Here is a 57086-nt window from a genome sequence, read left to right as displayed (position 1 = left end):
GAGGGGCGGCGGCTGATCGCGGCCGAGAAGGTGGCGGTCCGGGATGTCCGGGCCGAGTTTTCCGCCGACATGCAGTTTCTGGGCCAGACCCATCTGTTGCGGGTGGCGCTGCCCGGGGCCGCGCCGTCGCGTGAAAGCCTGCAGGCCCTGTTCGAGGCGGCCTATCATGCCCGGTTCCGGGTGGATCTGCCCGAAATCCGCGCCAATCTGATGAACCTGAATGTCAGTGTGACCGGGCGGCGGGCCGAGCTGGACCTGTCGCGGCTGATCGACCCGGCCGGACGCCGGGCACTGGTCGCGCCCTCGGGCCAGCGGCGGGTCTGGTTTGAGGACGGCTGGCAGGAGGTGCCGGTCTATTGGCGCGATCACCTGCCTTTGGATCTGGACCTGACGGGGCCCGCGGTGATCGAGCAGATGGACACGACCCTGCTGGTCGAGCCGGGGTGCCGGGTCACATCGGATGCCGATGGCAATCTGATCGTGTCGGTCACGGGCTGAGCGCGGCAGAGCGGGGGGCCAGCCCCCGGACCCCCGGGATATTTGGACAGAGAGGAAGGCAGCATGGTCGATCCGGTGACGCTGGCGGTGATCCAGGCGGGGTTGCAGCAGGTTTGCGACGAGATGGACCTGACCTTCTCGCGCGCGGCCTTTTCGCCGGTGATCGCCGAGGCGGATGACCGCTCGGACGGGATCTATTCGGCCGAGGATGGGTCGTTGATCGCCCAGGGGTCGAAAGGCCTGCCGGTGTTCGTCGGCGTGATGCAGTTTTCCACCCGCACGCTGATTGAACGCATCGCGGCGGGGGTGACGGCGGCGCCGGAGCCGGGTGACATCTATATCGTCAACGATCCCTATCTGGGCGGCACGCATCTGATGGATGTGCGCTTTGCCATGCCGGTCTGGCGGCAGGGGCGCATCTGGTGCTGGCTGTCGAATACCGGGCATTGGCCGGATACCGGGGGCATGGTGCCCGGGGGGTTCTCGGCTTCGGCGATCAGCGCCGAGCAGGAAGGGCTGCGGCTGCCGCCGGTAAAACTGTTCAAGAAGGGCGTGCTGGATGCCGAGATCTGGGCGATCATCTGTTCGAATATAAGGGTCTCGGATCAGCGGATCGGCGATGTGAAGGCCCAGGCTTCGGCGCTGATGGTCGGGGCCGAGCGGCTGGCGGCACTGCTGGACCGCTATGGCGACGGCACGGTCGGCGCGGCGGTGGCGCAGATGCGCGATCTGGCGGCGCGGCAGATGCGGGCCAAGCTGGCGCTGATCCCCGAGGGGCGCTATCGCGCGACGGCGGTGATCGACAGCGACGGGGTGGTGAACGCCCCCCTGATCATCGCGCTTGCGGTGACGCGGGCGGGCGAGAGGCTGGTCTTCGATTTTTCGGGCTCGTCGCTGCCCTGTGCGGGGCCGATGAACTCGGTCCGCGCGACGACGCTGTCTTCGGTCTATCTGGCGGTGCGGCACGTCTTTCCCGATGTGCCGATCAGTGCGGGGGCATTCGAGCCTTTGGAGGTGGTGGGGATCGAGGGCACATTCCTGGACGCACATTATCCGCGCCCGGTCTCGGGCTGCGCGGCCGAGGTCAGCCAGCGCATTGCCGAGGCGGTCTTTGCCGCTTTGGTGCAGGCGATCCCCGATCGGGTGACGGCGGCGCCGGCCGGCACCAGCGGCAATTTCGGCCTGGGCGGGACCGACCCCGAGACCGGGGCGGGCTATGTGATGTACCAGATTTCGGGCGGCGGTTATGGTGGTTTTGCCGGCGGTGACGGGATATCGAACGGCTGTTCGACAATCGGCATTTCCAAGGCGCCGCCCGTCGAGATCATGGAGCAGAAATACCCCGTCCTCTACCGCCGCTATGCGCTGCATGAGGGCAGTGGCGGGGCGGGGCAGTATCGCGGCGGCTTCGGGCTGGATTACGAGATCGAACTGCTGCGCGGCATGGCGCGGGCGTCGTTCGTGATGGATCACGGGCGGGTCGGGCCGCAGGGTGTGCTGGGCGGCGGCGATGGCGCGGTGAACCGGGTCGAGATCCACCGCCAGGGCGCGCCGGTTCTGGTGCCCGAGCATCTGTCCAAGGCGCAGGACATCGTCTTGCAGGCCGGCGACCGGGTGCGGGTCAGAACGCCGGGCGGCGGCGGCTATGGCGCGCCGGCCGACCGGGATCCGGCGCGGGTCGCCGAGGATCTGGCGCTTGGCCGCTATGGGACGGCCGAGGCTGCCCGGCTTTGGCCGGGCAAGCCTTAGCGACGCGGGTCACCGCGCCTGTTCCGCGGCCTATTCGGCCGCCTGGGCCGATGGCGGGGCGGGCCGGCCGATCCGGTCTTCCAGCGCGGCCAGACGCGCGCCGATCAGCGCCGCCCGTTCGTCGCCGCTGCGCAGGCGGGTGACCAGTTCCTCGGCCGAAGGCGCCTGGGCCTCGGCCTCTTTCGGGCCGATGAAGCGGCCGAAGACCCAGGACAGGGCGCGGGAAAGATCGTCCATGATCAGGTAGAAGGCCGGCACCACCACCAGCGACAGCACAGTCGACATGATGATGCCGCCGATCACCGCAATCGCCATCGGCGCGCGGAAGGTGCCGCCTTCGCCCACGCCCAGGGCCGAGGGCAGCATCCCCGCCGACATGGCGATCGAGGTCATGACGATCGGGCGCGCGCGCTTGTGCCCGGCCTCGACCACCGCCGCGATCCGGTTCATGCCGCGCACCCGCATCTCGATGGCAAAGTCGATCAGCAGGATGGCGTTCTTCGTCACGATCCCCATCAGCATCAACAGGCCGATCATCACCGGCATCGACATCGGGTTCTGGGTGATGATCAGCGCCGCCGCCACGCCGCCGATGGCCAAAGGCAGCGAGAACAGGATGGTGAAGGGCTGGATCACCGATTTGAACAGCAGGATCAGCACGGTCAAGACCAGCATCAACCCCATGATCATCGCATTCTCGAAGCTTGACACCAGTTCGGCCTGCACCTCGGCATCGCCCGAGGGCTTGACCGTGACCGAGGCGGGCAGGGCCAGCGGCGCGATGCCCTGCGCCGGATCGCCGAAGACGATTGCCTCGAACCGCTGGGTCGCGCTGTCCAGCGGCACGCCCACCGGCAGGTCGGCGCCCACCGTGGCCACGCGCTGACGGTTCAGCCGCTTGATCGTGGCGGGGCCTTCCGAGACCTCGATCCCGGCCACCGCCGCCAGCGGCACCAGCGCGCCCGAGGCGGTGGGCACTTTCAGCGCGGCGATCCGGTCCAGGCTTTCGCGCGACGCATCGTCCAGCCGCACCCGCACCGGGATCAGCCGGTTGTCGACCGACAGTTTCGCCAGCGCCGCGTCATTGTCGCCGATGGTCGCCACCCGCAACGTGGCGGCAATGGCCTGGGTGGTCACGCCCAGCCGCGCCGCCTCGTCGAGGCGGGGGGTGATCTGCACCTCGGGCCGGGGCAGGGTGCTTTCGGTCGAGACATTCGACAGAAGCGGCTCGCCCGCCAGCGCGCGTTCGATCTGCGACACCGCCTGTTTCAGATCGCCCTCGTCGGCCGACAGCACATTATACGAGACCGGACGTCCGCCTGCGCCGGGGCCGCCCAGCTTGAAGGCGCGGATATCGGGAATGGCGGCAAGGCGGGCGAAGACCTCGGCCTCGATCTCGACCTGCGGCTGGGTGCGGGTTTCCGAGGGCGGCACGGTGATGATATCGCGCAAGAGCGGAATGCCCGAGGCCACTTCCAGTAGCCGCCGTTCCAGCCCGACATCGCGCTTTTCCAGCAGCACGCGCATATCGGCGCGGCGCACGTCCAGATCGCCCAGCGGAGAGCTGCCGCCCACCACCAGCACCGTCTCGATCCCCGGGATATCGGCAATCGCCTGGCGCATCCTTTCGGTGGTGCGGTCGGTTTCTTCCAGGGTGGCGCCGGGGGGCAGTTCCACCGAAATCGCGAAACGGCTTTCATCGTCGGGCGGGAACAGGTTGCCCGGCACCTGCAGCATCAGCTGGACCGAGACGATCACCACCGCCACCGCGACGACCAGCGTCATGTAATAGGCCGGGAAGCGGACGCGCGAGCCGAACAGCCGCGGCATGGCGGTGGATTTGCGCACCAGCCACAGATAGAAGCGCATGAACAGCCCGTCGCGATGGTCGTCATGGCCAGTGTCGCGCGGGGTCATGAAATAGGCGGCCATCATCGGCGTGATCAGCCGCGCCACCAAGAGCGAGAAGATCACCGCCACCGCCACCGTGATGCCGAACTGGCGGAAATACTGGCCCGGAATGCCGGGCATGAACGACACCGGCACGAAGACCGCAACGATGGTCGAGGTGGTGGCGATGACCGCAAGGCCGATCTCGTCGGCCGCCTCGATCGCGGCACGATAGGGCGATTTGCCCATGCGGATATGGCGGGCGATGTTCTCGATTTCCACGATGGCATCGTCGACCAGGATCCCGGTCGCCAGTGTCAGGGCCAGGAAGGACACCAGGTTCAGCGAGAAGCCCACCGCCTCCATCACCCAGAAGGTGGGGACGGCGGAAAGCGGCAGGGCCACGGCGGCGATTAGCGTCGCGCGCCAGTTGCGCAGGAAGACGAAGACCACCAGAACCGCCAGCAACGCGCCTTCGATCAGCGTGTGCAGGGCGGATTCGTAATTGCCATAGGTGTAATAGACCGCGTCATCGACCAGTTCGATGGAAATGCCGGGGGTGCGGGCGCGGATCTCGTCGACCACGGCGGCGGTGGTTTCGGCCACCGTCACTTCCGAGGCGCCTTTCGAGCGGAAGACCCCCATCATCACCACCGGCTCGCCATTCCTGCGGCCGAAGCTTTCGGGTTCCTGATAGCTGTCGACGACCTCGCCCAGATCCGACAGGCGCACATGCCGGCCCGAGCGCAGCGCGATCGAGGCTTCGGCCAGGGCGGCGGCAGTGTCCTGGTTGCCCAGCGTGCGGATCGACTGTTGGCCCGCGCCGATCTCGGTCTTGCCCGAGCCGACATTGGCATTGGTCAGCGCCAGCTGCTGGCTGACCTCAAGCGCGGTGATGCCGTAGCTGCCCAGTTTCACCGGGTCCAGATTGATGCGGATCTCGCGGTCGGCGCCGCCATAGCGGTCAACCCGGCCGATGCCGGGCCGGCCCTGCAGCGCGCGCTTCAGCGTGTCGTCGACGAACCAGCTGAGTTCCTCAAGCGTCATGTCGGGCGACGAGACCGAATAGGTCAGGATCGACCCGCCTTCCACATCGACGCGCGCGACGATCGGCGCTTCGATATCGCCGGGCAGATCGCCGCGGATCCGGTCGATCGCATCCTTGACATCCTGCACCGCCTTGTCGGTCGGGATCTCCATGTAGAATTCGACCGCCGTGGTCGACAGCCCGTCCGAGATCGACGAGGTGACATTCTTGACGCCGGTGACCCCGGCCACGGCATCCTCGATTTCCTTGGTGATCTGGGTCTCGATTTCGGCCGGTGCCGCGCCGGGCTGGGCCACGGCGATCGAGACAATGGGCACGTCGATATTCGGGAATCGGGTGATCGGCAGGGTGTTGAACGACTGCCAGCCGATCAGCATCAGCAGGAAGAAGCCCAGAAGGGGCGCGACGGGATTGCGGATGGCCCAGGCGGAAAAGTTCATGCCGGAATGTCCTATTGGGTCGCGTCATCAAGGACGGGGTTGATCCGGTCGCCCGGGCGCACGAAAGAGCCGGCCTTGGCGACGATCTGGTCGCCCGCGGCCAGGCCCGAGACCACCTCGACCCAGCCGCCTTCGCGGATGCCAAGCGTGACCTCGACCTGTTCGACCGTGTCACCGGCGACCCGCAGCACCGTCTGCCGCCCGCCCTCGCGCCCGACGGCAGTGACGGGAACGGCCAGCGCGTCGCGTTCGGCCACGGTGATATCGGCTTCCAGGTACATCCCGGCGCGCAGGCCGGCCTTGTCATCGACGCTGATCCGCGCCCGGCCCAGCCGCGTGGCGCTGTCGATCACCGGCTCGACCAGGCGCAGCCGGCCCGGCAGAGCGGTGTCCATGCCGACCCCGCGCAACTGGGCGCCCTGGCCTTCCTGCAGGCGCTGGATATCGGCCTCGGCCACATCGGCCCAAAGTTCCAGCGCGCCGTCCTTCTCGATCACGAACATCGGCGCGCCGGCGGCGCTGGCAATCGCGCCGATCACCGCGTTGCGCGAACTGATCCGGCCGGCGAAGGGCGCCCGCACTTCGGTCCGGGTCAGTTCCAGATCCAGGCTGGCCAGTTGCGCGTCGATCACGTCCAGCTGGGCGCGGGCGGCGGCCAGCGACTGGCGCGCCACCGAAACGCCCGCCGTGGCCGCGATGGCCGTGGCGCTGGCCGCATCGGCCGCCGCCTGGGTGGCCGAGCCCTGATCGCGCAATTTCCGTGTGCGTTCGGCCACGCGCTCAGCCTCGTCGGCCGAGGCCTGGGCTTCCAGCATCTGCGCTTCGGCCTGGGCAATCGTCGCCTCGGCCGCCGCGCGCGAGGCCAGGGTCTGTGCCCGGCGCAGCAGCAGCGCCTTGTCCGACAGCACCGCCAGAACCTGATCTGCCGCGACCATGTCGCCCACATCGGCCAGAAGCCGGTCGATCGGCTGGCCCTCGATCAGCGGCTGGACATTGATCTGCTGCACCGGGTTGACGAAGCCCGTGGCGATCACATGTTCGACCATGTGGCGGCTTTCGACCCGCGCCACCGTGATCGCCGGCAGCGTGGCCGCCGCAGGCGCCTCGGCCGGAGCGGCGGCTTCGGCGGTTTCGGCCGAAAGCGGCAGGGGGGCCAGCAGCACAAGCGCCGCGACCGAGGAATGAAGCATGAAGCGGCGCATGGCAGAAGCCCTTGTCGGAACGGGTCAGGTCTTTTCGGAAGCGGCGGCAGTCACCTCGTCCAGCACGCGGTTGATGCTTTCCAGCACCAGCGCGGTCAGGTCGGGGTCGGGAATGGTGGAGTTGCGCATGGCGACCGTCTTCACCATCAGGACGACGAAGCGGGCATGGGCGCCAAAGCGCTGCTGGCATTCGCCTGGCGCAAGCCCGGTGACGCGCGCGAAGACGCCCAGCATGTTCCGCGCCACCAGCTCTTCCATGCCGGCGCAGATGGTCGCGATTTCGCTTTTGCGCCGGGCGGCGGCGTTGATCTCGGCCCAGAGCCCGCCCTTGTCGGTCTGCACCGCGCAGACCTCGCCCGCGACCTTGGCGCGTACCGCGCCCATCAGATCGTCGGCGGTGCGGATATCGGCGAATTTCGCCTCGATCTCGGCCATGTCGCGGCCGACCATCGCCTCGACGATTGCGGCCTTCGACGGGAAATAACGGTAGAAATTGCCCACGCTCATCCCGGCGGCACGCGCCAGATCCTGCATCGAGGCGCCGTCAAAGCCCTTTTCGACAAAGACCTCGCGGATCTGCGCCAGAATCGCGTCCGCCCGGTCGGCGGCCGGCGCGGGCGCGTCGGAAGGGGGCAGGGCGTCGGGAAGCGAAGGGGCACTGGTCATCAGGGTCCGGGGGCAATCAGGGGGATTCGGGTGCGAATGAACGTTCATTCGCACATGTGCATGCTTTTCACATCCCGTCAATTCATCGTTTGATCGACGCGAAGAAAACCGCGGCGCGACAGGGCGGCCTTGGCAAGGCGCGGCATTTGGCGCTAAACCGCGGCGGTTTTGCAGGGGATGGCGATGGCGCAGGGCTTCGGGTTCAAGGTCTCGGCGACGGATGGCAAGGCGCGGGTGGGGGTGATCTCGACCCCGCGCGGCGAAATTCGCACGCCCGCCTTCATGCCGGTCGGAACGGCGGCGACGGTGAAGGCGATGTTGCCCGACAGCGTGGCCTCGACCGGGGCCGATATCCTTCTGGGCAATACCTATCACCTGATGCTGCGCCCCGGGGCCGAGCGGATCGCGCGGCTGGGCGGGTTGCACAAGTTCATGAACTGGCAAAAGCCGATCCTGACCGACTCCGGCGGCTTTCAGGTCATGAGCCTGGGCCCGCTGCGCAAATTGACCGAGGAAGGCGTGGTGTTTTCCAGCCATATCGACGGCTCGAAACACCAGCTGACGCCCGAGCGCAGCATGGAGATTCAGGCGCTGCTGGGCAGCGACATCGTGATGTGCTTTGACGAATGCCCCGCGCTGCCGGCCGACGAGGCGACGGTGGCAAAGTCGATGCGCCTGTCGATGCGCTGGGCGCGCCGCTCGCGCCAGGCCTTTGGCGACCGGCCGGGGCACGCGCTGTTCGGCATCATGCAGGGCGGTGTCACCCGCGAATTGCGCGCGGAATCGGCGGCCGAACTGCGCTCGATCGGGTTTGACGGCTATGCGATCGGTGGGCTGGCGGTGGGCGAGGGACAGGCGGCGATGTTCGACGTGCTGAACTATGCGCCGGGCCTGCTGCCCGAAGACAAGCCGCGTTACCTGATGGGTGTGGGCAAGCCCGACGATATCGTGGGCGCGGTCGAGCGCGGGGTGGACATGATGGATTGCGTCCTGCCCAGCCGCTCGGGCCGGACCGGCCAGGCCTGGACGCGGCGCGGGCAGGTCAACATCAAGAACGCCCGCCATCAGGACGACCCGCGCCCGCTGGACGCGCAATGCAGCTGCCCCGCCTGCCGCAATTACAGCCGCGCCTATCTGCATCATGTGTTCAAGGCGCAGGAAATCATCGCCTCGATGCTGCTGACCTGGCACAATCTGCATTACTATCAGGAGCTTATGGCGGGCCTGCGCGCCTCGATCGGCTCGGGCAACCTGAAGGCCTATGTCGCGGCCTTCCATGCCCGCCGCGCCGAGGGCGATATCGAGCCTCTCTAGCTCTGCACAGGCGGAAGGGCGGCTTTGCACAGCCGTCGGGCTTGTGCCGCGCTGCAGCAGGACTAGCTTCTAGTCCCCAACCGCTGCGGAGGCCGCGATGACTGACAAGCTTTTCACCCCCCTGACGGCAGGGGCAATCGAGTTGAAGAACCGCGTCGTCATGGCGCCCCTGACGCGCAACCGCGCCTATGCGGGCGATGTGCCGGGCGATCTGCATGTGGACTATTATCGCCAGCGCGCCGGCGCCGGGCTGATCGTGACCGAAGGCTCGCAGATCTCGCCGCAGGCCAAGGGCTATACCGCAACGCCGGGGATCTATTCTCAGGCGCAGGTGGCGGGCTGGCGCCGGGTGACCGAGGCGGTGCATGCCGCCGGCGGCCGGATCGTGATCCAGCTTTGGCATGTCGGCCGGGTCAGCCATCCCGATCTGCTGGATGGCGGGGCGCCGGTGGCGCCCTCGGCCATTCCGGCCAAGTCGCGCACCTATGTGAACGGCGCCTTTCTGGAAACCGGCGCGCCGCGGGCGCTGACCGAGGCCGAGATCGCCGCCACGGTCGAGGATTACCGCAAGGCCGCCGCCAATGCGATTGCGGCCGGGTTCGACGGGGTCGAGATCCACGGCGCCAATGGCTATCTGATCGACCAGTTCCTGCGCGACAGCTCGAACAAGCGGACGGATGGCTATGGCGGCCCGGTCGAGAACCGCATCCGCTTTCTGCGCGAGGTTCTGGCGGCGGTCACTGGCGAAATCGGCGCGTCGCGCACCGGCATTCGCCTGTCGCCCTGGTCGAATGCCAATGACGTGGGGCTCGACAGCGACACGGCCGGCCTGTTCGGCGCGGTGGTGGATCAGCTGAACGCGGCCGGGCTTGCATTCCTGCATATGGTCGAAGGCCAGACCGGCGGCCCGCGCGACTGGCCCGCGGGCGGGATCGAGGCGCTGCGGGCGCGGTTCAAGGGGGTCTGGATCGCCAATAACGGCTATACGCGCGATATGGCGGTGCAGGCCGTGGCCTCGGGCGCTGCGGATGCGGTGGCCTTTGGCAAGCTGTATATCTCGAACCCCGATCTGGCCGAGCGGCTGGCCCAGGATGCGCCCCTGAACCCGCTGCCGACGGCGGGCCTGTATGGCGGCGGGGCCGAGGGCTATACCGATTACCCGACCCTGGCGCAGATGCCCGCCGCGAACTGAGCCGCGCCGCTACAGGGCGAAGGGGGCAAGGTCGCGCATCATCCGGGCCTGGGCCAGGAAGCGATAGGCGGCATTGCCGCCTTCGCCTTCGGGCGCCTGGGCGCGGAAGATCAGGACCGCGCGACCATCGCTTGCCCGCTGCACCGAAATCTCGCGCACGGGCACCCGGTCGGCCAGCGCGCCCTGGGTGGCGCTGCTGCGCGCCGCAGGCCAGGTGCGCGCCAGGCGCGTGGCGCTTTCTTCGGCCTCGGCTTCGGTCGCATAGCTGAACAGCGCCGCGGCATGGCAGGTCTTGCCATCGGAAAGATCGCCCAGCAGCCCCAGCCCCCAGGGCAGAAGCCCAAGCCCGGTGACGCCAGTTGCAAGCCCCTGCTGGTCGTTCAGCACCAGCGCCTGCAGAATCTGGGCCGCGCCGAAGCCGGGCGCGCGCAGCGCCTGGGTCAGGGCCGCCAGATCGGGGTGGCCCTGCGGCCCGGCCGTGCCCGCAAGCCCGGCCAGCAGCGCCCAGCCGGCGGTCTGGATCACCTCATCCCCCGCCACGATCACGCGGGACGATTTCCCGATCAGCCCCCCGAACGGGTCTTTCGGATCGCGCCGCGCCGGATCGACGGCAAAATCCTCGGCGCCGCGCTGGAAGACCGGGATCGTGCCCAGCATAGCCTGGTCATAGCCGCGTTCCGAAAGCGTTCCGCCAACCCCGTCGCCCGCGCCCGCGTGCAGCGTCAGGATCGCGCCGCGTTCCGGCTCGGCCGTCGTGCAGAGAAACCGCGCCACATCCTGCGGGCCGAAGCCCACCGTGCCGGCCCAGCCGCCCTGCAGCCCGAACACCACCTGCTCCAGCGCAAAGCCCTCGACCATGCGGGTCCAGCTGCCCAGCACCTCGCGCGCGCCGAAGCCCAGCGCCCCGGCGCCCGCCAGATCGCCCCAGACGATGCGCGGCACCTGGCCCGCGGGATCGGGGCGGAACTGCGCCACCGGCAGGCGCGACAGATCGGCCAGAAGCCCGGCCGCGGCCCGGTCGGCGGGCGAAAGGGCCGGCTCGGCCCCGGCGCGCTGCGGCGCCAGGCCAGTGACCAGGCCAGTGATCAGCGCGGTGCCCATGGTGGGGGGAAGGCCGGGCAGGGCGGCCAGTCCGGCCAGAAAGCTGCGGCGCTGCATCAGGGTCATTCGGCATTATCCTTCCCGCCGGTTCTGCCCGGCGCGCGTCAATCCTGCATTGCCAGCCCTGCGGGGCAAGGATGGTTCCCCTGACCCGGCAGAAACCATCCCATCCGATCCACTCTTGCAGCCCGCCGCGGGCAGGTTCAAACTGGCGGGCCAATGATGCGCTTGAAACCCTCCCTCCGGGACCACAGATTTACATTTCCGAACGCGGGGAAGGGCGGGCTGCCGGTGGTCGGGGCCCGCATCCATCCGCCGCAAGAAAGGATGCGCCAATGAGCGAAACCCTGTCCTCCAGCTTCCCGGTGCTGCCGCTGCGCGACATCGTGGTGTTTCCGCACATGATCGTGCCGCTGTTCGTCGGGCGTGAGAAATCGGTGCGGGCGCTGGAAGAGGTGATGGCCGATGACAAGCAGATTCTCCTCTCCAGCCAGGTCGACCCGACGGTCGACGATCCGACCACCGACGGCATCTATCGCGTCGGTGTGCTGGCCAATGTCCTGCAGCTGCTGAAACTGCCCGATGGCACCGTGAAGGTGCTGGTCGAGGGCAAGGCGCGGGTGAAGATCACCGACTTCGTCGAGAATCCCGCCTTCTTCGAGGCCCGGGCCACGCTTTTGGAAGAAAGCCTGGGCGATCCGGCCAGCGTCGAGGCGCTGGTGCGCGCCGTGGGCGACGAATTCGAACGCTATGCGAAGATCAAGAAGAACATCCCCGAAGAGGCCACCGCCTCGGTCGGTGAGACGCGCGAACCCGCGCGGCTGGCCGATCTGGTCGCCGGCCATCTGGGGGTGGAAGTCGCGCTGAAGCAGGAACTTCTGGAAACGCTGAGCGTCGCCGAACGGCTTGAGAAGGTCTATGGCCAGATGCAGGGCGAATTGTCGGTCCTGCAGGTCGAGAAGAAGATCAAGACCCGCGTGAAGTCTCAGATGGAGAAGACCCAGCGCGAATATTACCTGAACGAGCAGATGAAGGCGATCCAGCGCGAGCTGGGCGATGGCGAGGAAGGCCAGAACGAGATCGCCGAACTGGAAGAGCGGATCCGCAAGACCGACCTGTCCAAGGAGGCCCGCGAAAAGGCCGATGCCGAGGTCAAGAAGCTGAAGTCGATGTCGCCGATGTCGGCCGAAGCGACGGTGGTGCGGAACTATCTGGATTGGCTTCTGGGCGTGCCCTGGGGCACGAAGTCGCGCACCAAGAAGGATCTGGGCGCGGCGCAGAAGGTGCTGGATACCGACCATTACGGTCTGGACAAGGTGAAAGAGCGGATCGTCGAATATCTGGCGGTCCAGGCGCGCTCGACCAAGCTGAAGGGGCCGATCCTCTGCCTCGTCGGGCCGCCCGGCGTGGGGAAAACCTCGCTTGGCCGGTCGGTCGCCAAGGCCACGGGCCGCGAATTCATCCGCATCTCGCTGGGCGGGGTGCGCGACGAATCCGAGATCCGCGGTCACCGGCGGACCTATATCGGCTCGATGCCCGGCAAGATCATTCAGTCGCTGAAAAAGGCCAAGACCACCAACCCGCTGATCCTGCTGGATGAAATCGACAAGATGGGCCAGGATTTCCGCGGCGACCCGGCCTCGGCCCTGCTGGAGGTTCTGGATCCCGAACAGAACAACACCTTCGTCGACCACTATCTCGAGGTGGAATACGACCTGTCCAATGTGATGTTCATCACCACGGCGAATTCGTACAACATGCCGGGCCCGCTTCTGGACCGGATGGAGATCATCTCGCTGGCGGGCTACACCGAGGATGAAAAGCGCGAGATCGCCAAGCAGCACCTGCTGCCGAAGCAGATCAAGGCCAACGGCTTGCGCAAGGGCGAGTTCAAGGTCACGGACGAGGCGCTGACCCATGTGATCCGCTACTATACCCGCGAGGCGGGGGTGCGGAACCTGGAGCGGGAGATCGCCAAGCTGGCCCGCAAGGCGGTGACCGAGATCCTGCAGGGCAAGGTCAAGTCGGTCGAGGTGACGCCGCAGAAGGCCGAGGAATACCTGGGCGTGCAGCGGCACCGCTATGGTCTGGCCGAGAAGGAAGACCAGATCGGTGTCGTCACCGGCCTGGCCTGGACTTCGGTCGGCGGCGATCTGCTGCAGATCGAGGCGCTGAAGCTGCCCGGCAAGGGCCGGATGAAGACGACCGGGAAACTGGGCGACGTCATGAAGGAATCGATCGAGGCGGCCTCCAGCTATGTCCGCTCGATCAGCCCGCAGCTGGGGGTGAAGCCGCCGAAATTCGAGGCGATGGACATTCACGTCCACGTCCCCGACGGCGCGACGCCCAAGGACGGGCCCTCGGCGGGCCTGGCCATGGTGACCGCGATCGTGTCGGTGCTGACCGGCATTCCGGTGCGCAAGGACATTGCGATGACGGGCGAGGTTTCGCTGCGCGGCAATGCGATGGCGATTGGCGGGCTGAAGGAAAAGCTGCTGGCGGCGCTGCGCGGCGGGATCAAGACCGTGTTCATCCCGGAAGAGAACGAGAAGGACCTGGCCGACATCCCGGACAATGTGAAGAAGGGGCTGAAGATCATCCCCGTCACGCATGTGCGCGAGGTGCTGGCCCAGGCGCTGACCCGCCAGCCCGAGCCGGTGGATTGGGACGAGGCCGCCGAAGAGGCGGCGGCGGCGGCGCGCAAGGCGGGGGGCGAAAGCCCGGCGCAGATCGCGCATTGATCCTGGCTTGCGCTGGCAGGCATTCGGGCGGCCCTTCGGGGCCGCCCGTTTTCATGGCGCGCAGGGCAGGGCGGCAAGCAGATGGTCAAGCGCTTCGGTTGCGGCTTGCCCGGGTGCGGCACCCGCCTGCGGATGCGCGGCCAGCGCCAGCGCCGCGCCATGGGTGACGTCGATCAGGATGTCGCGCCAGGCGGTCACGGCCGCGCCCTGCAGGCCGGCATCCTGCAGCAGCTGTTCCAGCGTGGCGGTGATGCGTCGGGCCTGATCGGGGAAGGCGCCGGGATCGCGGAAGATCTCCAGCGTCAGGGCAGGGTGGGCCTGCACCGCCGCATGATAGGCGGTGATCAGCCCGGCCAGGCGCTGGCGCGGGCTGCCCTCGGCCGGGGCGGTGATGCCGCCATAGGCACGGTCGGCCAGGGCGCGGATCAGCGCTGCACGGTCGGCATGGTGGGTGTAAAGCGCCATCGGCGTCAGGCCCAGCTCGCCCGCCAGCCGGCGCAGGGTCAGGCCCGCCGGGCCGCCTTCATCCAGAATCGCCTGCGCGGTCGCCAGGATGCGCCCGGGCAGATCCTCGCGCCCCTCTTTCCGGGGCCGGCCGCGCGGGGTCACCGCAGCACCCGGTACTGCGATTGCACCAGCCCCGAGGGGAAGGCCCGGCTCGACAGAAGCTGCAGGTCGATGTCCTGCGGCACAGGCCCGAACAGCGGCAGGCCGCCGCCCAGCAGCACGGGCACCTGGGTCAGGGTGATCGTGTCGATCAGGCCACCCGCCAGAAAGCTGCGCACCAGCTTGCCGCCATCGACATAAACCTGCCGCACCCCTTCCGAGGCCAGCAAATCCATGGCCGCATCCGGCGCCAGATCAAGGAATCGCACCTTGCCGGCCAGCCGCGCCGGCGGCGTCTGTCCGGCCAGGCGGCGCGACAGGACCAGAACCGGGATCGGATAGGGCCAGGGGTCGAAATCCTGCACCGCCGCCCAGGTTCCCGCCCCCATCACCATCGCCTCGATCCCGGCGATGAAGGCGGTGAAGCCGTGATCCTCGGCCGGGTCGTCGCGGGCGATCAGCCAGGCGATGTCGCCATCGGCGCGGGCGATGAATCCGTCCAGGCTGGTTGCGATGAAGACATGACCCTGCGGCATGGGGGGGCTCCTTTAAATATACGGCGTATAATAAATTCGGGCCTGCCGAAGGGCAAGGCCGATCCGAAGGCCCGCAGCGCCAATCGGCGGCGAAACAGCCCAATGATTCCTGTAGTATTGTTTCCAACCCGCCGATAACCTTGCCGAAAACGCCTGGAGCAAAGGGACCATCGCGATGGCGACCAAGAAGTCGACTGCAGCAAAGCCTGCCGGAGCGGCAGAGGCCAAGCCCGAACCCGCAGCCGAGCCGTCCGAGACGGTCAGCGTGGCTGCGGACAAGGCGCCCAGCCTGAAGATCAAGGATCTGGTGGCCAGCGTCTCCGAGGCGACGGGCGGCAAGAAAAAGGACGTGAAGCTGGTGGTCGAGGCCACGCTGAAGGCCCTGGGCGATGCCATGGGCGCGGGGCTGGACATGAACCTGCCGGGCTTCGGCCGCAGCCGGATCACCCGCACGGCCGAAAAGGACGGGGCGGCCCATCTGACGCTGAAAGTGAAGCGCGGGCCCCATCGTGCAAAACATGCAGAAGAGCCTCTTGCAGAGGACGGCGAGGATAGCTAGAAGGCCCCCACTCGGGCGATTAGCTCAGCGGTAGAGCGCTTCGTTCACATCGAAGATGTCAGCGGTTCAAATCCGTTATCGCCCACCATCCATACCGTCTCGATCCGAGACCGGGCCGCTCTCCTGCAAGGGATGAGCGGCCCGTTTCGTTTGGCCCGTTTCGTTTGGCCCTGTCGCTTTGGCCCTGTCGCTTTGGCCCTGTCGCTTTGGCCCTGTCGCTTTGGCGGTGTCTTCGCCCCGGAAACCGGCTTTCCGATCAGGCGCTTGCACGGCGCCCCTGCATTCCTGCACAGCCGGCCTGCGCCGGGCGGCACTGGCCTTGCTGCAGGGCACTGGGCAAAACGGCGCAGAACCTGCAGGAGCCGGACATGCCAAAGCCGATCGACCGCCGCCAAGTTCTGGCCCTTGCCGGTGGCGCCACAGCCTCATCCGCGCTGGCCGGAGCGCTGCGGGCTGAGGGTATGGCGCCTGGCGCGCCCTTGGCCGTGCCTTTTGCCGGCACGACGCCGCTGCATTGCGGAGAAGCGGCGTTGCGGGTCCGCGATCTGCCGGCGATGCAGCAGTTCTACGCCGATCTTCTGGGGCTGGGCGTGATCTCGCACAGCGCCGATGCCGTCAGCCTGGGGGTGGACGGCACGCCGCTTCTGCATCTGCTGGCCCGACCCGCTGCCGCGATCGAACCGCGCCACGCGGCGGGTCTGTATCACATCGCCTGGCTGATGCCCTCGCGCGCAGATCTGGCACGCTGGCTGGTCCATGCGGCCTTCCGGCAGGTCACGCTCAGCGGCTTTGCCGATCACTGGGTCAGCGAGGCGATCTATCTGGACGATCCGGAAGGCAACGGCATCGAAGTCTATGCCGACCGGCCGCAAAGCAGTTGGCGCTGGTCGCAGGGGCAGGTCGCGATGGCGACGGATCAGCTGGATATCGACGGGCTGCTGGCCCTGACCTCGACCGAGCGCGATTCCTATCGCCAAGCGCCCGCGCAGCTGCGGATCGGCCATATCCATCTGCGCGTGGGCGAGATCGCCGCGGCGCGGGGGTTTTATGAAACGGCGCTGGGGCTGGACCTGACCCGCGCACGTGGCGACAGCGCGGCCTTTCTGTCCTCGGGCGGCTATCATCACCATCTGGGGCTGAATGTCTGGGACTCGGCCGGCGCGGCGGCACGCGACGAGGGCACAACCGGGTTGGACTGGTTTTCCCTGATTGTGCGTGGTCAGGGCGAGGCCGCGGCCCGGGCGCAGCGTCTGGCGTCGGCCGGGTTCGCCCCACAGGCGGCGAATGGCGGCCACGAGGCCCGCGATCCCTGGGGCACAAGACTGCGGCTGACCGCGGCGTGATCCCTGCCCGCCAGACCGCGCCCGGCGCTTGCATCGCGGCAGCCGGGCGGCTAAATGCCCGGTATCGCGCCGGAAGGCGGGTGGTTAGCTCAGTTGGTAGAGCGTCTCGCTTACACCGAGAATGTCGGGGGTTCGAGCCCCTCACCACCCACCAGCCCGCCGCGCCGGGCTGCTGCGCCGGTTCGGGCGCCGGCCCTGGGCCCGGCAGCGGTTCCGTTCAAATCTGCACAGGACCCGCGCGGATGTCGGGGATGCGTGCAGGCGCCTGCGGTCTTATTCTTGGGACCAGACAGGAGAACGCCATGAGCTGGAACCCCATTCTCGACCATTCCATTCCGATCGGCGATGCGGTCGATGCGATCGAAACCGTCATCGTGCCGCGCGCCCGCGATCTGGGCGGCTTCGAGGTGCGCCGCGCGCTGCCCTCGGCCCAGCGGCAGATGGTCGGGCCCTTCATCTTCTTCGATCAGATGGGCCCGGCCGAGTTTCTGACCGGCGATGGCATCGACGTGCGGCCGCATCCGCATATCGGGCTGGGCACGGTGACCTATCTGATGAAGGGCCGGCTGCATCACCGCGATTCGCTGGGCACCGATCAGTGGATCGAGCCGGGGGCGGTGAACTGGATGATGGCCGGCCACGGCATCACCCATTCCGAACGCACCGACGGGGCGGCGCGTCAGGCCCCCCTGACGATGTTCGGCCTGCAGACCTGGCTGGCGCTGCCCGAAGACCGGGAAGAGGATGCCGCGGGGTTCACCCATATCGGCCGCGAGGCGCTGCCCGAGCTGGAGGGCGAGGGCAAGCAGGTGCGGCTGATCCTGGGTCAGGCCTGGGGCGCGCGCGTGCCGCTGCAGATGCCCTCGGAAGTCTTCTATGCCGACGCGGTTCTGGCGCCCGGGGCCTCGATCCCCTTGCCCGACGATCACGAGGATCGCGGCGTCTATGTGCTGGAAGGCGAGGTCAGCCAGGCCGGCCAAAGCTTCGAGGCCGGGCGGATGCTGGTGTTCCGGCCGGGCGACCGGATCTCGGTCAAGGCCGGGGCACAGGGCGCGCGGGTGATGCTGTTGGGCGGCGCCACCATGGGCGGCCCGCGCTATATCTGGTGGAACTTCGTCGCTTCCTCGCGCGACAAGATCGCTGCTGCGAAAGAGGCCTGGCGGGCGGGCGACTGGCAGCATGGCCGCTTCAGCCTGCCGCCCGGGGATGATGCCGAATTCATCCCGGCGCCCGAGAAATGAAGATCGCGACATGACCATCCCGGCCGCGGGTCTTGCCCGCGGCCGCAGCACGGGATCTTCTGCCGCGGGGCAAGAGGGATCTGCCATGTTCGAGGGATTCGAGACCTTCCGCATCGACACCGGCACGGTTCAGATCGAGGGCGTCGTGGCCGGGCAGGGCGCGCCGGTCCTGCTGTTGCATGGCTATCCGCAATCGAAGGTGCTGTGGGCCCGGATCGCGCCCTTGCTGGTCGCCGCGGGGTTTCGCGTCGTGGCCAGCGATCTGCGCGGCTATGGCGGGTCGGGCAAGCCTTCGGGGCAGGATCTGGCCGCCTTTTCCTTTCGCGCCATGGCGGCCGATCAGGTGGCGGTGATGGCGGCGCTGGGGCATGACCGCTTTCACATGGTGGGCCATGACCGCGGCGCGCGCACCGGCTATCGGATGGCGCTGGATCACCCCGGGGCGGTGGCCAGCCTGGTGCTGATGGATATCGTGCCGACCGAGGTGCTGTTCACCGATCCGCGCCCCGAAGTGGCCGCCGCCTATTGGCACTGGTATTTCCTGGCCCAGCCCGCGCCCTTGCCGGAACGGCTGATCCTGGCCGAGCCGGATCTGTTCCATGAAACCTCGATCGCCGGCTGGGGCGCGGGCGGGCTTGATGCCTTCGATCCCGAGCAGCTGGCGGCCTATCGGGCGCTGTGGCGCGATCCGGCCTGTGTGGCGGGCGCCTGCAACGATTACCGCGCGGCGCTGCATGTCGATCTGGCGCTGGACCGGGCCGAGGCCGGGCGGCAGCTGGATCTGCCGTCCTTGGTGCTGTACGGCGCCGAGGGCGCGATGGCGCGGCTGTACGACATTCCGGCCACCTGGGCGCCGCGTCTGGCGCGGCTTGAGGCGGCGGCGCTGCCGGGCGGGCATTTCTTTCCCGATCTCTGCCCCGATCTGGTGGCGGCGCGGCTGGTCGATTTTCTGGGCCGGCAGGCCCTGTAACGCCGCGGTCGGGAAATTGTGTCAGGCCCGATGATTTTGCCTTTCCCGCGCTTGACGCCGCCCGGCGGCCCGCGTATCTACCCGCCACGCCCGGGCAGCCGGGATGGGATGTGCGGTTGTAGCTCAGTTGGTTAGAGTACCGGCCTGTCACGCCGGGGGTCGCGGGTTCGAGCCCCGTCAACCGCGCCACTTTCCTTACAAAATCAGATCAGCAGCCCCTTTCCCAGGGGCGCCGTTCTGCATTTGCGGGGCGCCGCATCGCCGCGGCTCGCGCCCGATCAACCCCGCGCGAGAGGGGCTGGGCAGGGCCGCGCGGAAGGCGCATCTTCCCCTCAGCACGGACAGGGATTGCCGGGCGGACCCCACCGCCGACGCGACAGACCCGGAGCGCCGTGCTGATGCAGGGCTGGCGGCACAGGCCGCGGCCCGCAGAGTTCGGGGATTGATCATGAAGACCCGTCTTATCGCCTCGCTAGCCCTTGCCGGTTTCGCTTTCGCCTCGGCCGCGCTTGCCGCGCCCAGCGATGTGACCGGCACGATCCGCGCCATCGACCCGGCGCAACAGGCGATCACCCTGTCGAACGGGCAGGTCTATACGCTGCCCGAGGGGGTGAAGGCCGACAAGTTCAAGGTCGGCGACCACGTCAAGCTGAGCTGGGAAATGGAAGGCACCGTGCATCAGGTCCTGGCGATCGGCCCGGCCAGCTGACACGCGGTCGACCGCGCCGACAGAAGGGGGCCCGCGGGCCCCCTTTTCGCATCTGTTACAGCTTCATCCGGTAGCGCAGATGGCCATCCGAGGGGGTGTAGCTGTCATAAAGCGCGCGGGCGCGGGCATTGTCCTGATCGGTATGCCAGTACAGCCGGTGCCACCCCTTGGCGCGGGCCAGATCGGCCAGATCGTCGATCAGCGCCCGGCCGACGCCCGCGCCGCGGGTGTCGGGGGCGACGAACAGGTCTTCCAGATAACAATCCTCGCCCGGCACCCAGCTGGAGGGATGCGACAGATGCAGGGCAAAGCCCAGGATCCGGCCCGCGCCATCCTCGGCCAGCCGGCAGCCCATCGGGCAGGCCGGATCCAACAGCCGCGCCCAGGTCGCATTGGTGACCGCAGCGGCCAGATCGACCTTGTAGAAGGCCAGGTACTGATCCCACAGCCCCTGCCATTTCGGCCGGTCGGCCGCCTCTGCCCAGCGAATTCTCACCCCTGTCTCATCCCTGTCTCATCCCTGTCTGTCCGATCCTTTTCGATCCGCCGAACCCCGAACCGCGCCCCCGATCCCCGGGTCACGCGATCCGCGCCAGAATCCGCGCCCAGCTGCGGATGCCGTGGTGGAAACTGTCCAGATCGTATTTCTCGTTCGGGGAATGGATCTGGTCATCGTCGCGGCCGAACCCGATCAGCATCGCATCCATCCCGAGGATCGACTTGAAATAGCCCGCCACCGGGATCGACCCGCCGGCCCCGACAAAGGCCGCGGGGCGGCCCCATTCCTCGGTCAGGGCCTGGCGGGCGGCCTCGAAGGCGGGGTCGGCGATCGACATGACCGAGGCGGGGGCGCCCTCGATCCCGTCATGCCAGATCACCTCGCAATCGGCCGGGATCTGCGCCGCGACCCAGGCGCGGAAGGCGGCCTGCACCTTGGCCGGATCCTGGCGCGAGACCAGACGGAACGACACTTTCGCATGCGCCTCGCCCGGCAGAACGGTCTTGAACCCCGCGCCGGTATAGCCGCCCCACATGCCGTTCACCTCGGCCGTCGGGCGCGACCAGATCATTTCCAGCGGCGTGCGGTCGGCTTCGCCCGCCGGCACCGACAGGCCGACATCGCCCAGATAACCCGCATGGTCGAAGGCCAGCGCCTGCCATTGCTGGCGCAGCGTATCGGGCAATTCGTCGACATCGTCATAGAAGCCCGGCACCTGCACCCGGCCCGTGCCATCGTGCAGCCCGGCCAGGATCGCCGACATCACATGCAAGGGGTTGCGCGCCAGACCGCCATACATGCCCGAATGCAGATCGCGCGACGCCGCGCGGATGGTGAATTCGGCCTTGGTCAGCCCCCGCAGCATGGTGGTGATCGCCGGCACCGCGCCGTCGAACAGGCCGGTGTCGCAGATCAGCGCCAGATCGCAGGCCAGCTCGCCCTGGTTTTCCTTCAGGAAGGGAATCAGCGAGGGCGAGCCCGATTCCTCTTCGCCCTCAAGAAAGATCGTCAGCTTGCCCGGCAGGCTGCCATGCACATGCGTCCAGGCCCGGCAGGCTTCCAGGAAGGTCATCAGCTGCCCCTTGTCATCCGAGGCACCGCGGGCGCGGATGATCTTGCCCTTCGGCCCGTCCTCGATCGCAGGATCGAAAGGATCGCGGGTCCACAATTCCAGCGGGTCGACCGGCTGCACGTCGTAATGGCCATAGAACAGGATATGCCGCGCGCCTTCGCCGCCATGCGCCACCACCATCGGATGGCCCGGCGTCGCCGCGGCGCGGGCGCTGAAGCCGATGCTTTCCAGGTCCTGCACCAGCCAGTCGGCGGCGCGGGCGCAATCGGGCTTGAAGGCGGGATCGGTGGAAATCGAGGGAATGCGCAAAAGCGCCATCAGCCGGTCCAGGCTGTCGGGAAGGGTCTCGTCGATCCGGGCCAGTACGGCGTCGAGGGTCATGTCGCATTCCTTCTGCTTGGCGGCGGGGCGAAGCCTATCAGGCGACGGGGGACTGTCCAGTGCCGGCGGCTTGCGGTATTCGGGCCAGATTGGCGGATCGGAGAGATGACATGCGGTCAATGATCTTTGCAGCGGCGGCCGGCCTGGTCGTGGCGGGCACGGCCGGGGCGCAGGACGTGCCGGTGGAAACCGGAACCCTGGGCGGATCCAGCGTGACCCTGCATCTGCAACCCTTCCTGACCGAGGAAGAGCTGACAACCCTGCGTCTGGTGATGACCAATCAGCAGGCGCTGGAGATTTTCGTGCCCGATGCCGCAAAGGGATTTGCCGCGCTGGCGCTGGCGCCCGACGAGGGCTTCATCCGCGACGGCAAGCCCGTGGCCTCGGCCGTGGCGATTGCCGGCCTGACCTCGGCCGATGAGGCGAAGGCTGCCGCGCTTCGGGCCTGCGATGCCGCGCGCAAGGCGGCTTCGGCCTGTGTGATCGTGCTGGAAGTCGCGCCGGCGGGTTGACCGCGGGCGCCCGGTGCAGAAAAGATGCGGACAGGGGGCGACAATTCGCCCCCTTTTCCGGCACAGGGAAATTGACGCAAGTCAAAGGGCCGGAAAACAGAATGGGCTAGGTCAAGCCCAAGCGGATACGCCAGGAGACGACCAGATGGATTACGAGGCCCAGCTTGATATCGCGTTGAATCGGCTGCACGAGGAGGGGCGTTACCGCACCTTCATCGACATCGAACGGCGCAAGGGGCAGTTCCCGCACGCAGTGTGGACGCGGCCCGACGGGACCGAGAAAGAAATCACCGTCTGGTGCGGCAATGATTATCTGGGCATGGGCCAGCATCCCGAGGTGCTGGCGGCGATGCATGAGGCGCTGGATGCGACCGGCGCCGGATCGGGCGGGACGCGCAACATCAGCGGCACCACCGTCTATCACCGCCGCCTTGAAGCCGAGATCGCCGATTTGCATGGCAAGGACGCGGCGCTGGTCTTCTCGTCGGCCTATACCGCCAATGACGCCACGCTGTCGACGCTGCGCACGATCTTTCCGGGGCTGATCATCTATTCCGACGCGCTGAACCATGCCTCGATGATCGAGGGCGTGCGGCGCGGCGGCGGCGAGAAGCGGATCTTCCGCCACAATGACGTGGCGCATCTGCGGGCGCTGATCGCGGCCGACGATCCGGCGGCGCCGAAGCTGATCGCCTTCGAATCCATCTATTCGATGGATGGCGATTTCGCCCCGATCAAAGAGATCTGCGATCTCGCCGAGGAATTCGGCGCCCTTACCTATCTGGACGAAGTGCATGCGGTGGGCATGTATGGCGCCCGCGGCGCCGGCGTGGCCGAGCGCGACGGCCAGATGGCGCGGATCGACATGATCAACGCCACGCTGGGCAAGGCGTTCGGGGTTTTCGGTGGCTATATTGCTGCATCTGCGAAGATGATCGACGCGGTGCGGTCCTATGCGCCGGGCTTCATCTTCACCACCTCGATTCCGCCCGTTGTGGCGGCGGGGGCGGCGGCTGCGATCAAGTTCCTGAAGGCCGAAGGCGGCCGCGCCCTGCGCGAACGCCATGCGACCCAGGCGAAGATCCTGAAGATGCGGCTGAAGGGGCTGGGCCTGCCTTTGATCGACGAAGGCTCGCATATTGTGCCGGTGCATGTGGGCGACCCCATCCATTGCAAGATGCTGTCGGACATGCTGCTGGAAAACTACGGCATCTATGTGCAGCCGATCAACTACCCGACCGTCCCGCGCGGGACCGAGCGGCTGCGCTTCACGCCCTCGCCGGTGCATGGCGCCGAGGAGATCGACCGTCTGGTGCGGGCCATGGATGCGCTGTGGAACCACTGTGCGCTGAATCGCGCCGAGGCTTCGGCCTAGCAATTGCGGCGGGTGCAAAGACCCTTGCCCTGTGCTAGCGTTACAGCAATACACAAGCCTGTGTGAGTCGCCTGACAGGTGACTCGCGACGCAGACGGGCAACACAAAAACAGGCGCCAAAGGGACAGGGTTCGGATGATCGGCTGGAGGTCCAAACCTCACGCAGCGGAAGAGGAGAAGCCCCGGGGCTTCGACGATTTCGAGCTTCGGCTTGGTGATGTGATGCGCGGCGAAAGGGCGACTTTGGGCAAGTCGCTTCTGGATGTGCAGCGCGAATTGAAGATCAAGGCCACCTATATCGCCGCGATCGAGAATGCCGATGTCTCGGCTTTCGAAACCCAGGGCTTCGTTGCCGGTTACGTGCGGTCCTACGCGCGCTATCTGGGCATGGACCCGGACTGGGCCTTCCAGCGCTTCTGCCGCGAGGCGAATTTCACCGTGGCCCATGGCATGGCTGCCGCGGCGGCGCCGCAGCGCCTGCGCGAAGCGCGGCCGCGGGCCGAGTTTTCCGATCCGCTGGCCAATCCGAACGCGACCTTCATTCCGCGTGGCGAAAGCTGGCTGTCGAAGATCGAACCCAGCGCGGTTGGATCGCTGGCCGTGCTGCTGGTTCTGGTCGGCGGCCTGGGCTATGGCGGCTGGTCGATCCTGCAGGAAGTGCAGCGCGTGCAGCTGGCCCCGGTTGACGAAGCCCCTGCCGTGGTGGCCGAGATCGACCCCCTGGTGCCCGCGACCCTGCCGGCCAAGCCCGCCACGGGCGAGGCGCAACTGGCCGATGCAGAGGGGCAGGCCTCCGGCGATCTGATGGACCGGCTTTATCGCCCGCAGGCGCTGGACGTGCCGGTGCTGGTGTCGCGCGATGGGCCGATCGCCGCGATCGACCCGGGCCGGGCCGCGCCCGCGGCCAGCGGCAGCACGGGCGAGGGCGCAATTGACGCTGCCGTGGCCGAGGCCCTGGGCGGCGAGGTTCAGGTCGTGGCCGATGCCAAGCCGGGCGTGGAAATCCTGGCGGTGCGCCCGTCCTGGGTGCGCGTCAGCTCGTCCGATGGCACGGTGCTGTTCGAAAAGATCCTCGATTCCGGCGAGCGCTACGTGGTGCCGCCGCTGGAAACCGCCGCCGTCTTCCGCACCGGCAATTCGGGCGCGGTCTATTTCGTGGTCAATGGCGTGACCCATGGCCCCGCGGCGCCCGGCGCCCAGGTGGTAAAGGACATCGCCCTGTCGCCCGAGGCCCTGTCCGAGAAATTCGCCGTCGCCGATACGGCGAAGGATGGCGATCTGGCGGCGATCATGACCGCCGATGCCTCGGCCGGCCGGGTCACCCCCTGATCCACCTGACGCCGCGGCGCTTTCCGCCGCGGTGCCGCAGCCCCGGTTGCCCCTTGCCGGGCGAAGGCCTATGGTCCGCGCGACAGCCCCGGAGTGCCTGAGATGAGCCACAACCCGATCCGCCCCTGGCGCAATATCGAGCGCCGGAAGAGCCGTCAGATCATGGTCGGGCGGGTGCCGGTGGGGGGGGATGCGCCGATCTCGGTGCAGACCATGACCAATACCGACACATCCGACGTGAAGGCCACGCTGGCCCAGGTGTTGCGCGCCGCCGATGCGGGCGCCGATATCGTGCGGGTGTCGACCCCTGACGAGGCCTCGACCCGGGCGCTGCGCGAGATCTGCCGCGAAAGCCCGGTGCCGATCGTGGCCGACATTCATTTCCACTACAAACGCGCCATCGAGGCGGCCGAGGCGGGCGCGGCCTGTCTGCGGATCAACCCCGGCAATATCGGCGATGCGGCGCGGGTGCGCGAAGTGGTGAAGGCCGCCAAGGACCACGGCTGTTCGATCCGCATCGGGGTGAATGCGGGGTCTTTGGAAAAGCACCTCTTGGAAAAATACGGCGAGCCCTGCCCGGATGCGATGGTGGAATCGGGGCTCGACCATATCAAGCTGTTGCAGGACAACGATTTTCACGAATTCAAGATCAGCTGCAAGGCCAGCGACGTCTTCCTGTCGGCGGCCGCCTATCAGCAGCTGGCCGCCGTCACCGATGCGCCGATCCATCTGGGCATCACCGAGGCCGGCGGGCTGACCTCGGGCACGGTGAAATCGGCCATCGGGCTGGGCAGCCTGTTGTGGTTCGGCATCGGCGACACGATCCGGGTCTCGCTGTCGGCCGATCCGGTGGAAGAGGTGAAGGTCGGCTTCGAGATCCTGAAATCGCTGGGCCTGCGCACCCGCGGGGTGCAGATCATTTCCTGCCCCAGCTGCGCGCGCCAGGGCTTTGACGTGATCAAGACCGTCGAGGCGCTGGAAAAGCGTCTGGAACATGTGAAGACCCCGATGAGCCTGTCGATCATCGGCTGCGTGGTGAACGGGCCGGGCGAGGCCTTGATGACCGATATCGGGTTCACCGGCGGCGGGGCCGGGCGCGGCATGGTCTATCTGGCCGGCAAGCAGGCCCATGTGATGGGCAATGACCGGATGATCGACCATATCGTCGAATTGGTGGAAAAGCGCGCCGCCGAGATCGAGGCCACTGATGCACAGGCGGCCGAGTAGGGCGCAATTTTCTTCGAAATAAATTGCAAAATCCTGCGAAGGATTTTGCGCAGCGCCGCTGCCATCTAGCGCCCGATCGAGGCGTAAAGCGCGAAATCCTCGGCTGCGACCTGATGCAGCAGGGCTTCGGTTTCCGGCGACAGATCGGTCGATCCGGCGGGCGAGACATTGACCCGGGGCAGGGTGATCTCGCAGCCCAGCCGGTCTTCCAGGAAATCGACGAACTGGTCGATCTCTTCATAGCGGAACAGCCGGTCGACGCCCTGGCCCTGGCGCGGCCGCAGGAAGCGGGCCTGGCTGCCGACATCGGCGAAATCGGGCCGCGGATCCTGGCACCAAGCGCGCACGAAATCATCGAAGCTCATCCCGCGGGTGCTTTTCGACGCATCGACCTGATCCTCGCGCGAGCGGAAGCGATACCAGGACCCCAGCCAGTCGCGCGGCTCGCGCATCATCGCGACCACGGTCCAGTCGGCCTTCGAGGCGGCTTCCAGATAGGGGCCGACAAAGCGGCGAAAGCGGTGGACGGTCGTGTGCTTCAAGACCGGCGGGCGCTGGATCGACACCGAGGCCAGCGATTCGAGCGCGCTGGCCAGGGCGGTGGACCCAGCCTTCGGCGTGGCCAGAAACACCAGCCGCTCTTCCCAGAATACCAGCATTCCTGCCCCTTTTCGTCTCTTCCGCATCCTGGCGACACGGTTTTCTGCGTCTGCGTAAACTATCCGTTAACGGAATCGCGCAAAAGCTGATTTTGCGACAATTTGCTTGATCTGTTCTCTTTTTGTGCGCATAAGGTCGTGAACACATAGGGAACTTTTGCCAGGATTGCCCGGGTCGGGCGGCTATGGGATAAGGGGACTGCAAATGGCTGTTGCCAATCTTTTCGATCTGGGTGGGAAGCGGGATATGGACAAGCAGAAGGCGCTGGAAAGCGCGCTTGCGCAGATCGAACGGCAGTTCGGCAAGGGCTCGATCATGAAGCTCGGCGCAAACAACCCGGCGATGGAGATCGAGGCGACCTCGACCGGATCGCTGGGGTTGGACATCGCGCTGGGGATCGGCGGGCTGCCCAAGGGGCGGATCGTTGAGATCTACGGGCCGGAATCCTCGGGCAAGACGACGCTGACGCTGCATGTCGTGGCTGAAGAGCAGAAGAAGGGCGGGGTCTGCGCCTTTGTCGATGCGGAACATGCGCTGGACCCGCAATATGCCAAGAAGCTGGGCGTCAATCTGGACGAGCTTTTGATCTCGCAGCCCGACACCGGCGAGCAGGCGCTGGAGATTGTCGACACGCTGGTGCGTTCGGGCGCGGTCAGCCTGATCGTGGTCGACTCGGTCGCGGCCCTGACGCCCAAGGCGGAACTGGAAGGCGACATGGGCGACGCGACCGTCGGCGCCCAGGCAAGGCTGATGAGCCAGGCGATGCGCAAGCTGACCGCCAGCATTGGCCGCAGCAACTGCATGGTGATCTTCATCAACCAGATCCGGATGAAGATCGGGGTGATGTTCGGCTCGCCCGAAACCACCACCGGCGGCAATGCGCTGAAATTCTACGCCTCGGTGCGGCTGGATATCCGGCGGATCGGCGCGATCAAGGACCGCGACGAGGTTGTGGGCAACACGACCCGGGTCAAGGTGGTGAAGAACAAGGTGGCGCCGCCCTTCAAGCAGGTGGAATTCGACATCATGTATGGCGAAGGCATCTCGAAGACGGGCGAGTTGGTGGATATCGGCGTGAAGGCCGGGGTCGTGGAGAAATCGGGCGCCTGGTATTCCTATGGCGACGAGCGGATCGGCCAGGGCCGCGAGAATGCCAAGACCTTCCTGAAGAACAACCCGCTGGTCGCGGCCTCGATCGAGGACAAGATCCGCACCGCCAATGGCCTGGATTTCCACATGGCCGATGGCGAAGTGGTCGAGGAAGACGAATAGGCGCCGTCCCGGCGATCTGGTGATAGGCGGCCGCGGGCAGGCGCTCGCGGCCGCTTTCATTCTGGCCAATCGCCAATGGACAGCGGGTTTTCCCGCCGTTACATGAGGCGGGCACAGGATCTTCGCCGGAAAGGCCCCGAACATGGCGTCGCTGAACGACATCCGCTCTACCTTCCTCGACTTCTTCGCGAAGAACGGCCATCGCGTCGTCGATTCCAGCCCGTTGGTGCCGCGCAACGACCCGACGCTGATGTTCACCAACTCGGGCATGGTGCAGTTCAAGAACCTGTTCACCGGCACCGAACATCGCGATTACACCCGCGCCACCACCGCGCAGAAATGCGTGCGTGCCGGGGGCAAGCACAATGACCTGGACAATGTGGGCTATACCGCCCGCCACCATACCTTCTTCGAAATGCTGGGCAATTTCAGCTTCGGCGACTATTTCAAGGAAGAGGCGATCCCCTTCGCCTGGGAATTGCTGACCCAGGGCTTCGGCCTGGACCCGAAGCGGCTTCTGGTCACCGTCTATCACACCGATGACGATGCGGCGGTGCTGTGGAAGAAGGTCGCGGGTCTTTCCGATGACAAGATCATCCGCATCCCGACCAATGACAATTTCTGGATGATGGGCCCGACCGGCCCCTGCGGCCCCTGCACCGAGATCTTCTACGATCACGGGCCAAGCATCTGGGGCGGCCCGCCCGGCAGTGCCGAGGAAGACGGCGATCGCTATATCGAGATCTGGAACAACGTCTTCATGCAGTTCGAGCAGTTCGAAGACGGCTCGCGCCGCGAGCTGGAGGCGAAGTCGATCGACACCGGCATGGGGCTGGAACGGATCGGCGCGCTTCTGCAGGGCAAGCACGACAATTACGACACCGATCTGATGCGCAGCCTGATCGAGGCCTCGGCGCACGCCACCAGCAACGATCCCGACGGGCCGGGCAAGGTGCATCACCGGGTGATCGCCGACCATCTGCGCTCGACCTCGTTCCTGATCGCCGATGGCGTCATGCCCTCGAACGAAGGCCGCGGCTATGTGCTGCGGCGGATCATGCGCCGGGCGATGCGGCATGCACATATGCTGGGCGCGCAGGATCCGGTGATGTACCGGCTGGTGCCGGCGCTGGTGCGGCAGATGGGGGCGGCCTATCCGGAACTGACCCGGGCGCAATCGCTGATCGAGGAAACGCTGAAGCTGGAGGAAACCCGCTTCCGCCAGACCCTGGACCGGGGCTTGCGGCTTCTGGATGACGAGTTGGCCCGCATCCCCGAAGGCGCCGATCTGCCCGGCGGGGCGGCGTTCAAGCTGTATGACACCTATGGCTTCCCGCTGGACCTGACCCAGGATGCGCTGCGCGAAATGGGCCGGGCGGTGGATGTGGCCGGGTTTGAGGCCGCGATGGACGAGCAGCGCGCCAAGGCGCGGGCCTCGTGGTCCGGCTCGGGCGAGGCGAAGGATGCCAAGATCTGGTTCGAACTGGCCGAAGCCGGCGGCGTGACCGAATTCCTGGGCTATGACACCGAAACCGCCGAGGGCGTGATCCAGGCGCTGGTGCGCGATGGCGCCGAAATCGGCGCGGCGGCGACGGGCGAAACCGTGCAGATCGTCGTCAACCAGACGCCCTTCTATGCCGAATCCGGCGGCCAGGTCGGCGATGCCGGCTATGTGCGCACCGATACGGGCCTGGCCCATGTCACCGATACGCGCAAGGCGGCGGGCGTCTTCATCCATGTCGCGACCGTGACCGAAGGCTCGATCGCCAAGGGCCAGCCCGCGAAGCTGGAGGTCGATCACCACCGCCGCGGCATGATCCGCGCCAATCACTCGGCCACGCACCTTCTGAACGAGGCGCTGCGGCGGGCTTTGGGCGATCATGTCGCGCAGCGCGGCAGCCTGAACGCGCCCGACCGGCTGCGGTTCGATTTCGCCCATAACGCGGCGCTGTCGCCGGCCGATCTGGCGACGGTCGAGGCCGAGGTGAACGGCTTCATCCGCCAGAATGGCGCGGTGGAAACCCGGATCATGACGCCCGATGACGCGCGGGCCCTTGGCGCGCAGGCGCTGTTCGGCGAGAAATACGGCGACGAGGTGCGCGTCGTGTCGATGGGGTCGCTGGACGGCTCGGGCAAGGGCAATGACGGCAAGACCTATTCGATCGAGCTGTGCGGCGGCACCCATGTGGGGCGGCTGGGCGAGATCGGGGCTTTCGTTCTTCTGGGCGACAGTGCCTCCAGCGCCGGGGTGCGCCGGGTCGAGGCGCTGACCGGCCAGGCGGCGCTGGACCATCTGCGCGGCCAGGGCGCCATTCTGGCCGAGGTCGCGGCGACGCTGAAGGCCTCGGTGACCGAGGCGGCGGAGCGGGTGAAGGTTCTGTTCGACGAACGCCGCGCCTTGCAGAACGAAGTGGCGCAGCTGCGGCGCGAGTTGGCGATGGGCGGCGGCGGCAAGGGCGTTGAGGCCAAGGAGATCAATGGCGTGAAGCTGATTGCCCAGGTGCTGACCGGCGTCTCGGGCAAGGATCTTCCGGCGCTGATCGACGAGATGAAGACGCGGCTCGGCTCGGGCGCGGTGGTGCTGATCGCCGATACCGGCGCCAAGCCGGCCGTCGCGGCGGGCGTCACGGCCGATCTGACCGGCCGGATCAGCGCGGTCACGCTGGTCAAGGCCGCGGCCGAGGCGATGGGCGGCAAGGGCGGCGGCGGCCGGCCCGATATGGCGCAGGCGGGCGGGGCCGATATCGGCCTGGCGGATGCAGCGATCAAGGCGGCGGAAGCCGTGCTGGAGGGATAAGATGCCGATTGCGTTCTGGATCGCCCATGTCGAGGTGACCAACCCCGAGGCCTATGCGCTTTACGCCAAGGGCGCGACCGAGGCGATTGCCGCCCATGGCGGGAAGTTCCTGGCGCGCAATGGCCGCCATGTGCAGCTGGAAGGCAAGGATCGCGCCCGCAATGTGCTGGCGCAATTTCCCAGCCTTGAGGCGGCGGTCGCCTGCTACAACTCGCCCGCCTATCAGGCGGCGCTGGCGCATGCCCAGGGGGCCGCGGTGCGCGATCTGGTGGTGGTCGAGGCGCTGGACTAGCGCAGTGTTTCAGCACCCGGCGGAAATCCGCGGGATTTCAACACAATCGAAAGGCCGCGCGCTTAACCTGCGCCGGCCTTTCTGCTAAATCTCGATCAAGGCGCGGCCGGGCAGGCCCCGCACGGATGAGGGTATCATGTGCCGGTGGGCGGCCTATATTGGCGAGCGCATCTTTCTGGAAGACATCGTGTCCCGTCCGGGCCACAGCCTGATCCACCAAAGCCATTGCGCCACACAATGCCATACCGCGACCAATGCCGACGGCTTCGGCATCGCCTGGTATGATGAACGGCCCGAGCCGGGCCAGTATCGCGACATCATGCCGGCCTGGTCGGACCCGAATCTGCGCAGCCTGACCGCGCAGGTGAAATCGGGCCTGTTCCTGGCGCATGTCCGCGCCTCGACCGGCACGGCCACCAGCCGCAACAATTGCCATCCCTTCACCCATGGGATCTGGAGCTTCATGCATAACGGCCAGGTCGGCGGCTATGACGCCTTCCGACGCGATGCCGACATGATGATTCCCGACGCGCTTTATGCCAATCGCCGCGGCGCGACCGACAGCGAGGCCCTGTTTCTGGTGGCCTTGGCCGAGGGGCTGGATGACGATCCGCGCGGCGCGCTGGAACGGGCGGCGGCGCGGTTCATCCGTCTGGCGCGCGCCAAGGGGGCCGCGCCGCATCTGCGCATGACGGCCGCGCTGTCCGATGGCAAGATGCTGTACGCGGTGCGCTATGCGACCGACGATCTGGCGCCCTCGCTGTATTATCGCTGGTCGGACAGCCGGCAGGGCATGGCCGTGGTGTCAGAACCGCTCGAATCGGATGAGGCGGGCTGGACCGAGATTCCGACCGCCAGTTTCTGCAGCTTCGACGATCGCGGCGCGGTGCTGGTGGAAGAGTTTCATCCCTGCCGTCTGGGCCTGGCCGCGGCCTGAGCGCCCGGTTTCACGGCATCTTCACAGCACGGTCCGGGCAATCGGCGAAAATCTGGGCGCCGGGCGGGCAGGGCGCGCGGGTTGCGCAAAAACCTGGGACCGCACACGTCGCTGCGTTTGCGCGCCGCAGCTGCAACATGCTATAGTTGTGCAGCCTTGTGATGGAGATCTTCAATGAAGCACTTCGCCTATTCCCTTACCTTCCTTGCCTTTGCCCTGCCTGCCGCAGCCCAGGGTGTTGATTGCGGTCTGGTGTCCAATGCCGAAAACCCGGCCTGCCTGCCGCAGCAAACGCCGCCGCTGACCGGCACCGAACTGCTGGCCACCGTGGGTCCGATCGTCGCCGGCACGCTGGCCGTCGCGATCATCGCCAACAGCTCGACCTCGACCACCGCCACCGCGGGCACGTCGAACTAGGGCGATCGACCGTCGGGCGTTGCACCGGGCGCCTGGCTGGTCTCATCCAGGGCTGGCAGACACAGCAGGATACAGGCGGGCAGGCAACTGCCCGCCTGTTTTCCGTTCTGCAGGGGCAGGGCAGGTGCGCGGCAAAAGAAAAGGCCCCGCGATGCGGGGCCTTTTTGTCGGGATGTCGATGGCCGGGCAGATCAGCTGCCGGTGCCGCGGATCACCACAGCGACCGTGCCCAGCACGATGCGGATATCCTGACCAAGCGACTCGGTCTTGCGATAATCGACATCGAACTGCACACGCCGTTCATAGCTGACGTCATTGCGCCCCGAGATCTGCCACAGGCCGGTCACACCCGGACGGCCGCGCAGATAGGCCCAGGATGCCGCGCCGTACAGGTCCAGCTCGTCGCGCACCACCGGCCGGGGGCCGACAAAGCTCATCTCGCCCTTCAGCACGTTCCAGATCTGCGGCAGTTCATCCAGGCTGGTCTTGCGCAGGAAGCGCCCGATCCGGGTCACGCGCGGATCGTTGCGCAGCTTGCGGTCGCGTGCCCATTCCGCCGCGGCGGTCGGGTTCTCGGCCAGGTAGACCTTCAGCTTTTCCTCGGCATTCACTTCCATCGTGCGCAGCTTCCAGCAGCGGAAGGGCTTGCCGTTACGGCCGACGCGCATGTGGCCGTAGAAGCCCGGCCCCTTGGACCGCTTCACCATCAGCCACAGAAGGCCCACAACCGGAACGATTGTGGGCAAGGCCAGCAGCGCAAGAACGATGTCGAAAACACGCTTGCCGAAGGCCTGATAAAATCCTCGGGACGGGCTTATGGCCGTGCCATGAAGATAGGGGAAGGCGTCTCCTAGGGCAGACGCATCTGCCCGGTCAACGCGAGTATGTTCCATAGATATATCTCGCCGAAAGAAGGATGGTGGGGCAACTCAACCAACCGTTAACTATCGGGTACATCAACCAAATGTTTACCAGTGATGTACAAACGATTCGCGACAACTTTGCGTTGTTGGCTTCGCGTTTGCAGAAACTCTGGCGTGTTCTACAGTTTTTTGAGCGGAATAAAAGGGGCCTGCCGCAAATCTAAGCAACCAGAGCGGGATTTCCGCCGCATTGCGGCATCAGCGTTGGCGCCGAGTCGTCAACAATCCGCCGATCGAAGCCCCGGGTTTCGGACCCGGTTGAAAATACCGGGCAGCGGTGCAGGAATTGTGACAAAGCGGCGATATCAGGCGGTCGCGCAAGCGCTCTTGCAACGCGCGGCCTTATGACTAGTCTTGCTGCTGCGCAGAAACGAGGGGTCGCAGTGCCGCCGAAATTTGGAACTTCGGGCCTGCGGGGCCTGGTGACCGATCTCACCCCAGAGTTGATCTGGGCTTATACACAAGCCTTCCTGGCCAGCTGTTCAGCAGGTGAGTCGCTTTATGTCGGCTGCGACCTGCGCCCGTCCTCGCCGCGAATCGCTGCCGATGTGATCGCCGCGGCCCGGGCCTCGGGCGTGGCGGTCTGCGACTGCGGCGCGCTGCCGACGCCGGCGCTGGCCCTGGCGGCGATGGCGGCCGGTGCCAAGGCGGTCATGGTCACCGGCAGCCACATTCCCGCCGATCGCAACGGGCTGAAATTCTATCTGCCCTCGGGCGAGATCACGAAAACCGACGAGGCGGCGATTTCGGCCGCCTATGCCGCGGGCCAGCGCCCTGCGCCAGCCGCGACCGACGCCGCGCTGCGGCCGGTCGATGCGGGGCAGGCCTATCTGCAGCGCTATGTCTCGGCCTATGGCGGGCAGGCGCTGCAGGGGCTGCGGATCGGGATCTACGAACATTCCTCGGTCGCGCGCGATCTTCTGGGGCAGATCTTCGCCGGCCTGGGCGCCCAGGTCGTGGCGCTGGCGCGATCTGACAGCTTCATCCCGGTCGATACCGAGGCGGTTTCGCCCGAAAGCCGGGCGCTGTTTGCCGATTGGTGCCGCACGCATCGGCTGGATGCGCTGGTTTCGACCGATGGCGATGCCGACCGGCCGATGCTGACCGATGCCCGGGGCCGGATGATTCCGGGCGATGTTCTGGGTGTGCTTACGGCGCGGGCAGTTGGGGCCAATCAGGTCTGCACCCCGGTTTCGTCGAATTCGATGCTGGCGCAGATGCCGGGCTTCCGCGCGCTGCACTTGACTCGCATCGGCTCTCCTTACGTGATCGCGGCGATGGAACAGGCGCTGGCAGAGGACAAAGAGGCGCGGGTCGTGGGGTTCGAGGCGAATGGCGGCTTCCTTCTGGGCTTCACGGCGCAGGGCCCGGCCGGGCCGATTGCCCCGCTGATGACGCGCGACTGCACGCTGCCGATGGTGGCGCCGCTGGTCGCGGCGCGGGCGGCGGGCAAAAGCCTGGCCGATCTGGTGGCCGATCTTCCGCCGCGCTATACCGCCTCGGGCCGGCTGACGGAAACGCCGGTCGAGGCCTCGGGCGGCTTTCTGGCCGGGCTGAGTGCCGATGCCGAAGCGCGGGCGGCGTTTTTTGCCCCGGCGGCGATTGCCGCGGTCGACCAGACCGACGGGTTGCGTGTGACGTTTGACGATGGCGCCATCGTGCATCTTCGACCTTCGGGCAATGCACCGGAATTTCGGGTCTATACCGAGGCAGAGTTGCCCGGCAGGGCGCAGGGCATGCTAGAGGATTATCTGGCAAGGGTCCGCGCCGCGATTTGAGTTTGTGATGAGTGGGCAAATCTCGGTCCGGGCCGGCGCCTTTCGCGTGGGCGGCGGATCGCATCCGCGCCTTTGCGAGGAAGGGGTTTGCGCCGCAATGACCTATCTGCATGAGGAACTGGAATGACGATCTATCCAACCATTCTGTGCGGCGGCTCGGGCACAAGGCTGTGGCCGCTGTCGCGCAAGAGTTTTCCCAAGCAATTCGCGGCCCTTCTGGGCGGAGAGACGCTGTTCCAGGCCTCGGCGCTGCGGCTGGTGGCGCCCGATTATGCGCCGCCGCTGGTGCTGACCAATTCCGATTTCCGCTTCATCGTGACCGAACAGCTGTCGGAAGTCGGCGTGCGCCCCGGCGCCGTTCTGATTGAACCCGAGGCGCGCAATACCGCGCCTGCGGTGCTGGCGGCCGCGCTGCATGTGCATGGCCACGATCCCGAGGGTGTGGTGCTGGTGGCCCCTTCGGACCATGTGATCCCGGATGCCGAGGCGTTCCGCGCCGCGGTGGCGCGCGGGCAAAGCGCGCTGGCGGAAGGGCGGATCGTCACTTTCGGCATCACGCCGACCCGGCCGGAAACCGGCTATGGATATCTGGAACTGGCGGCCCAGCCGCAGGGTGATGGGCCGGTCGCCTTGAAGCGCTTTGTCGAAAAACCCGATGCGGCGCGCGCGGCCGAGATGATCGCCGCCGGCAATTTCCTGTGGAATGCCGGGATCTTCATGGCGCGCTGCGCCGATCTGATCGCCGCCTATGCGGCCCATGCGCCCGATATGCTGCGGCTGGTGAAAGCCTCGGTCGAGGCGGCGCAGACCGATCTGGATTTCCTGCGGCTGGCGCCGGACCCCTGGGCCGAACTGCCCGATATCTCGATCGACTATGCGGTGATGGAGCGGTCGGACAATCTGTCGGTCGTGCCCTATGCGGCGGGCTGGTCGGATCTGGGCGGCTGGGATGCGGTCTGGGCCAGCGGCGGGCAGGATGCGCAGGGCACCGTCACCACGGGCGAGGCGCTGTCGATCGGCTGCGAAGACAGTCTGCTGCGCTCGGAAAGCCCGGGGGTGGAACTGGTGGGCATCGGGCTGAAGAACGTCTTCGCCGTGGCCACGCCCGATGCGGTTCTGGTGGCCGACATGTCGCGGGCGCAGGATGTGAAGAAGGCCGTCGACGCGCTGAAGGCCAAGGGCGCCAAGCAGGCGACGCAATTTGCCAAGGATCACCGGCCCTGGGGCTGGTTCGAGACCCTGGCGCTGGGATCGCGCTTTCAGGTCAAGCGGATCGTCGTGCATCCGGGCGCCGCGCTGAGCCTGCAATCGCATCATCACCGCTCGGAACACTGGATCGTCGTGCAGGGCACGGCCAAGGTGACGATCAATGACGAGGTGAAGCTGGTGACCGAAAACCAGTCGGTCTATGTGCCGCTGGGCGCAGTACATCGGATGGAAAACCCCGGCAAGCTGCCGATGGTGCTGATCGAGGTGCAGACCGGCGCCTATCTGGGCGAGGATGACATCATCCGCTATGAAGATGTCTATGCGCGCGGGCAGGGCGCCAAGGGATGACCCCAGGTCCGCGACAGGGCTTTCGCCGGGCGGGATCGGTGCGGCACGCGGGATGTGCCGGACAAGACAGGGTCCGTCCGGCGCTTGATCAGCGGAATGCGGGGATGCCTAGCAAACAGACGAAGCCGAATTGCAACCGGGAATGTTGCTGTGGTGCAGCATTTGCAATTGCGAGCCTGTGTCAAACGTGGTCCAAGACGCCGGAAGAGATGATGGTCGAAGTGATTGAAATGAATTTCGCCGGTCAAAGGCGCAATCAGGGCCTTGCCTGCAGCCAGAGGGGCGCAAGATGAAAGTTGCGATCTTTGGCCTGGGCTATGTGGGCCTGTCGATGGCGGTGCTGCTGGCACGCAAGCACAGCGTGACCGCGGTCGATGTTTCGACCGACCGGGTGGCGCAGGTCATGGCGGGCAAAAGCCCGATCCAGGATCCCGAGATCGAGGCGGCGCTGGCGGCGGGCGGGCTTGACCTGACCGCGACGACCGATGCGGCCGCGGCGATCGAAGGGGCGGAATTCGTGATCGTGGCCACGCCCACGAATTACGATCCGGCGACGAATTACTTCGACACCTCCACGGTCGAGGCGGTGGTCCGCCAGGTCGTGGCGCAGAACCCGCAGGCGACCGCGGTGATCAAATCGACGATCCCGGTCGGCTATGTCGAAAGGCTGCGCCAGGATCTGGGCAGTGACCAGGTGATCTTCAGCCCGGAATTCCTGCGCGAAGGCAAGGCGCTGTACGACAATCTTCATCCAAGCCGGATCATTGTCGGCGAAAGATCCGACCGGGCGCGGCGCTTTGCCGATCTGCTGGTCGAGGGCGCGGTCGAAAAGGATGTGCCGGTCCTGTTCACCGACCCGGACGAGGCCGAGGCGATCAAGCTGTTTGCCAATACCTATCTGGCGATGCGCGTGGCCTTCTTCAACGAGTTGGACAGCTACGCCCTGTCGCGCGGCATGGACAGCCGGCAGATCATCGAAGGCGTCGGGCTCGATCCGCGGATCGGCAGCCATTACAACAACCCCTCCTTCGGCTATGGCGGCTATTGCCTGCCCAAGGATACCAAGCAGCTTCTGGCCAATTACGCCCAGGTTCCGCAGAACCTGATCGCGGCAATCGTCGATGCCAACCGCACCCGCAAGGATTTTCTGGCCGATCAGATCATCGAACGCCGCCCGCGCGTCGTCGGTGTCTACCGGCTGGTGATGAAGGCGGGCTCGGACAATTTCCGCCAAAGCTCGATCCAGGGCATCATGAAGCGGATCAAGGCCAAGGGGATCGAGGTCATCGTCTTCGAACCGGCTTTGAAGGAAGACAGTTTCTATGGCAGCCGGGTCGAGCGCGATCTGGACCGTTTCCTTGCCACATCCGAGCTGATCCTGGCCAACCGGCGCGCGCCGGAACTGGACGGGGTGGCGGACAAAGTCTTTACCCGCGACCTGTTCGGCGCGGATTAATCCAGAGGGCGCCGGCCCATTTGCCCGGCCTCCTCATCCTGCCCGATCCGCGCGGATTTGCGCGGTGTGAAGCCTTGGCTTCCGGGGCAGGGGTCTGTGTGACCCGTAAATGTGTTCCTGTGTCATCAAAACGAGGCAAGCCAGCGGATAGCTGATCCGGAAATACGCTCGAAAGGCAAGTCCAATGCCGACTTTGTTCCTGTTCGTGACAGTTCTTTGTGTTCTCGCCGTTGTCTATCCTTATGTTATCTATGGAAAGATCCTTCAGCGGCTGCCAACGAAACCGATTGCACGGCAGGATGGTCAGCCCCGGCGGATGACGCTGGTCTTCTGCGCCTATAACGAGGCCGCGCATATGCCGGCCAAGCTGGAAAACATCGCCCGGCTGAAGGCGCGGCACCCGGATCTGGAAGTGCTGGCCTTTGACGACGGCTCCAGCGACGCGACCTATCAGCTTCTGTCGGCGCGCCCCGATCTGCTTAGCGTGGTGCGCGGCGGCGGGCGCAACGGCAAGGCGCATGGGATGAAACTTCTGGCCGCGCGCGCGACCGGCGAGATCATGGTCTTCACCGATGCCAATGTGACCCTGCGCGAAGACGCGCTGGAGGCGCTGGCGGCCTGGTATGCCGATCCGCAGGTGGGCGGCGTCTGCGGCGCGCTGCATTACCTGGGCTCGGACACATCGGCCACCGCCTCGGTCGGCTCGCGCTACTGGCGGATGGAAGAACATCTGAAAGCCGAAGAATCGCGCACCGGCAATGTCATGGGCGCGGATGGGTCGATTTTCTCGATCCGCCGGGCGCTGTACCCGGAATTCCCCGACACGGTGCTGGACGATTTCACCGTGTCCATGGCGGTGGTCTTTGCCGGCAAGCGGCTGATCAAGGTCGAGGATGTGGTCGCCTATGAAGGCCTAGTGGCCAGCCGCAAGGACGAGATCGCCCGCAAGATCCGCATCGCGGCGCGCGCGTTTCACACCCACAGCTTCCTGGCACCGAAACTGGCGCGCATGGGCGGGCTGGACAAGTTCAAATACGCCTCGCGCAAGATCCTGCGCTGGTTCGGCGGCGGCTTCCTGGTGATCGGCGCGCTGTCCTTCGTGCTGGCCATGCTGGCGATCTCGTGGCCGCTGGGCCTGGCCGCCGCGGCGGCGATCGCGGCGGCGGTGCTTGCGGGGCTGCGCATGACCAAGGGCCCGCTCGCCTCGATCATGGAAATCGTGATCGCGCTGATCGCCACCCAGATCGGCGTCTTCCGCGCCATGCGGGGCCAGACCTTCGCGGTCTGGAACCCGGCGAAATCCCGTTGAACCCCATCCGATCCGGCGCCGCGGTCCTGACCGCCGCGCCCGCATCCACAGACGCATTTTGGAGACAGAGATGAAGGCGGTAATCCTTGCAGGCGGGCTTGGCACGCGACTGGCGGAAGAAACGTCGGTGCGCCCCAAACCCATGGTCGAGATCGGTGGGCATCCGATCCTGTGGCATATCATGAACATCTATTCGGCCCATGGCATCACCGAGTTCATCATCTGCCTGGGCTACAAGGGCTATTACGTGAAAGAGTATTTCGCGAATTACGCCATGCACAATTCCTCGGTTTCGGTCGATATCCGCAACCGCTCGCTGGAATTCCTGGGCCAGAACGATCTGCCGCCGTGGAAGGTGCAGTTGATCGACACCGGCGCCGAGACGCTGACCGGCGGCCGGCTGAAGCGGGTGCGCGACTATCTGAACCCGGACGAGCCGTTCTGCATGACCTATGGCGACGGCGTGGCCGATATCGACATTCCGGGCCTTCTGGCCTTCCACAAGGCGCATGGGCTGGATGCGACGCTGACCGCGGTGCGTCCCTCGGGCCGGTTCGGCGCCACGATGATCGAAGACGGCCGGGTGACCAGTTTCGAGGAAAAGCCCGCGGGCGACGGCGCGCAGGTCAATGGCGGCTTCTTCGTCCTGCATCCGCGGGTGATCGAGCGGATCGCCGATGACAGCACGATCTGGGAACGCGAGCCGCTGGAAGGGCTGGCGCGCGATGGCCAGCTGGCGGCCTTCGATCATGACGGCTTCTGGCAGCCGATGGATACGCTGCGCGACAAGATCTATCTCGAAGGGCTTTGGTCTGCCGGCAAGGCGCCCTGGAAAGTCTGGAGCTGAGCGATGCCGAACAAGGATTTCTGGGCCGGGCAGCGGGTGTTTCTGACCGGCCATACCGGCTTCAAGGGCAGCTGGGCGGCGTTGTGGCTGGCGCGGATGGGGGCGGTCACGACCGGCTATGCGCTGGCGCCCGAAACCGATCCGGCGCTGTTCGACCGGCTGGGCCCGATCGAGGGCCTGACCTCGGTCATCGGCGATATCCGCACGCCCGCGCCGCTGGCGCAGGCGGTTGCCGATTGCGACCCGACCATCGCCATCCACATGGCGGCGCAGCCTCTGGTGCGACGGTCCTATCGCGAGCCGGCCGCGACCTATGACACCAATGTCATGGGCACGCTGAACGTGCTGGAAGCCCTGCGCAAGGCGCCGAACCTGCGCGCCGTTCTGGTGATCACCACCGACAAGGTCTATCGCAACGACGATTCCGGCCATGCCTTCCGCGAGGACGACCCGCTGGGCGGGCATGATCCCTATTCCAGCTCGAAAGCCGCCTGCGAAGAGGTGGTCTCGTGCTACCGGCAAAGCTATTTCGACGAGATGGGCGTGGCCCTGGCCAGCGCGCGCGCCGGCAATGTCGTGGGCGGCGGCGACTGGTCGGAAGACCGGCTGGTGCCCGATATCTGGCGCGCCATGGTCAAGGGCGAGGCGGTCACGCTGCGCAACCCGGCCAGCGTGCGGCCCTGGCAGCATGTGCTGGATCCGGTCAGCGGCTATCTGGACTATGCCGAGGCGCTGGCCTCGGGCCGGGCCGATCTGCCGCGCGCGCTGAACTTTGCCCCGCCCGCCGATGCACCGATGACGGTGCAGCAGGTGACCGAGACGCTGGGCGCTGCCATGGGCGTGGCGCGGCCCTGGAAACTGGGACAGGGCGCGCAGCCGGTCGAGATGAAGCTTCTGACGCTGGACGCCTCGCTGGCTGGGCGCAGCATCGGCTGGCGCCCGCGCCTGACCGGGCGCAAGGCGATCGAATGGTCGGCGGAATGGTATCTGGCCATGCACAAGGGCGGCGATGCCCGCGCCCTGACCGAGGCGCAGATCGCGCGTTACGAAGACCTGCCGGCGGCCTGAGGAAAGGGAAGAGCGATGAAATTCACCGAAACCGAGCTGTCCGGCGTCTATTTGATCGACCTAGAGCCGCGCGGCGACGACCGGGGCTTCTTCTCGCGCGTCTTCTGCGTGAACGAATTCGGCGCACTGGGGCTGCAGACCGATTTCGTCCAGTTCAATACCTCGTTCAGCAAGATCAAGCACACGCTGCGCGGCATGCATTATCAGCTGGGCGCGGCGGCCGAGGTGAAGGTGATCAAATGCATCCGCGGCGCGCTGTATGATGTGGTGCTTGATCTTCGCCCCGACTCGCCCAGTTTCGGCAAATGGACCGCGGCCGAGCTTTCCGCCGAAAACCGCCGGATGATGTATGTGCCGCGCGGCTGCGCGCATGGCTTCATGTCGCTGACCGAGGATGTCGAGATGATGTATTTTGTCTCGGCCTTCTATGATCCGCAGCAGGAACGCTCGGTCCGCTGGAACGATCCGGCCTTCGGCATCACCTTCCCGCATGAACCGGCGCTGATTTCCGACAAGGATGCCGCCGCGCCCGATTTCGACCGCGCCTGGCATCTGGGCGAGGGCTGAGCGATGCGGGTTCTTCTGACCGGGGCGACGGGATTGATCGGCCAGGCCATGGCGGCGCGGCTGGGGGCCGAGCATCAGGTGCTGCGGCTGGGCCGCAGGGCAGGGGCCGATCTGGTGGCTGACCTTGCCGATCCGCAGGCGATCGCCGCGCTGGACATGCCTCCGATCGACGCGCTGGTGCATTGCGCCGGGGTGGTGGACGAAGATTTCCGCGACGCACCGGAACGCGCGATGCAGATGGCGATGTTCGGGGCCGATGCGCTGGTGCAGAAGGCGGTGGCGGCCGGGGCGAAGCGGCTGGTCTACCTGTCCTCTGCCCATGTCTACGGGCCGATGCTGGGCCGGATCGACGAGGACAGCCCGATCAACCCGGTCTCGAATTACGCGATTGCGCATTACGCGACCGAACAGGTCTTCCGCCGCCAGACCGGCGCCGAAGTGGCCGGGCTGGCGCTGCGGCCCTGCGCGGTTTTCGGCGATCTGGCCGATCCGGCGCAGTTCCGGCGCTGGTCGCTGATCCCGTTTTCCTTCCCGCGCGATGCGGCGGTGGATCATCGGATCGTCATCCGCTCGACCGGCGAGCAGATGCGGAACTTCGTTGGCACCGGCGATATTGCCGAGACCTGCACCGCCTGGCTTTCCGCCCCAGCCACGGGCTGGAGCGCGATCAACCCCTTGGGCGCGCTGGCCTGCACCGTGCATGACTTTGCCCAGATCTGCGCCCGCCTGTCGGCCGAGATCACCGGCCAGCCCTGCGAGATCACGCGCGTCACCCCGACCGGCCCGACGCCGGGGTCGGATTACGACTACCAAAGCCTCTCGCCGCTGGCCCGGGGCCGGCAATCCGCCGAAGACACGCTGGCGCGGCTGATGCGCCTGGCCATAGGGGGCTGAGCCATGCCGCGACTGACCATCGGCCTGATCACCTATAATGGCGCCTCGCATATCCGGCGCAGCATCGACAGCCTGCTTGCGCAAAGCTTCACGGATCTGGAACTGTTGATCTTCGACAATGCCTCGACCGATGGCACCAGCGCGATCTGCGCCGACTATGCCGCCCGCGATCCGCGGGTGCGCCATGTGCGCCATGCCGAAACCGTGCCGCAAAGCGCGAATTTCCGCGGCGTGCTGATGGCGGCCGAGACCGAATTGTTCATGTGGGCTACCGATGACGATTTCTGGGGCCCGCGCTTCGCCGAATTGTGCATTGCCGAGCTGGACCGCCATCCCGGCGCCGTCGCCTCTTGCACGCGGGTGCAGTTCCGGGCGCCGGATGGCAGCGAATATGCCGCCCGCGGCACGTTCACCATCACCGGCACGCCCGAGGCCCGGGTGCGGACCTATCTGTCCAACCCCCGCGACAGCGCGCGGCTGTTCAGCGTCTATCGCACGGCGGGGCTGAAGCGCGCCTATCCGGCCGATGTGAACGTGTTCGGCTATGACTGGCTTGTCGTCGCGCTGACCATGTTGCAGGGCGACCATATCGAGGCCGACGCGATGGAGCTGGTCCGCTCGGCCAATCCGCCCGGCAAGTATTTCGAACGCTACAGCCGGCATTTCGTGCGCGAGAAGGGGCTGATCGGGCGGCTGTCCTATTTCCTGCCGCTGGCGCCCTTGACGCGCGAATTGAAGCGCAGCCTGCCGGCCCCGGCCTGGAAGGCCGCGCGCGGCAAGGTGCTGCGGCTGAACCTGCATCAGATGCTGTTGCTGCTGAAATGGAAATACCCGGTGTTCGAAGGCGTGTTCCGCGCGCTACGGCGGGTGGATCGCGCCGTCGGGAATGGATGAATAATGGAAAAGAAAAAGCCGTCAGGCACCTATTTTATTGTTCTGGATTCCTGGCGCGGGATCTGTGCAATGCTGGTCGCAGTGCACCACTATTTCTGGTTCAGTGTGAACGGATATCAAAGCGTTACCATCGAGTCATTCTTCCTCTTCGTTGACTTCTTCTTTGTTCTCAGTGGATTCGTTATCGCTCTGAATTACCAGAACCGGATCAGCGGGCCGGGCAACTATGTTTCGTTCATGATCCGCCGCTTTGGCCGGATCTGGCCCGCGCATGCGGCGGTTATGATCGCCTTCGCGCTGTTCATCATGCTTCTCGCGCTGGCTGGAGAAAACCCACCCTATACGATCGGCGCATTGGGATCGACCTATGACTTGCGGAAGTTTCCTCTGGTTCTGGCACTGACGAACTCGCTTGGTCTTTATTCCGGCGGCTGGAACCTGCCGAGTTGGAGTATCAGCGCGGAGTTCATCTCGTATATCCTGTTTGGCGCTGCCTTCATCTTCGCGCAGCGTGTCTGGATCACTGCGGGACTGACCTTGGCCGGTTTTCTCGTGGTCCTGGTTCTAAAAGACGGAAACATCGGCATAACAGCGAATATGGGCGCGGCCCGAGGCCTTTACGGCTTCGGCATCGGCATTCTCACCTATTACCTCTATATGCGCCTGAACCGGCATGCGGGCCTAAGAGATCTGGTGGCCAGGCCCTGGTTCGAACCGTTTACAGTCCTGGCGCTGGTGCTGTTTCTCAATCAGGCGGTAACATTGGAAGGCGCGCCGCGGCCCGCAGCCCTTGCTGCACCAGTTGTGTTTGCGTTGGTCGTGCTGGTCTTCTCGCTAGAAGGGGGGCCGGTTTCGCGCCTGTTGCAGCATGCGCCGTTTCGGTTGCTTGGGAAGCTGTCCTATTCGATCTATATCAACCACTGGCTGATATTTCTGGCGCTGGCCGCGGCGGTCAATGCGGCCGTACCCGCGTATCGTCCGGTGACGATGTGGGGTGCGGAATACTGGAAGCTCGACCTAACCGATCCGCTGCGATTCTGGGCGTTTCTGGCCCTGTATCTCGGGATCGTCTGCACTGTGTCCTATGTGACCTATCACCGGATCGAGGATCCCTGTCGCATTCTCTTCAACAGGCTTGCCTCTGGCCTGATGAAACGAAGCCTGGCGTGAGACGGGCAAGGTCATGACCGGATCACATAACATCCGCCGCAATGCCCTGTTCTCGGGCGTCGAGGTCATCGTCGGCGGGTTGGGGCTGTTTTTCATCTACCGCAATGTCGTGGCCGAACTGGGCGTCGCCATGCTGGGCGTCTGGTCGCTGGTGCTGGCAACCACGGCATTCGGGCGGCTGGCCGATGTCGGCATCGCGGGCGGGCTGGCGCGCTTTGTCGCGCTGTCGCTGGCCGAGGAGGACGCGACCCAGGCCGTCCTTTACATGCGCACCGCCTTTGTCGCGGTCGCGGGGATCATGGGGGTCATCGCGCTGTTGTTCTGGGCGCCGCTGTCCTGGTCGCTGGCCTTCGCGCTTGAGGGCAGCGATCTGGCGCTGGCGCGCGACCTGCTGCCCTGGGCGCTGCTCAGTTTCTGGGCGCTGAACCTGAAGGCGGTTCTGGACGCCTGCCTTCTGGGTGTGCATCGCGCCGATCTGAAATCCTTGTCCAACATGGCCGGCATGGTCCTGCAGATCGGTGCCTCGCTGGCGCTGGTCGGGCCCTATGGGCTGACCGGCCTGGCCTGGGCGCAGGCCGGGCAATTCGGTTTCGCGCTGATCCTGTCGGTGATCCAGCTGTACAGCGTCGCCCCCCTGCGCGGGATGGGCCCGGTTCAGGGCTGGTTCGTGCCGCGGCTGTTCCGCCAGATGCTGGGCTTCGGGGTGAAGCTGCAGGTCGGCACCATCGCCAATCTGATGTTCGAGCCGCTGACCAAGATCGTCCTTGGCCATGTCGGCGGCACGACCATGCTGGGGATCTACGAGATGGCCTATCGCATGGTCTATCAGGTGCGCGGCATCGCGATCATGGCCTTGCGCGCGGTGATCCCCACCTTCGTCACGCTGCTGCACAAGGACCCCGAGGCGCTGCGGCTGTTCTTCCTGAAGACCTGCCGGGTCTCGGCGCTGGCCTCGTTCGGGCTGATGGGTGGAACGGTCCTTGCCTCGCCGCTGATCTCGTGGCTTTGGCTGGGTCATGTCGATCTGACCTTCATCCAGTTGACCGGCATTCTGGCGGTCAGCTGGGCGGTCAGCGTCCTGGCCGCGCCGGCGCTGTATCTGGGCATTGCCGAAGGCCATGTGACGGCCAACATGATCGGCCAGATTTCGGCCGGCATCATCGCGCCCAGCCTGGCCTATGCGATGGGTCTGGGCTTCGGCGGCATGGCCGGGGTGGTGGGCGTGCTGGCGGGCCGTCTGGTCGCCGACCTTCTGCCCTCGATCTACAACCGGCCCGGCGGGCGCTGGGACAGTGCGGTGATCACAAGGATCGAGAACCTTGCCGTGGTGCTGGGCGTGGGTGCGATCAGCCTGGGCGTGATCTGGATTTCGCAATCGGTCTGGGGCTGAGCCATGGCGCGTAGCAGCCTTCCCCCGACCCCGACAGGAGCCTGACATGACCTCACTGCTTCCCGATGACCGCATGCTTCGGCTGGGCCTGGGCTGCAGCCGGCTTGGCTCGGTCAATGGCAGCACGGGCGACGAGGCGCGGGCGCTGCTGCGCCTGGCGCTGGACGAGGGCATCCGGGTCTTCGACACGTCGAACATCTATGCCCAGGGCGACAGCGAGCGGTATCTGGGCGAAATTATCGGCAGCCGCGCCGATTGCGTGATCTGTTCCAAGGGCGGGAAATATCTGTCGCCGGTCAAGCGCCTGCTGGTGCCGTTCAAGGGCCTGCTGCGCCGGCTGGTGCGGCGGTCGGGCAGCGCGCGGCAGGGCGTGGCGCGGGCGCGGGCCCAGCCGATGCCGATGCGCTGGGATCCGGCCTTCCTGGCCCGAAGCCTGGAGGGCAGCCTGAAGCGGCTGCGGCGCGACCGGATCGACATCTACATGCTGCACAGCCCCTCGGCCGCGGTGCTGCGGGCGGGCGTAGCGATCGGCGCTTTGGAGACGGCGCGGATTGCCGGCAAGATCGGCCGGGTCGGCGCCTCGATCGACGATCTGGCGGCGATGGAGGCGGCGCTGGACGATCCGCGCATCACCGTGCTGCAGGTGCCGCTGCATCGGGGCGACGCCAGCTATGATGCGGCCCTTGCCCGGGCTGCGGCGCAGGGCGTGGCGATCATCGCGCGCGAGATCCTGGGCGGCCCGGCCGCGATTTCCGGAGGGGCTTCGCCCGCCGGTTTCGCCGCGGCCCGCATCGCCGAAATGGCGCGCCGACCCGATATCGCGCTGCCTTTGGTGGGCACGACGAAGCCCGCGCATCTGCGGGCCGCCGCGGCCGCGGCCGCAGGCGCGGGCCGGCCGGCATGAAAGCGCCAGAGGCGGTCCACGGAAAGCAGGGCTGAGCGATGCACAAGAACAATTTCGATCTCATCCGTCTGGCCGCGGCACTTCAGGTTGCCCTGGCCCATGGCGAACGGTTCATCGTACAGGCCAGCGACACATTGCGGTCGGTGCTGGAATTCATACCCGGCGTTCCGGTGTTCTTCTTCATCAGCGGCTTCCTGATTTCCGCCAGCTGCGAACGATCGTCGAGCCTGGGGTCGTTCGCGATCAAGCGTGTCCTGCGGATCTTCCCGGCGCTTTGGTTCTGCGTGATCGGAGTGACGCTGGTCCTGGCGGTCACCGGATATCTGGCCGCGGTGGGCGCCGAGCCGGGTAAGCTTCTGATCTGGCTGGCCGCCCAACTGAGCTTCCTCCAATTCTACAATCCGGATTTCATGCGCCAATACGGAGCAGGAATCGTCAATCCGGCTTTGTGGACGATCAGCGTCGAATTGCAGTTCTATGTGATGATGCCGCTGCTTCTTTTGCTGTTCCGGGTCAGCCGCGGCCTGTTCTTCGGGCTGTTCCTGTTCTTCGTCGCGATCTCGGCGACCTATTCGCTATATCTGGACCCGATCTATGGCGAGACCACTGCCGCGAAGCTTCTGGGCGTCTCGTTCATTCCCTGGATCGCGATGTTCATCGTGGGTGTGATCGCGCAATTCTACTGGCCGCGGATCAGTCGCTTCTTCGTAGGCAAGCTCGCCCATTGGGCGCTGATCTACCTGGTCTGCGCGCTGATCGGGTCCTATGTGCAGAACATGACCGGGATCATGATCACCGGGAACCGGATCACCATCCTGCTGTTCCTCCCGCTTTCGGGTCTGATCCTGGCGTTGGCCTATGCCGATCCGCGCCTGTCGGGCTTCCTGCGCGGCAATGACATCTCCTATGGGCTATATCTCTGGCACATGCCGGTGATCGGGACCTGGCTTTACCTCGGCCTGCCGCAAACCTATGCCGGTATCGCCGCCTGCGTCGTCATCGCCATCGGCGTGGCCTTGCTGTCCTGGTTTGCAGTTGAGCGGCCGGCGCTTGCCATGAAGCCGAAAACTCAACCAAGGGTGGAATGATCCGGGAGTGATCGGTTACAAGGTCAAGAGCGTCGCGAGAGGTCGTGGTCCATGAGATTTTCACCCATAGCTTTCCTCCTCGGAAGCATTCTTCTCACCACCTACATGAAGATCCATTTCCTCGGGCTCATCTTCACCGCGACGTTGCTGATCGCGGTCTTCTGCCTGGAAAGGTACCGCTGGATGCCGCTCGGCGTGGTCTATGTGCGCGGTGCTCCTGGTTTTCCTGATCGCCCAGAGCCAGCTGGTGCAGCTTTGCGTCTACCCGGTCGGCGCCTCGATCGAAGATCTTGCGGCGCTGGACGATCCGCGCATCGCCGTGCTGCAGGCGCCGCTGCAACGGGGCGACAGAAGCTATGATGCGACACTTGCCCGGGCTGCGGCGCAGGGCGTGGCGATATCGCGCTGCCCCCGGTGGGACCGGCGAAGCCTGCGCCTCTTCGGGCGGCCGCGGCGCGCGTGGCAGGGCGATGAACTGCCCGCTTCGTCAGCGCATCGGCGGAGTCTGACAGGCTGCGACCAGAATGGGAATGGGCCGGCTTGCGACGCCGATACAAACGCGACTAAACGAGAAGGGGTTGGCCTGCTGCCCATGGACAGCCGAGCAAGCGCCCGAAGGGAGCGACTGATGAGCAGACCGTTGTGCACGACTGCGGAGCAATGCCGGTGATCGGTTTCAGCCCTACCGATCGCCACCCCGCACGCAGCCGCAGCGGCATGGCGATCCGCAAAAGCACCCTGGCGCTGATCCTGATTGCGATCTACCTTGTCGGCGCGCATCTGCGACTGTCGCTGGTCAGCGGCGGGCAGACCATCGTTCCGATGTATCTGATGTTGATGAGCGCTGCGCTCATGACGCTCATGTACCAGGGGGTGATGCTGCGTCGCGCCGTTGCACCGCTGTTTGCGATCATGATCTTCGCGCTGGTGCAGCCGATGTTGGCCACCGCGCCGGGTGCAAGCGCCACCGATCAATTGCCCCGGATTCTCTCATTCATCGTGGCCGTGATCTCTGGGGTTGCAGCGCTGGTTGCCATGACCGAGGTTCCGCCAGAGAAGCTTCGGCGCCTGCTGATTGGTCTGTGGTTGGTTCTGGTCGGGTTGGTGTTGCTGGAGAGCATGGGGCTGAAGCCTGTCTTCGACAGCATAAAGACCGCGCTTTACGCGGGCTCCGGGCGCGGGCTTTACGAGGCCACCGCGCGCGATCTGGCGCTTTATGGTGTCACTCGGGCCACCGCCTTTGCCAGCGAACCCTCGCATTTGGCGGATTCGCTTTCTGCGCTTACCTTCATGGCCTATATTCTGCATCCCCGGCGCGGCAGTCTTGGCTCGATCTTGACGGTGGTCGCCATGTTCCTGGTCGGCTACCTGGTCTCGCCAAGCTTCAAGACCAGTTTCTACATTCTTGCGCTGCTGATCTGGGCGTTCTGGCCACGCAGCCTGCGCGGGATCGTCGCTCTGATCGCGCTGATTCTGATGGTCAGCACGCTATTCGCGATCTTCTCACGCGAGGTTCTGGTGTTCTTCAACAATGTCGCCGGCGTGCATATGGCGAGCGGCAGCTTTTTCGGCCGGATGCTGGCAGGGCCACTTGCGGCGCATGATATCCTCGGCACCTATCCGATGCTCGGGGTCGGCCTTGGCAATTTCGACGGAGCGCTGCCTGCCATCGTCCAGATCTGGAACGACAGCGGCGCGCTGGTGCTGTTTCCCTGGTACGCGCCGCTGGGCGCGGCCGACCTGATGTCGAGCGGCTTCTGGTGGCAATGGTTCTTCCTGGGCCTGTTCGGCGGCGCGGTGTTCTCGGTTCTGATCCTGTGGCTGCTGCGCGATTTGGGGGTCGAGGCCCCGCTGCGGTCGCTGATCTGCACATGGATCATATGGTATCCCGGCGCCGGCTTCGTTGATGCGCGCAGCTGGTTCATTCTCGCCTTCGTGTCGCTCTCGGTGGCCGGGACAGCGTCAGGCCGCAAGCGCGCGCGCGCGCAAGACCCGACGCCTCATCCGTTCGGATAGATCCGCGCCAGCACCGGGCCTGCGCCTTCGATCACCGCTTCGGCCTGGGCGGGGGCCAGCGAGGCTTTCCAGGACTGCGCCAGTTCGCGCGCGTTGCGGGTCATCTGATGCAGCTGGTTGCCCGACATTTCCCCCGCATCGCCCGTGGTCGAGCGGGTCAGAAAGCCCATCGCCTGATCGGTGACCGGCAGGGTCAGATGGCGCAGGATCGCCTCGCCCTCGGCATGGGGATCGGCACACAGGTCTTCGTGCCGCACCAGGCGCAGCCGCGCCGGCTCGGCCGCGACCTGATCCAGCACTTCGGCGTAAAGCCGGGCCCAGAACTGGCCCAGCGTGAAGGCGAATTGCAGATCGGCATCGTCATGCCGCCTGTCCCAGGCCTGGCCGTCGATCAGCGGCAATTGCCAGTTCATCCGGCGCAGCGAATTCACCAGCGCCGCGGGATGGCGCACCAGGCAGACGCCGCGCGCATCGAAGCGCCGCGCCAGCACGGCGCCCAGACGGATGAGGAACGGGTCCTTCAGGATCAGCGCCGGGGCGTCCGACCCCAGCGCCGCCTTCAGATCGCGGTCATACTGGCTGCCAAGAAGCCCGCGGCCAAGCGCCTTCAGCAGCCCGTCACTGGGCCGGCGGCGGCGATAGCCGATCTTGCCATCGAGAAGCCGCCCGACCAGCGAGACCGCCGTCTCTTCGTCCTGCGGCCCCAGATACCAGCGGTCCACCCCGGGCAGGCCCGAGGCGGCATTGAAGGGTTCATGCAGCACGGCGCCGGGCATGGCATGGGCCGCGACCTCGCCGATCCAGGTCGTGCCCGAGCGGTGCATTCCGGTGATGAAGCGCAGGGATTTGCGGGACTTGGTCATCAAAGGGCCTCGGCATGGGGCTGCGGGGAAGGGGCAGAAACGGGGGGCGGCGCCTTCGGATGCGCGGGCACCAGCGCCGCCAGCAGGTCGCACGCCCGTTGCTGCCACGAGAATCGCGCCGCGCAATCGTCGAAGGCGCGGTTCTGCAGCGCGTCCAGTCGGTCGCAATCGTCGATCGTGGCCAGGATCAGCGCGGTCAGAGCCTCAAGGCCGCGGGCGCCCAGATAGCCCTTGCCCTCGGGCGTGGGCAGGCCGCTGATCGCCTCGGACAGGCCGATCATCGGCAGGCGCTGGAAGACATGCGACAGAAGCCGCAGCTTGAAGCCGCCGCCGACCGTATCGGCGATGATCCCCGCCCGCGCCGTGGCGATCAACGCGCCCAGATCGTCGACAAAGCCCAGGACCTGCGCGCGCGGATAGTCGGCCGCAATGCGCATGCGCAGCTCGTCCTCCATATCGCCCACGATCACGATCTCGACCCCGGCCGCGGTCAGCGCGGCATAGCCCGAGGCCAGCCAGTCCAGCAGGATCTGCCGCTTCTGCTGCGCGCGCCGGCCGCCCAGAAGCAGAACGCGTTTGGGAACCTCGGCACTGATGCGGCGCTGCGCCACGACCGGCCCGTCATAGCCCGGGGTCAGCAGGAAATAGCGCTGATGCGGCGCAAGCGCGCGAAAGGCATGCGCGTCGTTTTCATTGATCACCGTGACCATGTCGGTCCGGCGCAACAGCGCCTCTTCGGTGCGGCGGACCTTCACCAGATCCACCGCCGCCGCCAGACGCGCCGCGGGGCTTAGCCCATAGGCACCATATTTCGACCGCCGCACCGCATATTCCTGTTCATGCGACAGATAGACCAGCTGCGTGCCGGGATGGGCGCGCCGATAGGCTTCCAGCTTCGGAAGCGCATGGGCCGAGCCGATATTGTCGATCACGATCGCATCCCAGCTGCGCGTGAGCAGCCGGTCAAGCGCGGCATGCCAGGCCGGCGTCGCGCCCTTCCAGGCAATCAGCGGCCAGCGCGACAGCAGCGATTTCGCCCGTCCGCTGCGCTGCGGGGCGGCGATGGTCCATTCCACCCCCGGCACGCTGCGATGCGCGGCACCGCTTTCGGAACACAGCACGGTGACCGGGCAGACCCCGGCCAGCGCCTCGATCACGCCGCGGGAATAGACGGCGTCGCCGGCCACCGCGGGCGGATAGGGCAGAACCTTGGACAGGATCAGGATCCGGGGCGCAGAGGCCGGGGCGACAGGGGGGGGCGAGGTTTGGGGCGTCATGGGCAATGCGGCCTGCGGCTGAGCGGAAGGAAGGGGAGCATGCTGGGCGGGCTTCAGGCTGGCTGGTGGGCGATCTGCCATTCAAGCCTTGCGGCTTCGGCAGAGGGTTCGGGAAACAGCGTCACGATCTGGGCGGGGGAATCGACTAGATAGCGGCAGGCCCAATGGCCGGGCCCGATGCTGCCGATCCGACCCGCCTGCACCGACAGCTGCGCGCGCGCGCCGTCGCAGGCGAAGACCAGCGCCTGGGGGTGACGCTCGACCAGCTGCCAAGTGGCCGGCAGGCTGAGCCGCAGTTGCGGCGCCTCGAACCGGCCCTGCCAGCGGTCGCTGATCGCCAGGGCGCCCGGCAGCAGCTGCAAGCTGCGGCGCAGAAGGCCGCCGCCGGGCAGCGGCAATTCGCCCGCCACCGCGCGTGTCCCCGGCGCCTCGGGCGCAAGCAGCCGGGCCTCGGCCAATTGGCCGACGCGGAAACAGCCGTAATAGCTGACCGGCTCCAGCCCGGCGGCGCCGGGCCCGTTATGCGCCTGGGCCGAGCGTTCGAACATCCGCCGCGGTCCAGTGGAATATTGGTAGGTGCCGGGATCGGTCAGAAAGCGCCGGCCCGCGACATCGACCTCGATGCTTAGAAAATCGGCATGGCCATGGCCCGGGTTCCAGCGCGGCCCGATCGCGCCCGCATCGAAAAGCGCAAAGATCCCATCGCCTTCCAGCCGTGCATACCCCGCCTGCGGCAGCAGGGCCACCGGATCGAAGCGGGCGGGGGCGACGATGGCATGCGCCGGGGGCACCTCGCCGAACCAGGAATCGTTGAACAGCGCGATTTCGCCATCGGGATGGGTCATGAAGGACCAGGCCCGCGCGGCCTTGCGCGCCTGGGTTTCGGCCAGGCGCCGGGTTGCGGGTGTCAGGAAGGGCGCGGCGGCAAAGACCTGCAGCGCCATGACCGACAGGCCTTGATACATGGCCGAGCGTTCGGCCAAGAGCCCATCGTCCAGAATGCAGGCGCGGATGATGCCTGCCACATCGCGATCCAGCCGCCGCGCCAGGGCAGGGGGCACGGCCTGCGCGCAGCTGTAATAGAAGCACAGCGCCGCCAGGTTGCGCTCGACATGGTTGTTCTTCAGCTCATGCTCGATATTGGCTTCGACGAAGGCCACGTTCCAGCGCAGGAAATCCTCGATCTCGGCGCAAAGCGGCGCGGGCAGGCGACCGGCGGCGCGGGCGATCAGATAGCCGCTGAGCAGCGCCAGGATGCGATGCGAGACGCTGTAGGGAAACCAGTAAGAAGAAAAGCACTCGGGCTGGTCGAACCGCGCGCGCGCCCGGTAGCCGGCGAAGATCTCGGCGACCGCCTCCAGATGCGCGGGCCCGCCATCGGTCAGCATCGGGCAGAGAAAGCCCATATGCCCCAGCTTCATCCGCCACAGGTGAAAATCCATTTCAGCCGGGATGCGGTGATGCCAGTCGATGTCCGCAGCCCTGCCGAAATCGACGCTTTGGCCGAAGAAGGTAAAGCGCCCGCGGGCGGCATCGTCGATCTCGTGCCGGTATTCCTCGCGGTAGAAGGCCGCAACGCCCTGTGCCATGGCCAGCGCCGCCTCGCCCGTGGCCGCGGCGGGACGAAGGCCGGGCAGGCGGTCGGCCGCGCGCGCGATCCGCGCCGCATAGCGATCGGGCAGGCGCGGGACCAGCTTGTTGCGGGCCAGCCGCTTGAGGTGATAGCCGACCATGCGCGGCGAAAGCCGCGAGGCGGCCTGAAGCGTGGAGCGGCTTATCATCCGGCACACCTGCAAGGCAGAGTTGAATTGGCGCGTGCCGCCGCCGGTCCGGCCGAGAGCCGGGAAGGCTCAGGGTCGAATCGAGCCCGGAAGCGGTCCGATCGGGGTAAAGCTCGTGCTGGGCCGAAGCGCGATCCCGTTTGGTCCCGCGCCCTGGATCAACAGAGTCAACTCGTTGAGATGCAAAAGAAAATCTGGCGAAAGCAACTGCGGCCGCCCGGCCTTAAGCTCTTGCGCCATCTCGGCCACGCCGATCAGCTTGTCTTGAGCATAAACTTCGCGCCGACGCAACCATTCGACAAGCCGCTGCTTCAGGGTCGACCGGATCTGCTGATCCTTCTCGACCGCCGCCGACTTCCAGTTCTTCACCAGCTTCTGCCGCTTGCCGCCAATGCCGAACAGCCGCCCCAGCAGCGGATGCGCCCGCAGCGTGTGCAGCTTGCGCGCGCTGAGGCTGCGCTTGGTGAAACGCTCCAGATAGACCGGCGACTGGTAATGGCGGTAGCTGTCGGCGCTGACCTCGCCCGCATCGCCGATCACCCGCATGCGGTGGTCGCGGGGGGCGACGACGCTGCAGGTGATGCGCGCGCTGGCGCCATTGGCGAAGGACAGGCAGGCCACGGAATAATCCGGCGTGCCGGAATGGCCGGGCACCAGGGGCGATTTGTCGGGCAGAAGCTCGGCCGAGAAGGCGGTGACCGAAACCGCCGGGCCCAGAAGCCCGCAGATCCAGACCAGGTGATAGCCGACATGTTCGAAGGTGCAGCCTTCATGGATCTCTTCGGCCACCGGCCAGGGCGCGCCGGTGGCGCTGCGCACCTTCTCGAATTCCATCAGATGGATCGGGTTGTCGTCCAGTTCGGCATAGATCAGCCGCGGCGTGCCGATCCTGCCCTGTTCGACCGCGTCGTAGATCGTTCGGACACTGTCGCTGAAGATGTTGCTGGGTGCGGCGTACAGCCGGACGCCCTGCTTTTCTGCAAGTGCGAAAAGTTCACGCGATTGCGCAAGATCGGTGGTCAGAGGCTTCTCGGAATAGACATGCTTGCCACGCAACAGCGCCTGCTTCGACACCTCATAGTGCGAGCCGATATTGGTCAGGTTGACCACGACGTCAACTTTGGGGTCGGACAGCAGGCTGTCATAGCTGTCATAGGTCTTGAAACCGTAATGCGCCGCGACCCGCTGCATCCGGTCGGGCTTCAGGTCATAGACCCCCTGAATCACCAGTTCGGGATGCGCGCGAACCGTCTTCATGTAAATGTCGAACACGAAACCGCACCCTACGAATGCAATGTTCATTCGGCCTCGGCCTCCATCAAGTCCCTGATATGGCGAACCTTTGGCAGGCCATGTTTGCGCGCAAGCTGAAGGCGGGGCGCAGGGCTGTCAAGCCTGTCGCCCGTCCTGGCCCCCGGCTGACAGGGTTTTTTATCGTTTTCATGAAATAGTAAGCGCTGCCGCGATTTTTCTGGCAGAGGCGTTGCCTTTCCTGCACAGCGGCGCCTTCGCGGGGCTTGGCCAGGCCGCGCGCACGGCGGGGCAGGGCGCCCGGGATCCGCCGCGATCCCCCGGGGTCGATCCGGCTTGCTGGGTTGCGGATTCGTTGGGCGATTCTACCGATGGTTGCAATTCAAACGCCCGCCACGCGCCGGAAATGCGTGATTTGTTCTGCCCGAGTTTGCGGCGACTGCACAATAATCTGCGCGAAACTCGGCCGGCTCGCAACCTCAGGGGGTGCATGTGTGTGGACAGTCTCCTGACGCCTGTCTAATGGTAAACCCGATCTGCCAGCCTTTCCGACCCCTGCAAATTTTTGGTATTTGATGAACAAACATCATATCGAGCTCGCCGACGATCAGGACACTGTTCTCGACCTCGGGGCTATGGTGACGACACTTTGGCGCGGACGCTGGCTTTTCCTGCTTGTCACCGCGCTGTTCTGCCTGATCGGCGGTCTTTATGCCTTCGTGCTGGCGGTGCCCAGCTATCAGGCCAGCGTCACGCTGGTTCTGGACACACGGACCGAACAAGTCGTTGATTTTGAAAGTGTCGTCGGCTCGTTGCGCGCCGATTCGACCGCGATCAACACCGAAGTCGAAGTGCTGAGCAGCCGCGCGCTGCTGGGGCAGGTCGTGGACAAGCTGGATCTGGTCAATGATCCCGAATTCAACGCGCTGCTTGCCCCGCCGACGCTGCGGCAAAAGGCGGCGGGGGGGCTGGTCTCGCTGGTCTCGGGCTCTGCTGACCCGGCCGAGCCGCCGCCCAGCCCGCAGATCATCCGCGAGCGGGTGATCGCCGTTCTGGCCGCGCGGGTGGCGGTCAGCAATATTCCCACCAGCGTGGTCTTCGAAGTCACCGTGCGCGCCGGCACGCCCGCGAAGGCGGCGCTGATCGCCAACACGCTGGCCGAACTTTACGTCACCAACCAGATCGCAACGAAATACCAGACGACCGAGCAGGCGACGCTGTGGCTGGCCGGCCGGGCGACGGAATTGCAGACCGAACTGGGCACGGCCGAGACCGAGCTGAAGGATTTCCGCGCCACAGCGACGATCACCGAGAAGGTGGCGCTGGCCGAATCCGACCAGCAGCTGTCGCGCCTGCGCGAACGGGTGACGGCGCAGACCAGCAAGGCTGCGATGACGTCGGCGCGGTTTGAACGGTTGGCGGCGGCGAAGACGCCGCAGGAAAAGCTGGCCGCCGCCAGCGATGCGGTGCTGCAGGGC

Annotated in this window: 48 protein-coding genes and 3 tRNA genes (2 of these 51 running past the window's edge); 37 read left to right on the top strand and 14 right to left on the bottom strand. The window is 66.2% G+C overall.

Going from position 1 to position 57086, the window contains the following annotated elements; genetic code table 11:
- Together K1Y73_RS01745 and K1Y73_RS01740 are read left to right on the top strand one after the other, a co-directional pair.
- Positions 1-498, top strand: the final stretch of a protein-coding gene (locus K1Y73_RS01745; protein ID WP_225026187.1) for a hydantoinase/oxoprolinase family protein. Its footprint begins 1527 nt before the window's first position; only the last 498 of its 2025 coding nucleotides appear in the window; its start codon lies beyond the left edge, outside the window; it ends in the stop codon at positions 496-498.
- A gap of 63 nt (positions 499-561) precedes the next feature.
- Entirely contained in the window at positions 562-2247 is a 1686-nt protein-coding gene (locus tag K1Y73_RS01740) for a hydantoinase B/oxoprolinase family protein (protein ID WP_225026186.1), read from the top strand.
- Between the two features lie 30 nt (positions 2248-2277).
- On the opposite strand, the gene K1Y73_RS01735 is transcribed toward K1Y73_RS01740, so the two are convergent.
- Genes K1Y73_RS01735 through K1Y73_RS01725 form a run of 3 tightly spaced genes read right to left on the bottom strand, consistent with a single transcriptional unit; the run spans position 2278 to position 7493 of the window.
- Positions 2278-5625: an efflux RND transporter permease subunit gene (locus K1Y73_RS01735; protein WP_225026185.1), complete on the bottom strand. Its 3348-nt coding sequence runs from the start codon at positions 5623-5625 to the stop codon at positions 2278-2280.
- 11 nt (positions 5626-5636) lie between these two features.
- Positions 5637-6827, bottom strand: a complete 1191-nt coding sequence (locus tag K1Y73_RS01730; RefSeq protein WP_225026184.1) for an efflux RND transporter periplasmic adaptor subunit — start codon at positions 6825-6827, stop codon at positions 5637-5639.
- A 24-nt stretch (positions 6828-6851) separates the two neighbouring features.
- The gene (locus K1Y73_RS01725) at positions 6852-7493 is read right to left on the bottom strand and encodes a TetR/AcrR family transcriptional regulator (protein WP_225026183.1); all 642 of its coding nucleotides are present in this window, start codon (positions 7491-7493) and stop codon (positions 6852-6854) included.
- 183 nt (positions 7494-7676) lie between these two features.
- On the opposite strand from K1Y73_RS01725, the gene tgt reads away from it, so the two are divergent.
- A complete protein-coding gene (gene tgt / locus K1Y73_RS01720) occupies positions 7677-8807 on the top strand; it encodes a tRNA guanosine(34) transglycosylase Tgt (protein ID WP_225026182.1) in 1131 nt (376 codons plus the stop codon).
- Positions 8808-8904: 97 nt separating this feature from the next.
- Complete coding sequence (locus K1Y73_RS01715; RefSeq protein ID WP_225026181.1) at positions 8905-9999, top strand: alkene reductase; 1095 nt, start codon at positions 8905-8907, stop codon at positions 9997-9999.
- 9 nt (positions 10000-10008) lie between these two features.
- Here the strand turns inward: K1Y73_RS01715 and K1Y73_RS01710 are convergent, their stop codons facing one another.
- Complete coding sequence (locus K1Y73_RS01710) at positions 10009-11166, bottom strand: hypothetical protein (protein ID WP_225026180.1); 1158 nt, start codon at positions 11164-11166, stop codon at positions 10009-10011.
- A 269-nt stretch (positions 11167-11435) separates the two neighbouring features.
- Between K1Y73_RS01710 and lon the strand changes: the two genes are divergently transcribed.
- Positions 11436-13841, top strand: coding sequence for an endopeptidase La (gene lon / locus K1Y73_RS01705; RefSeq protein WP_225026179.1), 2406 nt, complete (start codon positions 11436-11438; stop codon positions 13839-13841).
- Positions 13842-13892: 51 nt separating this feature from the next.
- Here the strand turns inward: lon and K1Y73_RS01700 are convergent, their stop codons facing one another.
- Both K1Y73_RS01700 and K1Y73_RS01695 read right to left on the bottom strand, forming a co-directional pair.
- Entirely contained in the window at positions 13893-14450 is a 558-nt protein-coding gene (locus tag K1Y73_RS01700; RefSeq protein WP_225026178.1) for a TetR/AcrR family transcriptional regulator, read from the bottom strand.
- On the bottom strand, positions 14447-14983 hold the full coding sequence (locus K1Y73_RS01695; RefSeq protein WP_225026177.1) for a dihydrofolate reductase family protein: 537 nt from the start codon (positions 14981-14983) through the stop codon (positions 14447-14449). The genes K1Y73_RS01700 and K1Y73_RS01695 overlap by 4 nt, the downstream gene beginning before the upstream one ends.
- 175 nt (positions 14984-15158) lie before the next feature.
- Between K1Y73_RS01695 and K1Y73_RS01690 the strand changes: the two genes are divergently transcribed.
- From K1Y73_RS01690 to K1Y73_RS01655, 8 genes are all read left to right on the top strand, one after another.
- Complete coding sequence (locus K1Y73_RS01690) at positions 15159-15542, top strand: HU family DNA-binding protein (protein ID WP_225026176.1); 384 nt, start codon at positions 15159-15161, stop codon at positions 15540-15542.
- A 13-nt stretch (positions 15543-15555) separates the two neighbouring features.
- A tRNA-Val gene (locus tag K1Y73_RS01685) sits at positions 15556-15630 on the top strand.
- 280 nt (positions 15631-15910) lie between these two features.
- Complete coding sequence (locus K1Y73_RS01680) at positions 15911-16885, top strand: VOC family protein (protein ID WP_225026175.1); 975 nt, start codon at positions 15911-15913, stop codon at positions 16883-16885.
- A 78-nt stretch (positions 16886-16963) separates the two neighbouring features.
- Positions 16964-17039, top strand: a tRNA-Val gene (locus K1Y73_RS01675).
- Positions 17040-17187: 148 nt separating this feature from the next.
- Positions 17188-18126 (top strand): pirin family protein, encoded by a 939-nt coding sequence (locus K1Y73_RS01670; RefSeq protein ID WP_225026174.1) that lies wholly within the window; start codon positions 17188-17190, stop codon positions 18124-18126.
- 85 nt (positions 18127-18211) lie between these two features.
- Positions 18212-19096 carry an alpha/beta fold hydrolase gene (locus K1Y73_RS01665; RefSeq protein WP_225026173.1) on the top strand — a complete coding sequence of 295 codons (885 nt, stop codon included), beginning with the start codon at positions 18212-18214 and terminating at the stop codon, positions 19094-19096.
- Between the two features lie 112 nt (positions 19097-19208).
- Positions 19209-19285, top strand: a tRNA-Asp gene (locus K1Y73_RS01660).
- Positions 19286-19544: 259 nt separating this feature from the next.
- Complete coding sequence (locus K1Y73_RS01655) at positions 19545-19805, top strand: DUF1344 domain-containing protein (protein ID WP_225026172.1); 261 nt, start codon at positions 19545-19547, stop codon at positions 19803-19805.
- Positions 19806-19860: 55 nt separating this feature from the next.
- Here K1Y73_RS01655 and K1Y73_RS01650 read toward each other — a convergent pair whose 3' ends face one another.
- Both K1Y73_RS01650 and K1Y73_RS01645 read right to left on the bottom strand, forming a co-directional pair.
- Positions 19861-20301, bottom strand: a complete 441-nt coding sequence (locus K1Y73_RS01650; protein WP_225026171.1) for a GNAT family N-acetyltransferase — start codon at positions 20299-20301, stop codon at positions 19861-19863.
- A gap of 82 nt (positions 20302-20383) precedes the next feature.
- On the bottom strand, positions 20384-21757 hold the full coding sequence (locus K1Y73_RS01645; protein ID WP_225026170.1) for a M20/M25/M40 family metallo-hydrolase: 1374 nt from the start codon (positions 21755-21757) through the stop codon (positions 20384-20386).
- A 110-nt stretch (positions 21758-21867) separates the two neighbouring features.
- Between K1Y73_RS01645 and K1Y73_RS01640 the strand changes: the two genes are divergently transcribed.
- The 4 genes from K1Y73_RS01640 (at position 21868) to ispG (ending at position 26200) form a co-directional block, all read left to right on the top strand.
- Positions 21868-22269: a hypothetical protein gene (locus tag K1Y73_RS01640; protein ID WP_225026169.1), complete on the top strand. Its 402-nt coding sequence runs from the start codon at positions 21868-21870 to the stop codon at positions 22267-22269.
- A gap of 145 nt (positions 22270-22414) precedes the next feature.
- Positions 22415-23644, top strand: a complete 1230-nt coding sequence (hemA, locus tag K1Y73_RS01635) for a 5-aminolevulinate synthase (RefSeq protein WP_225026168.1) — start codon at positions 22415-22417, stop codon at positions 23642-23644.
- 135 nt (positions 23645-23779) lie between these two features.
- Positions 23780-24973, top strand: coding sequence for a helix-turn-helix domain-containing protein (locus K1Y73_RS01630; protein WP_225026167.1), 1194 nt, complete (start codon positions 23780-23782; stop codon positions 24971-24973).
- Between the two features lie 102 nt (positions 24974-25075).
- Positions 25076-26200 (top strand): flavodoxin-dependent (E)-4-hydroxy-3-methylbut-2-enyl-diphosphate synthase, encoded by a 1125-nt coding sequence (ispG, locus tag K1Y73_RS01625; RefSeq protein ID WP_225026166.1) that lies wholly within the window; start codon positions 25076-25078, stop codon positions 26198-26200.
- 65 nt (positions 26201-26265) lie between these two features.
- Here ispG and K1Y73_RS01620 read toward each other — a convergent pair whose 3' ends face one another.
- Positions 26266-26859, bottom strand: coding sequence for a hypothetical protein (locus K1Y73_RS01620; protein WP_225026165.1), 594 nt, complete (start codon positions 26857-26859; stop codon positions 26266-26268).
- A gap of 205 nt (positions 26860-27064) precedes the next feature.
- Between K1Y73_RS01620 and recA the strand changes: the two genes are divergently transcribed.
- From recA to K1Y73_RS01595, 5 genes are all read left to right on the top strand, one after another.
- Positions 27065-28132 (top strand): recombinase RecA, encoded by a 1068-nt coding sequence (gene recA, locus K1Y73_RS01615; protein WP_225026164.1) that lies wholly within the window; start codon positions 27065-27067, stop codon positions 28130-28132.
- A 142-nt stretch (positions 28133-28274) separates the two neighbouring features.
- Positions 28275-30929 (top strand): alanine--tRNA ligase, encoded by a 2655-nt coding sequence (gene alaS, locus K1Y73_RS01610; protein ID WP_225026163.1) that lies wholly within the window; start codon positions 28275-28277, stop codon positions 30927-30929.
- Between the two features lies 1 nt (position 30930).
- Complete coding sequence (locus tag K1Y73_RS01605; RefSeq protein ID WP_225026162.1) at positions 30931-31221, top strand: DUF1330 domain-containing protein; 291 nt, start codon at positions 30931-30933, stop codon at positions 31219-31221.
- A gap of 136 nt (positions 31222-31357) precedes the next feature.
- Positions 31358-32158 (top strand): class II glutamine amidotransferase, encoded by an 801-nt coding sequence (locus K1Y73_RS01600; RefSeq protein ID WP_225026161.1) that lies wholly within the window; start codon positions 31358-31360, stop codon positions 32156-32158.
- Positions 32159-32332: 174 nt separating this feature from the next.
- A complete protein-coding gene (locus tag K1Y73_RS01595; protein ID WP_225026160.1) occupies positions 32333-32575 on the top strand; it encodes a hypothetical protein in 243 nt (80 codons plus the stop codon).
- Between the two features lie 191 nt (positions 32576-32766).
- Here the strand turns inward: K1Y73_RS01595 and K1Y73_RS01590 are convergent, their stop codons facing one another.
- Positions 32767-33468: a sugar transferase gene (locus tag K1Y73_RS01590; protein ID WP_225026159.1), complete on the bottom strand. Its 702-nt coding sequence runs from the start codon at positions 33466-33468 to the stop codon at positions 32767-32769.
- A 413-nt stretch (positions 33469-33881) separates the two neighbouring features.
- Between K1Y73_RS01590 and K1Y73_RS01585 the strand changes: the two genes are divergently transcribed.
- From K1Y73_RS01585 to K1Y73_RS01520, 14 genes are all read left to right on the top strand, one after another.
- Positions 33882-35276, top strand: a complete 1395-nt coding sequence (locus tag K1Y73_RS01585; protein ID WP_225026158.1) for a phosphohexomutase domain-containing protein — start codon at positions 33882-33884, stop codon at positions 35274-35276.
- 123 nt (positions 35277-35399) lie between these two features.
- On the top strand, positions 35400-36833 hold the full coding sequence (locus K1Y73_RS01580; protein WP_225026157.1) for a mannose-1-phosphate guanylyltransferase/mannose-6-phosphate isomerase: 1434 nt from the start codon (positions 35400-35402) through the stop codon (positions 36831-36833).
- Between the two features lie 289 nt (positions 36834-37122).
- Positions 37123-38289, top strand: a complete 1167-nt coding sequence (locus K1Y73_RS01575) for a nucleotide sugar dehydrogenase (protein WP_225026156.1) — start codon at positions 37123-37125, stop codon at positions 38287-38289.
- 316 nt (positions 38290-38605) lie between these two features.
- Positions 38606-39598, top strand: a complete 993-nt coding sequence (locus tag K1Y73_RS01570) for a glycosyltransferase (RefSeq protein ID WP_263626456.1) — start codon at positions 38606-38608, stop codon at positions 39596-39598.
- A 70-nt stretch (positions 39599-39668) separates the two neighbouring features.
- Complete coding sequence (rfbF, locus tag K1Y73_RS01565) at positions 39669-40445, top strand: glucose-1-phosphate cytidylyltransferase (protein WP_225026154.1); 777 nt, start codon at positions 39669-39671, stop codon at positions 40443-40445.
- Between the two features lie 3 nt (positions 40446-40448).
- Complete coding sequence (gene rfbG, locus K1Y73_RS01560; protein WP_225026153.1) at positions 40449-41513, top strand: CDP-glucose 4,6-dehydratase; 1065 nt, start codon at positions 40449-40451, stop codon at positions 41511-41513.
- Positions 41514-41528: 15 nt separating this feature from the next.
- The gene (rfbC, locus tag K1Y73_RS01555) at positions 41529-42080 is read left to right on the top strand and encodes a dTDP-4-dehydrorhamnose 3,5-epimerase (RefSeq protein WP_225026152.1); all 552 of its coding nucleotides are present in this window, start codon (positions 41529-41531) and stop codon (positions 42078-42080) included.
- Between the two features lie 3 nt (positions 42081-42083).
- The gene (locus K1Y73_RS01550; protein ID WP_225026151.1) at positions 42084-42974 is read left to right on the top strand and encodes an NAD-dependent epimerase/dehydratase family protein; all 891 of its coding nucleotides are present in this window, start codon (positions 42084-42086) and stop codon (positions 42972-42974) included.
- Positions 42975-42977: 3 nt separating this feature from the next.
- Positions 42978-43868 carry a glycosyltransferase family 2 protein gene (locus K1Y73_RS01545; RefSeq protein WP_225026150.1) on the top strand — a complete coding sequence of 297 codons (891 nt, stop codon included), beginning with the start codon at positions 42978-42980 and terminating at the stop codon, positions 43866-43868.
- 3 nt (positions 43869-43871) lie between these two features.
- Positions 43872-45038 carry an acyltransferase family protein gene (locus tag K1Y73_RS01540; protein ID WP_225026149.1) on the top strand — a complete coding sequence of 389 codons (1167 nt, stop codon included), beginning with the start codon at positions 43872-43874 and terminating at the stop codon, positions 45036-45038.
- A gap of 13 nt (positions 45039-45051) precedes the next feature.
- Positions 45052-46428, top strand: coding sequence for a lipopolysaccharide biosynthesis protein (locus K1Y73_RS01535; protein WP_225026148.1), 1377 nt, complete (start codon positions 45052-45054; stop codon positions 46426-46428).
- Between the two features lie 46 nt (positions 46429-46474).
- Positions 46475-47332 (top strand): aldo/keto reductase, encoded by an 858-nt coding sequence (locus K1Y73_RS01530; protein ID WP_225026147.1) that lies wholly within the window; start codon positions 46475-46477, stop codon positions 47330-47332.
- A 38-nt stretch (positions 47333-47370) separates the two neighbouring features.
- A complete protein-coding gene (locus tag K1Y73_RS01525) occupies positions 47371-48420 on the top strand; it encodes an acyltransferase family protein (protein ID WP_225026146.1) in 1050 nt (349 codons plus the stop codon).
- A gap of 660 nt (positions 48421-49080) precedes the next feature.
- A complete protein-coding gene (locus K1Y73_RS01520; protein WP_225026145.1) occupies positions 49081-50436 on the top strand; it encodes a hypothetical protein in 1356 nt (451 codons plus the stop codon).
- Here K1Y73_RS01520 and K1Y73_RS01515 read toward each other — a convergent pair.
- From K1Y73_RS01515 to K1Y73_RS01500, 4 genes are all read right to left on the bottom strand, one after another.
- Positions 50421-51299 carry a sulfotransferase gene (locus K1Y73_RS01515; RefSeq protein ID WP_225026144.1) on the bottom strand — a complete coding sequence of 293 codons (879 nt, stop codon included), beginning with the start codon at positions 51297-51299 and terminating at the stop codon, positions 50421-50423. The genes K1Y73_RS01520 and K1Y73_RS01515 overlap by 16 nt on opposite strands.
- Positions 51299-52576: a glycosyltransferase family protein gene (locus K1Y73_RS01510; protein ID WP_225026143.1), complete on the bottom strand. Its 1278-nt coding sequence runs from the start codon at positions 52574-52576 to the stop codon at positions 51299-51301. Before K1Y73_RS01510 ends, K1Y73_RS01515 begins: the two co-directional genes overlap by 1 nt.
- Before the next feature lie 53 nt (positions 52577-52629).
- Positions 52630-54357 carry a heparinase II/III family protein gene (locus K1Y73_RS01505; protein ID WP_225026142.1) on the bottom strand — a complete coding sequence of 576 codons (1728 nt, stop codon included), beginning with the start codon at positions 54355-54357 and terminating at the stop codon, positions 52630-52632.
- A gap of 69 nt (positions 54358-54426) precedes the next feature.
- Positions 54427-55659, bottom strand: a complete 1233-nt coding sequence (locus K1Y73_RS01500) for a Gfo/Idh/MocA family protein (protein WP_225026141.1) — start codon at positions 55657-55659, stop codon at positions 54427-54429.
- A 524-nt stretch (positions 55660-56183) separates the two neighbouring features.
- Between K1Y73_RS01500 and K1Y73_RS01495 the strand changes: the two genes are divergently transcribed.
- On the top strand, positions 56184-57086 hold the beginning of the coding sequence (locus K1Y73_RS01495) for a Wzz/FepE/Etk N-terminal domain-containing protein (protein ID WP_225026140.1). 1224 nt of this gene lie beyond the right edge of the window; the window shows 903 of its 2127 coding nt (coding positions 1-903); its start codon is at positions 56184-56186; its stop codon lies off the right edge, out of view.

It is taken from the genome of Xinfangfangia pollutisoli (assembly GCF_020179405.1).
Lineage (GTDB): Bacteria > Pseudomonadota > Alphaproteobacteria > Rhodobacterales > Rhodobacteraceae > Pseudogemmobacter > Pseudogemmobacter pollutisoli.
The sequence above is the reverse complement of the archived record's forward strand: the minus strand, read 5'-3'. Positions and strand labels throughout refer to the sequence as shown.

What these genes read in the sequence shown, in the direction of transcription:
- K1Y73_RS01595 (WP_225026160.1), top strand. Translation starts at nt 32,333, where the DNA reads ATGAAGCACTTCGCCTATTCCCTTACCTTCCTTGCCTTTGCCCTGCCT.
- K1Y73_RS01630 (WP_225026167.1), top strand. Translation starts at nt 23,780, where the DNA reads ATGATCGGCTGGAGGTCCAAACCTCACGCAGCGGAAGAGGAGAAGCCC.
- K1Y73_RS01680 (WP_225026175.1), top strand. Translation starts at nt 15,911, where the DNA reads ATGCCAAAGCCGATCGACCGCCGCCAAGTTCTGGCCCTTGCCGGTGGC.
- K1Y73_RS01690 (WP_225026176.1), top strand. Translation starts at nt 15,159, where the DNA reads ATGGCGACCAAGAAGTCGACTGCAGCAAAGCCTGCCGGAGCGGCAGAG.
- K1Y73_RS01550 (WP_225026151.1), top strand. Translation starts at nt 42,084, where the DNA reads ATGCGGGTTCTTCTGACCGGGGCGACGGGATTGATCGGCCAGGCCATG.
- rfbF (WP_225026154.1), top strand. Translation starts at nt 39,669, where the DNA reads ATGAAGGCGGTAATCCTTGCAGGCGGGCTTGGCACGCGACTGGCGGAA.
- K1Y73_RS01545 (WP_225026150.1), top strand. Translation starts at nt 42,978, where the DNA reads ATGCCGCGACTGACCATCGGCCTGATCACCTATAATGGCGCCTCGCAT.
- K1Y73_RS01505 (WP_225026142.1), bottom strand. Translation starts at nt 54,357, where the DNA reads ATGATAAGCCGCTCCACGCTTCAGGCCGCCTCGCGGCTTTCGCCGCGC.
- K1Y73_RS01535 (WP_225026148.1), top strand. Translation starts at nt 45,052, where the DNA reads ATGACCGGATCACATAACATCCGCCGCAATGCCCTGTTCTCGGGCGTC.
- K1Y73_RS01735 (WP_225026185.1), bottom strand. Translation starts at nt 5,625, where the DNA reads ATGAACTTTTCCGCCTGGGCCATCCGCAATCCCGTCGCGCCCCTTCTG.
- K1Y73_RS01600 (WP_225026161.1), top strand. Translation starts at nt 31,358, where the DNA reads ATGTGCCGGTGGGCGGCCTATATTGGCGAGCGCATCTTTCTGGAAGAC.
- K1Y73_RS01540 (WP_225026149.1), top strand. Translation starts at nt 43,872, where the DNA reads ATGGAAAAGAAAAAGCCGTCAGGCACCTATTTTATTGTTCTGGATTCC.
- K1Y73_RS01530 (WP_225026147.1), top strand. Translation starts at nt 46,475, where the DNA reads ATGACCTCACTGCTTCCCGATGACCGCATGCTTCGGCTGGGCCTGGGC.
- rfbC (WP_225026152.1), top strand. Translation starts at nt 41,529, where the DNA reads ATGAAATTCACCGAAACCGAGCTGTCCGGCGTCTATTTGATCGACCTA.
- K1Y73_RS01590 (WP_225026159.1), bottom strand. Translation starts at nt 33,468, where the DNA reads ATGGAACATACTCGCGTTGACCGGGCAGATGCGTCTGCCCTAGGAGAC.
- K1Y73_RS01510 (WP_225026143.1), bottom strand. Translation starts at nt 52,576, where the DNA reads ATGACGCCCCAAACCTCGCCCCCCCCTGTCGCCCCGGCCTCTGCGCCC.
- K1Y73_RS01715 (WP_225026181.1), top strand. Translation starts at nt 8,905, where the DNA reads ATGACTGACAAGCTTTTCACCCCCCTGACGGCAGGGGCAATCGAGTTG.
- K1Y73_RS01640 (WP_225026169.1), top strand. Translation starts at nt 21,868, where the DNA reads ATGCGGTCAATGATCTTTGCAGCGGCGGCCGGCCTGGTCGTGGCGGGC.
- K1Y73_RS01570 (WP_263626456.1), top strand. Translation starts at nt 38,606, where the DNA reads ATGACGCTGGTCTTCTGCGCCTATAACGAGGCCGCGCATATGCCGGCC.
- K1Y73_RS01665 (WP_225026173.1), top strand. Translation starts at nt 18,212, where the DNA reads ATGTTCGAGGGATTCGAGACCTTCCGCATCGACACCGGCACGGTTCAG.
- K1Y73_RS01500 (WP_225026141.1), bottom strand. Translation starts at nt 55,659, where the DNA reads ATGAACATTGCATTCGTAGGGTGCGGTTTCGTGTTCGACATTTACATG.
- K1Y73_RS01575 (WP_225026156.1), top strand. Translation starts at nt 37,123, where the DNA reads ATGAAAGTTGCGATCTTTGGCCTGGGCTATGTGGGCCTGTCGATGGCG.
- recA (WP_225026164.1), top strand. Translation starts at nt 27,065, where the DNA reads ATGGCTGTTGCCAATCTTTTCGATCTGGGTGGGAAGCGGGATATGGAC.
- lon (WP_225026179.1), top strand. Translation starts at nt 11,436, where the DNA reads ATGAGCGAAACCCTGTCCTCCAGCTTCCCGGTGCTGCCGCTGCGCGAC.
- K1Y73_RS01520 (WP_225026145.1), top strand. Translation starts at nt 49,081, where the DNA reads ATGCCGGTGATCGGTTTCAGCCCTACCGATCGCCACCCCGCACGCAGC.
- alaS (WP_225026163.1), top strand. Translation starts at nt 28,275, where the DNA reads ATGGCGTCGCTGAACGACATCCGCTCTACCTTCCTCGACTTCTTCGCG.
- rfbG (WP_225026153.1), top strand. Translation starts at nt 40,449, where the DNA reads ATGCCGAACAAGGATTTCTGGGCCGGGCAGCGGGTGTTTCTGACCGGC.
- K1Y73_RS01620 (WP_225026165.1), bottom strand. Translation starts at nt 26,859, where the DNA reads ATGCTGGTATTCTGGGAAGAGCGGCTGGTGTTTCTGGCCACGCCGAAG.
- K1Y73_RS01525 (WP_225026146.1), top strand. Translation starts at nt 47,371, where the DNA reads ATGCACAAGAACAATTTCGATCTCATCCGTCTGGCCGCGGCACTTCAG.
- hemA (WP_225026168.1), top strand. Translation starts at nt 22,415, where the DNA reads ATGGATTACGAGGCCCAGCTTGATATCGCGTTGAATCGGCTGCACGAG.
- tgt (WP_225026182.1), top strand. Translation starts at nt 7,677, where the DNA reads ATGGCGCAGGGCTTCGGGTTCAAGGTCTCGGCGACGGATGGCAAGGCG.
- K1Y73_RS01655 (WP_225026172.1), top strand. Translation starts at nt 19,545, where the DNA reads ATGAAGACCCGTCTTATCGCCTCGCTAGCCCTTGCCGGTTTCGCTTTC.
- K1Y73_RS01645 (WP_225026170.1), bottom strand. Translation starts at nt 21,757, where the DNA reads ATGACCCTCGACGCCGTACTGGCCCGGATCGACGAGACCCTTCCCGAC.
- K1Y73_RS01605 (WP_225026162.1), top strand. Translation starts at nt 30,931, where the DNA reads ATGCCGATTGCGTTCTGGATCGCCCATGTCGAGGTGACCAACCCCGAG.
- K1Y73_RS01725 (WP_225026183.1), bottom strand. Translation starts at nt 7,493, where the DNA reads ATGACCAGTGCCCCTTCGCTTCCCGACGCCCTGCCCCCTTCCGACGCG.
- K1Y73_RS01580 (WP_225026157.1), top strand. Translation starts at nt 35,400, where the DNA reads ATGACGATCTATCCAACCATTCTGTGCGGCGGCTCGGGCACAAGGCTG.
- ispG (WP_225026166.1), top strand. Translation starts at nt 25,076, where the DNA reads ATGAGCCACAACCCGATCCGCCCCTGGCGCAATATCGAGCGCCGGAAG.
- K1Y73_RS01515 (WP_225026144.1), bottom strand. Translation starts at nt 51,299, where the DNA reads ATGACCAAGTCCCGCAAATCCCTGCGCTTCATCACCGGAATGCACCGC.
- K1Y73_RS01670 (WP_225026174.1), top strand. Translation starts at nt 17,188, where the DNA reads ATGAGCTGGAACCCCATTCTCGACCATTCCATTCCGATCGGCGATGCG.
- K1Y73_RS01710 (WP_225026180.1), bottom strand. Translation starts at nt 11,166, where the DNA reads ATGACCCTGATGCAGCGCCGCAGCTTTCTGGCCGGACTGGCCGCCCTG.
- K1Y73_RS01730 (WP_225026184.1), bottom strand. Translation starts at nt 6,827, where the DNA reads ATGCGCCGCTTCATGCTTCATTCCTCGGTCGCGGCGCTTGTGCTGCTG.
- K1Y73_RS01695 (WP_225026177.1), bottom strand. Translation starts at nt 14,983, where the DNA reads ATGCCGCAGGGTCATGTCTTCATCGCAACCAGCCTGGACGGATTCATC.
- K1Y73_RS01740 (WP_225026186.1), top strand. Translation starts at nt 562, where the DNA reads ATGGTCGATCCGGTGACGCTGGCGGTGATCCAGGCGGGGTTGCAGCAG.